Source organism: Curtobacterium sp. MCPF17_051, assembly GCF_003234595.1.
Taxonomy (GTDB): domain Bacteria; phylum Actinomycetota; class Actinomycetes; order Actinomycetales; family Microbacteriaceae; genus Curtobacterium; species Curtobacterium flaccumfaciens.
Genome location: NZ_QKSE01000019.1, coordinates 1 through 53,626, shown reverse-complemented (window position 1 = coordinate 53,626; position 53,626 = coordinate 1). Strand labels below are relative to the sequence as shown.

At 72.3% G+C, this 53,626-nt stretch carries 61 protein-coding genes (1 of these 61 cut by a window edge); 27 read left to right on the top strand and 34 right to left on the bottom strand.

Going from position 1 to position 53,626, the window contains the following annotated elements; genetic code table 11:
* Nucleotides 1–1,109, bottom strand: partial view of a sodium:solute symporter family protein gene (locus DEJ35_RS14600; RefSeq protein WP_071405106.1) — the 5' portion only. Its footprint begins 562 nt before the window's first position; only the first 1,109 of its 1,671 coding nucleotides appear in the window; its start codon is at nt 1,107–1,109; the stop codon falls past the left edge of the window.
* A gap of 142 nt (nt 1,110–1,251) precedes the next feature.
* Here DEJ35_RS14600 and aroQ point away from each other — a divergent pair, with 142 nt between their 5' ends.
* Nucleotides 1,252–1,695, top strand: coding sequence for a type II 3-dehydroquinate dehydratase (gene aroQ, locus DEJ35_RS14595; RefSeq protein ID WP_027466301.1), 444 nt, complete (start codon nt 1,252–1,254; stop codon nt 1,693–1,695).
* Nucleotides 1,696–1,776: 81 nt separating this feature from the next.
* Here the strand turns inward: aroQ and DEJ35_RS14590 are convergent, their stop codons facing one another.
* Both DEJ35_RS14590 and DEJ35_RS14585 read right to left on the bottom strand, forming a co-directional pair.
* The gene (locus DEJ35_RS14590) at nt 1,777–2,673 is read right to left on the bottom strand and encodes an NADP-dependent oxidoreductase (protein ID WP_111193020.1); all 897 of its coding nucleotides are present in this window, start codon (nt 2,671–2,673) and stop codon (nt 1,777–1,779) included.
* A 29-nt stretch (nt 2,674–2,702) separates the two neighbouring features.
* Complete coding sequence (locus tag DEJ35_RS14585) at nt 2,703–3,581, bottom strand: NmrA/HSCARG family protein (RefSeq protein ID WP_111193019.1); 879 nt, start codon at nt 3,579–3,581, stop codon at nt 2,703–2,705.
* Between the two features lie 70 nt (nt 3,582–3,651).
* Here DEJ35_RS14585 and DEJ35_RS14580 point away from each other — a divergent pair, with 70 nt between their 5' ends.
* Nucleotides 3,652–4,116, top strand: a complete 465-nt coding sequence (locus tag DEJ35_RS14580; RefSeq protein WP_181435592.1) for a MarR family winged helix-turn-helix transcriptional regulator — start codon at nt 3,652–3,654, stop codon at nt 4,114–4,116.
* Here the strand turns inward: DEJ35_RS14580 and DEJ35_RS14575 are convergent.
* On the bottom strand, nt 4,113–5,171 hold the full coding sequence (locus DEJ35_RS14575) for an LLM class flavin-dependent oxidoreductase (protein WP_111193018.1): 1,059 nt from the start codon (nt 5,169–5,171) through the stop codon (nt 4,113–4,115). The genes DEJ35_RS14580 and DEJ35_RS14575 overlap by 4 nt on opposite strands.
* 89 nt (nt 5,172–5,260) lie before the next feature.
* Here DEJ35_RS14575 and DEJ35_RS14570 point away from each other — a divergent pair, with 89 nt between their 5' ends.
* The 3 genes from DEJ35_RS14570 to DEJ35_RS14560 are packed head-to-tail and all read left to right on the top strand — an operon-like array spanning nt 5,261 to nt 6,637.
* On the top strand, nt 5,261–5,773 hold the full coding sequence (locus DEJ35_RS14570) for a MarR family winged helix-turn-helix transcriptional regulator (RefSeq protein ID WP_110862472.1): 513 nt from the start codon (nt 5,261–5,263) through the stop codon (nt 5,771–5,773).
* Between the two features lie 46 nt (nt 5,774–5,819).
* Nucleotides 5,820–6,188, top strand: a complete 369-nt coding sequence (locus tag DEJ35_RS14565; protein ID WP_111193017.1) for a DoxX family protein — start codon at nt 5,820–5,822, stop codon at nt 6,186–6,188.
* Nucleotides 6,185–6,637, top strand: a complete 453-nt coding sequence (locus DEJ35_RS14560) for an MmcQ/YjbR family DNA-binding protein (RefSeq protein ID WP_258369973.1) — start codon at nt 6,185–6,187, stop codon at nt 6,635–6,637. The genes DEJ35_RS14565 and DEJ35_RS14560 overlap by 4 nt, the downstream gene beginning before the upstream one ends.
* Before the next feature lie 12 nt (nt 6,638–6,649).
* Here the strand turns inward: DEJ35_RS14560 and DEJ35_RS14555 are convergent, their stop codons facing one another.
* A complete protein-coding gene (locus tag DEJ35_RS14555) occupies nt 6,650–7,246 on the bottom strand; it encodes an NAD(P)H-dependent oxidoreductase (protein ID WP_111193028.1) in 597 nt (198 codons plus the stop codon).
* Nucleotides 7,247–7,334: 88 nt separating this feature from the next.
* Here DEJ35_RS14555 and DEJ35_RS14550 point away from each other — a divergent pair, with 88 nt between their 5' ends.
* On the top strand, nt 7,335–7,802 hold the full coding sequence (locus DEJ35_RS14550; protein WP_110862474.1) for an MSMEG_6728 family protein: 468 nt from the start codon (nt 7,335–7,337) through the stop codon (nt 7,800–7,802).
* Between the two features lie 3 nt (nt 7,803–7,805).
* Here DEJ35_RS14550 and DEJ35_RS14545 read toward each other — a convergent pair whose 3' ends face one another.
* The 7 genes from DEJ35_RS14545 to DEJ35_RS14515 form a co-directional block, all read right to left on the bottom strand.
* Entirely contained in the window at nt 7,806–8,096 is a 291-nt protein-coding gene (locus DEJ35_RS14545) for a hypothetical protein (RefSeq protein ID WP_110862475.1), read from the bottom strand.
* Nucleotides 8,097–8,314: 218 nt separating this feature from the next.
* Nucleotides 8,315–8,581, bottom strand: coding sequence for a hypothetical protein (locus tag DEJ35_RS14540; RefSeq protein WP_146238609.1), 267 nt, complete (start codon nt 8,579–8,581; stop codon nt 8,315–8,317).
* A gap of 79 nt (nt 8,582–8,660) precedes the next feature.
* The gene (locus DEJ35_RS14535) at nt 8,661–9,800 is read right to left on the bottom strand and encodes a cysteine desulfurase family protein (RefSeq protein ID WP_111193016.1); all 1,140 of its coding nucleotides are present in this window, start codon (nt 9,798–9,800) and stop codon (nt 8,661–8,663) included.
* A 2-nt stretch (nt 9,801–9,802) separates the two neighbouring features.
* A complete protein-coding gene (gene nadC / locus DEJ35_RS14530) occupies nt 9,803–10,708 on the bottom strand; it encodes a carboxylating nicotinate-nucleotide diphosphorylase (RefSeq protein WP_110862478.1) in 906 nt (301 codons plus the stop codon).
* Nucleotides 10,705–12,450, bottom strand: a complete 1,746-nt coding sequence (locus DEJ35_RS14525; protein WP_111124118.1) for an L-aspartate oxidase — start codon at nt 12,448–12,450, stop codon at nt 10,705–10,707. Before DEJ35_RS14525 ends, nadC begins: the two co-directional genes overlap by 4 nt.
* A 32-nt stretch (nt 12,451–12,482) precedes the next feature.
* The gene (gene nadA / locus DEJ35_RS14520; protein ID WP_110862480.1) at nt 12,483–13,754 is read right to left on the bottom strand and encodes a quinolinate synthase NadA; all 1,272 of its coding nucleotides are present in this window, start codon (nt 13,752–13,754) and stop codon (nt 12,483–12,485) included.
* An 8-nt stretch (nt 13,755–13,762) separates the two neighbouring features.
* The gene (locus tag DEJ35_RS14515; RefSeq protein WP_110862481.1) at nt 13,763–14,470 is read right to left on the bottom strand and encodes an NUDIX domain-containing protein; all 708 of its coding nucleotides are present in this window, start codon (nt 14,468–14,470) and stop codon (nt 13,763–13,765) included.
* A gap of 144 nt (nt 14,471–14,614) precedes the next feature.
* On the opposite strand from DEJ35_RS14515, the gene DEJ35_RS14510 reads away from it, so the two are divergent.
* The 3 genes from DEJ35_RS14510 (at nt 14,615) to DEJ35_RS14500 (ending at nt 17,827) form a co-directional block, all read left to right on the top strand.
* Complete coding sequence (locus DEJ35_RS14510; RefSeq protein WP_035808828.1) at nt 14,615–14,896, top strand: acylphosphatase; 282 nt, start codon at nt 14,615–14,617, stop codon at nt 14,894–14,896.
* A gap of 167 nt (nt 14,897–15,063) precedes the next feature.
* The gene (locus DEJ35_RS14505; protein ID WP_111193015.1) at nt 15,064–16,545 is read left to right on the top strand and encodes an MDR family MFS transporter; all 1,482 of its coding nucleotides are present in this window, start codon (nt 15,064–15,066) and stop codon (nt 16,543–16,545) included.
* Between the two features lie 34 nt (nt 16,546–16,579).
* Nucleotides 16,580–17,827 (top strand): D-arabinono-1,4-lactone oxidase, encoded by a 1,248-nt coding sequence (locus DEJ35_RS14500; RefSeq protein WP_111193027.1) that lies wholly within the window; start codon nt 16,580–16,582, stop codon nt 17,825–17,827.
* A gap of 171 nt (nt 17,828–17,998) precedes the next feature.
* On the opposite strand, the gene DEJ35_RS14495 is transcribed toward DEJ35_RS14500, so the two are convergent.
* Nucleotides 17,999–18,508 carry a 2'-5' RNA ligase family protein gene (locus tag DEJ35_RS14495; protein WP_111193014.1) on the bottom strand — a complete coding sequence of 170 codons (510 nt, stop codon included), beginning with the start codon at nt 18,506–18,508 and terminating at the stop codon, nt 17,999–18,001.
* Nucleotides 18,509–18,725: 217 nt separating this feature from the next.
* Between DEJ35_RS14495 and DEJ35_RS14490 the strand changes: the two genes are divergently transcribed.
* The 3 genes from DEJ35_RS14490 to DEJ35_RS14480 are packed head-to-tail and all read left to right on the top strand — an operon-like array spanning nt 18,726 to nt 21,447.
* On the top strand, nt 18,726–19,676 hold the full coding sequence (locus DEJ35_RS14490) for a MetQ/NlpA family ABC transporter substrate-binding protein (protein WP_110862484.1): 951 nt from the start codon (nt 18,726–18,728) through the stop codon (nt 19,674–19,676).
* A complete protein-coding gene (locus DEJ35_RS14485; protein WP_111090256.1) occupies nt 19,676–20,776 on the top strand; it encodes a methionine ABC transporter ATP-binding protein in 1,101 nt (366 codons plus the stop codon). The genes DEJ35_RS14490 and DEJ35_RS14485 overlap by 1 nt, the downstream gene beginning before the upstream one ends.
* Nucleotides 20,773–21,447 carry a methionine ABC transporter permease gene (locus tag DEJ35_RS14480; RefSeq protein WP_220032964.1) on the top strand — a complete coding sequence of 225 codons (675 nt, stop codon included), beginning with the start codon at nt 20,773–20,775 and terminating at the stop codon, nt 21,445–21,447. The genes DEJ35_RS14485 and DEJ35_RS14480 overlap by 4 nt, the downstream gene beginning before the upstream one ends.
* Before the next feature lie 394 nt (nt 21,448–21,841).
* On the opposite strand, the gene DEJ35_RS14475 is transcribed toward DEJ35_RS14480, so the two are convergent.
* Nucleotides 21,842–22,618, bottom strand: a complete 777-nt coding sequence (locus tag DEJ35_RS14475) for an endonuclease/exonuclease/phosphatase family protein (RefSeq protein ID WP_110862486.1) — start codon at nt 22,616–22,618, stop codon at nt 21,842–21,844.
* A gap of 133 nt (nt 22,619–22,751) precedes the next feature.
* Nucleotides 22,752–24,161 (bottom strand): MFS transporter, encoded by a 1,410-nt coding sequence (locus tag DEJ35_RS14470; protein ID WP_110862487.1) that lies wholly within the window; start codon nt 24,159–24,161, stop codon nt 22,752–22,754.
* A gap of 239 nt (nt 24,162–24,400) precedes the next feature.
* Here DEJ35_RS14470 and DEJ35_RS14465 point away from each other — a divergent pair, with 239 nt between their 5' ends.
* Nucleotides 24,401–25,648, top strand: a complete 1,248-nt coding sequence (locus tag DEJ35_RS14465) for a hypothetical protein (protein ID WP_111193013.1) — start codon at nt 24,401–24,403, stop codon at nt 25,646–25,648.
* 126 nt (nt 25,649–25,774) lie between these two features.
* On the opposite strand, the gene DEJ35_RS17370 is transcribed toward DEJ35_RS14465, so the two are convergent.
* From DEJ35_RS17370 to DEJ35_RS14450, 3 genes are all read right to left on the bottom strand, one after another.
* Complete coding sequence (locus DEJ35_RS17370; RefSeq protein ID WP_181420162.1) at nt 25,775–26,266, bottom strand: pyridoxamine 5'-phosphate oxidase family protein; 492 nt, start codon at nt 26,264–26,266, stop codon at nt 25,775–25,777.
* 371 nt (nt 26,267–26,637) lie between these two features.
* Nucleotides 26,638–27,300 carry a hypothetical protein gene (locus tag DEJ35_RS14455; RefSeq protein WP_111193011.1) on the bottom strand — a complete coding sequence of 221 codons (663 nt, stop codon included), beginning with the start codon at nt 27,298–27,300 and terminating at the stop codon, nt 26,638–26,640.
* Nucleotides 27,301–27,488: 188 nt separating this feature from the next.
* Nucleotides 27,489–28,598 (bottom strand): LLM class flavin-dependent oxidoreductase, encoded by a 1,110-nt coding sequence (locus DEJ35_RS14450; RefSeq protein ID WP_258369976.1) that lies wholly within the window; start codon nt 28,596–28,598, stop codon nt 27,489–27,491.
* A gap of 210 nt (nt 28,599–28,808) precedes the next feature.
* Here DEJ35_RS14450 and DEJ35_RS14445 point away from each other — a divergent pair, with 210 nt between their 5' ends.
* A complete protein-coding gene (locus DEJ35_RS14445; RefSeq protein WP_111193010.1) occupies nt 28,809–29,747 on the top strand; it encodes an SDR family oxidoreductase in 939 nt (312 codons plus the stop codon).
* Nucleotides 29,748–29,949: 202 nt separating this feature from the next.
* On the opposite strand, the gene DEJ35_RS14440 is transcribed toward DEJ35_RS14445, so the two are convergent.
* Entirely contained in the window at nt 29,950–30,741 is a 792-nt protein-coding gene (locus tag DEJ35_RS14440) for an NRDE family protein (protein ID WP_181420163.1), read from the bottom strand.
* A 64-nt stretch (nt 30,742–30,805) separates the two neighbouring features.
* Between DEJ35_RS14440 and DEJ35_RS14435 the strand changes: the two genes are divergently transcribed.
* The 7 genes from DEJ35_RS14435 to DEJ35_RS14405 all read left to right on the top strand — a co-directional run bounded on the left by DEJ35_RS14435 (nt 30,806) and on the right by DEJ35_RS14405 (nt 36,393).
* Entirely contained in the window at nt 30,806–32,071 is a 1,266-nt protein-coding gene (locus DEJ35_RS14435) for a phosphopantothenate--cysteine ligase family flavoprotein (protein WP_111193026.1), read from the top strand.
* Between the two features lie 64 nt (nt 32,072–32,135).
* Complete coding sequence (locus tag DEJ35_RS14430; protein ID WP_111193009.1) at nt 32,136–32,534, top strand: hypothetical protein; 399 nt, start codon at nt 32,136–32,138, stop codon at nt 32,532–32,534.
* The gene (locus DEJ35_RS14425; RefSeq protein WP_146244807.1) at nt 32,531–33,322 is read left to right on the top strand and encodes a YqjF family protein; all 792 of its coding nucleotides are present in this window, start codon (nt 32,531–32,533) and stop codon (nt 33,320–33,322) included. Before DEJ35_RS14430 ends, DEJ35_RS14425 begins: the two co-directional genes overlap by 4 nt.
* The gene (locus DEJ35_RS14420; protein ID WP_111193007.1) at nt 33,319–33,786 is read left to right on the top strand and encodes a DUF1810 domain-containing protein; all 468 of its coding nucleotides are present in this window, start codon (nt 33,319–33,321) and stop codon (nt 33,784–33,786) included. Before DEJ35_RS14425 ends, DEJ35_RS14420 begins: the two co-directional genes overlap by 4 nt.
* A gap of 153 nt (nt 33,787–33,939) precedes the next feature.
* Complete coding sequence (locus tag DEJ35_RS14415; protein ID WP_110862496.1) at nt 33,940–34,590, top strand: GntR family transcriptional regulator; 651 nt, start codon at nt 33,940–33,942, stop codon at nt 34,588–34,590.
* A 176-nt stretch (nt 34,591–34,766) separates the two neighbouring features.
* Nucleotides 34,767–35,222, top strand: coding sequence for a MarR family winged helix-turn-helix transcriptional regulator (locus DEJ35_RS14410; protein ID WP_027466277.1), 456 nt, complete (start codon nt 34,767–34,769; stop codon nt 35,220–35,222).
* Between the two features lie 298 nt (nt 35,223–35,520).
* Nucleotides 35,521–36,393 (top strand): phospholipase, encoded by an 873-nt coding sequence (locus DEJ35_RS14405; RefSeq protein WP_111193006.1) that lies wholly within the window; start codon nt 35,521–35,523, stop codon nt 36,391–36,393.
* A gap of 88 nt (nt 36,394–36,481) precedes the next feature.
* Here the strand turns inward: DEJ35_RS14405 and DEJ35_RS14400 are convergent, their stop codons facing one another.
* Genes DEJ35_RS14400 through DEJ35_RS17365 form a run of 4 tightly spaced genes read right to left on the bottom strand, consistent with a single transcriptional unit; the run spans nt 36,482 to nt 38,147 of the window.
* The gene (locus DEJ35_RS14400; protein WP_111193005.1) at nt 36,482–36,790 is read right to left on the bottom strand and encodes a hypothetical protein; all 309 of its coding nucleotides are present in this window, start codon (nt 36,788–36,790) and stop codon (nt 36,482–36,484) included.
* The gene (locus DEJ35_RS14395) at nt 36,787–37,437 is read right to left on the bottom strand and encodes a hypothetical protein (protein WP_146244806.1); all 651 of its coding nucleotides are present in this window, start codon (nt 37,435–37,437) and stop codon (nt 36,787–36,789) included. Before DEJ35_RS14395 ends, DEJ35_RS14400 begins: the two co-directional genes overlap by 4 nt.
* Nucleotides 37,434–37,988, bottom strand: a complete 555-nt coding sequence (locus DEJ35_RS14390) for an RNA polymerase sigma factor (protein ID WP_110862500.1) — start codon at nt 37,986–37,988, stop codon at nt 37,434–37,436. Before DEJ35_RS14390 ends, DEJ35_RS14395 begins: the two co-directional genes overlap by 4 nt.
* A 9-nt stretch (nt 37,989–37,997) precedes the next feature.
* Complete coding sequence (locus tag DEJ35_RS17365; protein WP_181420165.1) at nt 37,998–38,147, bottom strand: hypothetical protein; 150 nt, start codon at nt 38,145–38,147, stop codon at nt 37,998–38,000.
* Nucleotides 38,148–38,265: 118 nt separating this feature from the next.
* On the opposite strand from DEJ35_RS17365, the gene DEJ35_RS14385 reads away from it, so the two are divergent.
* The gene (locus DEJ35_RS14385; RefSeq protein ID WP_258378498.1) at nt 38,266–38,895 is read left to right on the top strand and encodes an MOSC domain-containing protein; all 630 of its coding nucleotides are present in this window, start codon (nt 38,266–38,268) and stop codon (nt 38,893–38,895) included.
* Nucleotides 38,896–38,946: 51 nt separating this feature from the next.
* Here DEJ35_RS14385 and DEJ35_RS14380 read toward each other — a convergent pair whose 3' ends face one another.
* Nucleotides 38,947–39,330: an MmcQ/YjbR family DNA-binding protein gene (locus tag DEJ35_RS14380; protein WP_110862502.1), complete on the bottom strand. Its 384-nt coding sequence runs from the start codon at nt 39,328–39,330 to the stop codon at nt 38,947–38,949.
* 140 nt (nt 39,331–39,470) lie between these two features.
* Between DEJ35_RS14380 and DEJ35_RS14375 the strand changes: the two genes are divergently transcribed.
* Nucleotides 39,471–39,770 carry an excalibur calcium-binding domain-containing protein gene (locus DEJ35_RS14375; protein WP_220032965.1) on the top strand — a complete coding sequence of 100 codons (300 nt, stop codon included), beginning with the start codon at nt 39,471–39,473 and terminating at the stop codon, nt 39,768–39,770.
* A gap of 142 nt (nt 39,771–39,912) precedes the next feature.
* On the opposite strand, the gene epsC is transcribed toward DEJ35_RS14375, so the two are convergent.
* From epsC to DEJ35_RS14360, 3 genes are all read right to left on the bottom strand, one after another.
* Nucleotides 39,913–40,497, bottom strand: a complete 585-nt coding sequence (gene epsC / locus DEJ35_RS14370) for a serine O-acetyltransferase EpsC (protein ID WP_258376390.1) — start codon at nt 40,495–40,497, stop codon at nt 39,913–39,915.
* Complete coding sequence (gene cysK / locus DEJ35_RS14365) at nt 40,494–41,432, bottom strand: cysteine synthase A (RefSeq protein ID WP_111124130.1); 939 nt, start codon at nt 41,430–41,432, stop codon at nt 40,494–40,496. The genes epsC and cysK overlap by 4 nt, the downstream gene beginning before the upstream one ends.
* A 199-nt stretch (nt 41,433–41,631) precedes the next feature.
* On the bottom strand, nt 41,632–42,669 hold the full coding sequence (locus DEJ35_RS14360; protein WP_111193003.1) for a dipeptidase: 1,038 nt from the start codon (nt 42,667–42,669) through the stop codon (nt 41,632–41,634).
* 43 nt (nt 42,670–42,712) lie between these two features.
* Here DEJ35_RS14360 and DEJ35_RS14355 point away from each other — a divergent pair, with 43 nt between their 5' ends.
* Both DEJ35_RS14355 and DEJ35_RS14350 read left to right on the top strand, forming a co-directional pair.
* Nucleotides 42,713–43,288 (top strand): GNAT family N-acetyltransferase, encoded by a 576-nt coding sequence (locus DEJ35_RS14355; protein WP_110862506.1) that lies wholly within the window; start codon nt 42,713–42,715, stop codon nt 43,286–43,288.
* Nucleotides 43,285–43,794 carry an SRPBCC family protein gene (locus tag DEJ35_RS14350; RefSeq protein WP_111193002.1) on the top strand — a complete coding sequence of 170 codons (510 nt, stop codon included), beginning with the start codon at nt 43,285–43,287 and terminating at the stop codon, nt 43,792–43,794. The genes DEJ35_RS14355 and DEJ35_RS14350 overlap by 4 nt, the downstream gene beginning before the upstream one ends.
* On the opposite strand, the gene DEJ35_RS14345 is transcribed toward DEJ35_RS14350, so the two are convergent.
* The 6 genes from DEJ35_RS14345 to DEJ35_RS14320 all read right to left on the bottom strand — a co-directional run bounded on the left by DEJ35_RS14345 (nt 43,761) and on the right by DEJ35_RS14320 (nt 51,007).
* Nucleotides 43,761–44,594 (bottom strand): MurR/RpiR family transcriptional regulator, encoded by an 834-nt coding sequence (locus DEJ35_RS14345; protein ID WP_111193001.1) that lies wholly within the window; start codon nt 44,592–44,594, stop codon nt 43,761–43,763. The genes DEJ35_RS14350 and DEJ35_RS14345 overlap by 34 nt on opposite strands.
* Entirely contained in the window at nt 44,591–45,850 is a 1,260-nt protein-coding gene (locus tag DEJ35_RS14340; protein WP_111193000.1) for an allantoate amidohydrolase, read from the bottom strand. The genes DEJ35_RS14345 and DEJ35_RS14340 overlap by 4 nt, the downstream gene beginning before the upstream one ends.
* Nucleotides 45,847–47,100: an alanine--glyoxylate aminotransferase family protein gene (locus DEJ35_RS14335; protein ID WP_111192999.1), complete on the bottom strand. Its 1,254-nt coding sequence runs from the start codon at nt 47,098–47,100 to the stop codon at nt 45,847–45,849. The genes DEJ35_RS14340 and DEJ35_RS14335 overlap by 4 nt, the downstream gene beginning before the upstream one ends.
* 43 nt (nt 47,101–47,143) lie before the next feature.
* Complete coding sequence (gene allB / locus DEJ35_RS14330; protein WP_220036904.1) at nt 47,144–48,520, bottom strand: allantoinase AllB; 1,377 nt, start codon at nt 48,518–48,520, stop codon at nt 47,144–47,146.
* Complete coding sequence (locus DEJ35_RS14325) at nt 48,517–49,281, bottom strand: aspartate/glutamate racemase family protein (protein ID WP_111192998.1); 765 nt, start codon at nt 49,279–49,281, stop codon at nt 48,517–48,519. Before DEJ35_RS14325 ends, allB begins: the two co-directional genes overlap by 4 nt.
* A gap of 160 nt (nt 49,282–49,441) precedes the next feature.
* A complete protein-coding gene (locus tag DEJ35_RS14320; protein ID WP_111124443.1) occupies nt 49,442–51,007 on the bottom strand; it encodes an NCS1 family nucleobase:cation symporter-1 in 1,566 nt (521 codons plus the stop codon).
* A 240-nt stretch (nt 51,008–51,247) separates the two neighbouring features.
* Between DEJ35_RS14320 and DEJ35_RS14315 the strand changes: the two genes are divergently transcribed.
* Nucleotides 51,248–51,811, top strand: coding sequence for a VOC family protein (locus tag DEJ35_RS14315; protein ID WP_035808811.1), 564 nt, complete (start codon nt 51,248–51,250; stop codon nt 51,809–51,811).
* Between the two features lie 15 nt (nt 51,812–51,826).
* On the opposite strand, the gene DEJ35_RS14310 is transcribed toward DEJ35_RS14315, so the two are convergent.
* Entirely contained in the window at nt 51,827–52,558 is a 732-nt protein-coding gene (locus DEJ35_RS14310; protein WP_110862513.1) for a FadR/GntR family transcriptional regulator, read from the bottom strand.
* 86 nt (nt 52,559–52,644) lie between these two features.
* Here DEJ35_RS14310 and DEJ35_RS14305 point away from each other — a divergent pair, with 86 nt between their 5' ends.
* Entirely contained in the window at nt 52,645–53,550 is a 906-nt protein-coding gene (locus DEJ35_RS14305) for a proline iminopeptidase-family hydrolase (protein WP_258378497.1), read from the top strand.
* The last annotated feature ends 76 nt before the right edge of the window (nt 53,551–53,626 follow it).

Genomic DNA, 53,626 nt, shown 5'->3' with positions numbered 1-53,626 from the left:
GTGAAGACGGTGTTGAACGACGAGACGTTCGCCGCCATGCCGGCCATGAAGGACGCCAGCAGACCGGTCACCGCGATGCCGAGCACGCCGGTCGGCAGGTACATCTGGATGAGCTTCGGGATCGCGTCGTTGTAGGTCAGCGTTCCGTCTGCGAACTGGTTGCCCACGACGGCCGCGGCGATGAGGCCGGGGATCACGACGATGGCCGGGATGAAGAGCTTCGGGATCGCGGCGATGAGCGGGGTGCGCCGGGCCGCCGACATGTTCTTCGCCGAGAACGCGCGCTGCACCTCGGTGAAGTTCGTGGTCCAGTAGCCGAATCCGAGCACGAAGCCCAGGCCGAGCACGATGGCGAGCCAGTTGGCGCCGATCGGGTTGGTGACGTCACCGAAGCCGGTGCCGGCCCAGGCCTGCAGGTGCTGCACACCCTGGGTCTCGGTGATGGCCTTCGACAGGCCGTCCCAACCGCCGACGCGGTGCAGACCGACGATCGTCAGCGGGATGAGGCCCGCGATGATCACGAAGAACTGCATGACCTCGTTGTAGATCGCGCTCGAGAGCCCGCCGAGGGTGATGTAGACGAGCACGAAGCCGGCGGAGACGATGATCGCGAGCCACTCCGGCCAGCCGAGCATGGCCTCGATGACGATGGCCATCGCGTAGAGGTTGATGCCCGCGATGAGCACGTTCGACACCGCGAACGCGATCGCGTTCACCAGGTGCGGCGCCTTGCCGAAGCGGCGCAGCATGAACTCCGGCACGGAGCGGACCTTCGAGCCGTAGTAGAACGGCATCATCACGAGGCCGAGGAACACCATCGCGGGCACGGCGCCGACGAGGTAGTAGTGCAGGGTGGCCATGCCGATCTGGGCACCGTTGGCCGCCATGCCGAGGATCTCGGTGGCACCGAGGTTCGCGGACACGAACGCCAGGCCCGTGATCCACGCCGGCATCGAGCGGCCGGACAGGAAGAAGTCCATGCTCGTCCGGACCTGCTTGCGGGCGGTGAACCCGATCCCGATGACGACCGCGAAGTACACGATGATCATCAGGTAGTCGACCCAGCCCAAGTCGAGCCGGATCCCTTCGTTCGCTGCAGCGAGAACCATTCACATCTCCACGTCAGTGTGTTGCAGTCGACAACTCTGCCGACCCGGACGGAGACGTTACACCGGTTTGTGACCGTTCACATAGCCAGCACATGCATCGTCCGAGCCGCGCAACGCTCCCCCGGTTCGCTACGCTCGGCCCATGACCGACGCGTCGCGCATCCTCGTCCTCAACGGCCCGAACCTCGACATCCTCGGGCGCCGCGACCCGGAGCAGTACGGCACCGTGACGCTCGCCGAGATCGAGGCGATCGTGCACACCGAGGCAGCCGTGCACGGGCTCGAGGCCGACTTCCGCCAGACGAACCGCGAGGGCGAGCTCGTCGAGTGGCTGCACGAAGCGCTCGACGACTTCGCCGCGGTCGTCATCAACCCCGCCGCCTACGCGCACACCTCGGTCGCGCTGCACGACGCGGTGGAGGCCCTGTGGGTCCCCGTCGTCGAGGTGCACCTGTCGAACACGTGGAAGCGCGAGCCGTTCCGCCACGTCGACCACGTCGCCACCGCCGCGACGGCGGTCATCGCCGGCGCGGGCGCCGACGGCTACCGCCTGGCGGTCGCGCACGTCGCGTCCCTGCTCGGCTGAGCAACAGGCGGACGGGAGGCCCGTGGCGGACCCGCCACGGGCCTCCCGTCCGACACCCGACGCGTCCCGGACCGCCTTCGCCTACGGGATGACGACGAGCTTGCCGACGGTGTGCCCGCGTTCCGCGGCCGTGTGCGCGGCCCGCGCCTCGTCGAGCCGGTACCGGCGCTCGACGTGCAGGGAGAAGCCCGGCAGGGCTGCGGCCTCGACGAAGCCGTCGCGCGGATCGGTGGTGCGGTTCGCGCCCGTCGAGACGCGCGCGCCGAGCCCGGGGGCGGTGAAGTCGGAGATCGAGATCACCTGCCGGGGATCGCCGACGAGCGCGACGAGGTCACGGATGACCCCGGCGCCGGAGAGGTCCAGCGCGCCGTCGATCCCGCTCGGCGCCACCGCGCGCACCCGCTCGACCAGTCCGGGACCGTACGTGACCGGGACCGCTCCGAGGTCCTCGAGGTACGCGTGGTTCCGCTCGCTCGCCGTCCCGACCACCTGCAGCCCGCGAGCCCGGGCCAGCTGCACGAGCGCCGAACCGACGCCACCTGACGCGCCGCTGAGCAGGAGCGTGCCGTGCTCGAGGCCGATCTCGGTGAGGAGCCGGTTCGCCGTCTCGACCGCGACGCCCCATCCGCCGGCGTCGGCGGCGTCCACTCCGGCGGGGACCAGCGCCCACCGGGTCAGCACGGCCTGCTGGGCGAGCGTGTCCCGTCCGGTGCCGAAGACGGTGTCGCCCGGCACGACGTCGGTCACGTCGGTGCCGACCTCGACGACGGTCCCGGCCGCGTCGAACCCCGTGCCGGACGGTGCGGTGAGCGCTGCACCCGCCGCCATCGCCCCGGAGCGGATCTTGGTGTCCAGCTGGTTGATGCCGGCACCGGCGACGTCGATGACGACCTCGGCGGGCCCGGGGCGAGGCACGTCGACGTCCACGACCTCGAGGACGTCCGGTGACCCGTACGCGGTGAACTGCACTGCCTGCATGGTGTCTCCCTGGTGCTTCGTCGGCGGCGTCAGCGGGCGGGCGTGAAGTGGACGGCCTGCAGCCACCGGTCGAGCGTCCAGGTGTCCGGCGCGATGCGGCGGACCTGGTCGAGGTCGGCCTGGTAGGCGGGCGTCTCGGCGAACCACCGGAACATGGCCTGCATGTCGTCCTGCCCGTCCATCACGGCCAGGGGCAGCGCCTCGTACCGTGCGGGCATGCCGGTGTGCTCGGCGAAGGCCGCGGCGATCTCGCTGCCGGTACGGGCGTCGCCTGCGATCTCGATCGTGGCCGGGACGGCGTCCGGATCGAGCAGTGCCGTGGCGGCCACGGCGCCGACGTCGCGCGCCGCGATCATCTGGAGCACGACATCGTCGGGGAACGGCAGGCGGAGGACCAGGGTGCCGTCCTCGGTCGTCGGCGCGAACCAGCGGAAGTTGTCCATGAAGAACACCGGACGCACGATCGTGGTGACCAGCCCCAGGGCGACCAGGTGCTCCTCGACGCGGTACTTCGAGTCGAAGTGCGGCACGTGGGAGTCGCGCTCAGCACCGCCGACCGAGCTGAAGACGACGCGGGGCACGCGTGCCGCCGCAGCGGCGTCGGCCAGTGCGATGCCCTGGGCGGTCTCCCCTGCGGTGTCGGCGTCCTGCATGCCCCCGGGTGGGGTGGTCATGAACCAGAAGGCGTCGACGCCCTCGAGCGCAGCGGCGAGCGAGGCGGCATCAGCGACGTCGACACGGGCGAGCTCGACCCCGCGTTCGGCGAGCGCGGCGGCCTTCTCGGAACCGGTGTCGCGGATGAGTGCGCGCACGGTGGCGCCGCGTGCCAGCAGCGCGTCGGTGACGGCACCGCCCCGACTCCCGGTGGCGGCGAAGACGGCGATGGTGGGGGTGGATCCTGTCGTCATGGTTGACTCCTTCGTGTTCGATCGTCGGGTAGAAGCTAAGCCGACTAATGATTATTCCGGAAGGACTCGGATGGACTCCCCAGGCAGCCCCGAGCGCCCTGCGACCCCGATCAGCTCGCTGATCCCCGCGGTGGCCAAGGCACACCGGAAGCTCGCCGGCTCGTTGCTGCAGGCCGTCGGTCTCGCCGCCGGCCAGGAGTTCGTGCTGATGGAGCTGTGGAGGGAAGCCCCGCTGTCGCAGGCGGACCTGACGCGTCGGTTGTCCGTGGAGCCACCGACCACGGCGAAGGCGCTCGCGCGGCTCGAGAAGCTCGGACTCGTGGACCGCGAGCGCTCGACGGCGGACCGTCGGATCGTCCTCGTGTCACTCACCGCCGCCGGCCGCGCGCTCGAGGAGCCCGTCGCGGCCGTCTGGGACTCCCTGGAAGCGCAGACGACAGCAGGCCTGACAGCGAGCGAGCAGGACGTGCTCCGGGGCCTGCTGACCCGACTCGGCGACACCCTGTCCGCCGAGCCCTCCCCTGACCGCAGCTAGGCCGCGTCCGTCGTCTGCGTCGCCGGCATCTCGGCCAGCAGCTCCCGCACGCGCGGCACGACGGTACCGCCGTAGAGCTCGACGGAGCGCAGGCGGGCGCGAATCGACTGGGCCCCCGAGGTGTAGATCATGTCGAACCGACCGACGCCCATCGCGTGCACGGTCCGGGCGATCTTCCGGGCCACGGTCTCGGCGGACCCGATGTACATCGAGCCGGACCGTACCTCGTGGTCGAACTCGGCCCGCGTCACCGGCGGCCACCCGCGCAGCGCTCCGATCCGGTCGCGGACGACCTTGTAGTGCGGGTACCACGCCTCGAGCGCTTCCTCGTCGGTGTCGGCCACGAACCCGGGTGAGTGCATGCCGACGGGGTGGGCGGTCGTCCCGAACTCCTCCGTGGCACGGCGGTACAGGTTCAGGAACGGCAGGAAGCGCTCCGGCTGCCCGCCGATGACGGCGAGCATCAGGGGGAAGCCGTACTGGGCGGTGCGCACCACGGACTGCGGTGACCCGCCGACGCCGACCCAGGTCCGGAGCCCGTGCTCGGTCTTCGGGAACACGTCTGCGTCGACGAGCGGCGCACGGGTCGTGCCCGACCAGGTGACGGGTGTCTCGCGCAGCAACCGGGCGAACAGTTCGATCTTCTCCTCGAACAGCACCTCGTAGTCGGTCATGTCGTAGCCGAAGAGCGGGAACGACTCGGTGAAGGACCCGCGACCGAGGATCACCTCGGCCCGTCCGTTCGACAGCGCGTCCACCGTCGCGAAGCGCTGGAACACACGGACCGGGTCGTCAGAGCTCAGCACCGTGACGCCCGAGCTGAGACGGATGCGCTCGGTCGCCGTCGCCAGGCCGGCCAGGACGGTCTCGGGCGAGGAGACCGAGTACTCCGGCCGGTGGTGCTCGCCCACCGCGAAGACGTCGACGCCGAGCTGGTCCGCCAGGACCGCCTCGTCGACGAGCTGCCGGATCGACCTCGCGTGACCCATCTGGGCGCCGTGGTCATCGGTGGGGACGTCCCCGAACGTGTCGAGGCCGAAGGTGATGTCGGACATGGTGGCCCTCATTTCATTGACGCGTCAATCATGTAATTGACGCGTCAATCATCTGCGGATAGGGTCGGCTTGTCAACGATGGAGGCACCGTGCACGGAACCGACGAGCACCGACCCGGACGGCGATCACCGAACGCGGACGAACTGGCGACGTGGCGCGCCTACGTCGAGGCGTCGGAGCGCGTCCGGCGCACACTGTCGACGGCGTTCCTGGACACCTCGGGGATCTCACCCGGGGACTACTCGGTGATGCTCGCCCTGAGCGAGGCCGAGGACCGCACCCTGCGGTCGTCGGACCTGGCGACGGGGATCGGGTGGGAGCGCAGCCGCCTGTCGCACCACCTCAAACGCATGGAGGAACGCGGGCTCGTGCTCCGGGGACGGGTCGGCGGTGACGCTCGCGGCGCCGCCGTCACCCTGACCGGCACCGGGGCGAGCGTCTTCCGCAGCTCGTCCGCCGCGCACCTCCGGCTGGTCCGCCAGGTGTTCGTCGACGCGTTCACACCCGACCAGCTCGAGACCATGCGGGCACTCACGGCCACCCTGCACCACCACCTGGACCAGCGGGACGCCGACGCCGATCGCCCCGACGACCACGACTGAACCACCGCGCACCACGCTCACCACGCTCACCAACAGGAAGACCCCCATGCTCATCGCACTCTGGATCATCTCCGGCCTCCTCGCCCTCGCCTTCCTCGGCGCCGGCGTCCTGAAGCTCGTCCGCCCCCGATCGGCGCTGATCGACGGCGGGATGCCCTGGGCCGCAGACTTCTCCCCCGCCGCGATCAAGCTGATCGCGGCCCTCGAGGTCGTCGGCGCCCTGGGCCTCGTCCTGCCGCTGCTCACCTCGACCGCGCAGGTCCTCACCCCGATCGCCGCTGTCGGGCTCGCCGTGCTGATGATCGGGGCGGTCGTCGTGCACGCCCGGCGCCACGAACCCGTCGTGCCACCGCTCGTCCTGGCCGTCCTCTCCGTCGCCGCGGCCGTGCTCGGCTTCACGACGGTGGCCGGATGACGGGCGCACCGCGGACGGACTCCTCACAGGCGCACGACGGCGACGACTCAGGCCACCCCGACGACCTGGACGGCACCGCCGTGCAGGAGCACGCGATGGAGGTCGCGGCCGGTCTGCCAGCGGTGACCCACGAGCACCCCTTCGGCCCCGACTGGGAGGTCTTCAAGGTGGTCGGCAAGGTGTTCCTGCTGGTCACCGAGGTCCCGGGAGAGCCCGTCGTGGTCCTCAAGGCCGAGCCGGAGCACTCCGAGGCCCTGCGACAGGAGCGGGACACCGTCACGCCCGGCTACCACATGAACAAGGAGCACTGGATCACGCTCCACGGCGGGGCCGGCGTCACCGAGGCGTTCGTCGGCGACCTCGTCCGCAACTCGTACGAGCTCGTCGTCGAGACCCTGCCGCAGGCGCGACGGCCCGTCCGCAGCGGACGACGTCACCGACCGGACTGAGCGGACCGCGGGTCAGAAGTCCGCGGGACGGGGCACGTCGGCGGCCCCGGCGGTGGCGAAGCCCCCGCGGATGAGCGGCACGGCCCTACGGACGGCCTGGTCGATGCGGAGCTCCAGGTCCACGCTCGCGATGTCGTACCCACCCTCGCGCTTGGTGAAGTCCCGCTCGTTGCCGAAGACCCCGAGCGGCAGGGTCGTGGACTGGAAGAACCCGAACAGCGGGCGCATCTGGTGCTCGACGAGCAAGGCGTGCCGGTCGCTGCCACCGGTGGCGGTCAGGAGCACCGGGGTGTCGACGAGGTCGTACTGCCCGACCCAGTCGAAGAACAGCTTGAAGGCGCCGGAGTAGGCCGCCCGGAAGGCCGGGCTGCCGACGACGAGCACGTCCGCGGCCTCCACCGTCTCGAGGGCCCGGCGGGTGCGGTCGGACATCGTCTCGCGACCCGAGGCCGCTCCGAGGTCGGCGAGCAGCGGGCCGATCTCGATCGTCTCGGTCCGGGCGCCGTCGATCTCCTCGGCCAACCGGGCCACCGTCGCCGCGACCAGGGTCGAGGTCCGCGAGGGGTCCGATGGGCTGCCACTGACGCCGACGACCAGTTCTCCGCTCATGCGGTCGATGCTCACACGCTGCCGGGGCGGGCGGCACGTTCGTGACGACATGTGTCGGGTGCCAGTCGGTCCGGGTAGCGTCCGCGCCATGCAGACCTTCCTGCCGTACGCCGACTTCCGGGCATCCGCCGAGGTCCTCGACGACCGGCGGCTCGGCAAGCAGCGGGTCGAGACCCTGCAGGTGATGCGCGCACTGACGCTCCCCGACTACGGCTGGCAGCACCACCCGGTGACGGCGATGTGGCGCGGCTACCGCCCGGCGTTGATGGCCTACCAGGAGGCCACGTGCCGCGTCTGGGCCGAGCGCGGGTACGCCGACACGTGCCTCGAGAAGACCCTGCTCGACCTGGGCCGTGTGCCGGAGGACCTGGCGGCGTACGAGCGCGGTGACGTGCCGATCCCGCCGTGGAACGACGACGAGGCCCTGCACGTCTCGCACCGCTCGAAGCTCGTGCAGAAGGCGCCGGAGCACTACCGGGAGCTGTTCCCCGACGTGCCGGACGACCTGGACTACGTCTGGCCGGGGACCCCGGCACCGGCGACGCACACCGCCTGATCGTCAGGCGACCGGGATCCAGCGACCACCCTCGCGCCGGGTGACGACGTCGGAGCGGATCTCGACCACGTCCTGCAGCCCGTCGACCGCGACGTCGCGGACGGCCGCGGCGACACGGTCGTCCTCGGCCTCGAAGCGCACGACCGCGCACGGGACGCCACGGAGCAGGCGGACGTCCTCGGCCTCGACCACGGCGTGTTCGCGCACGAGGGCGGCCGCGGCGGGCAGGACGGCGTCCGGTGCGGTGCCGGTCGCGAGGGCACCGATCGCCAGGGTCACGCGGTACGAGGGCATGCGACGACGCTACCGGGGAACCGGAACCCGCCGTGGGCTGCAGGGGAACCGACGCCGCTCAGGGGTGCGGACGTCGACCCACGGCGGGATCGCGGTGTACGGCGGGACACGACGACAGGGGGAACGTCGCGCCCCGCGCCGGACGTCGATCAGGGGGTCGACATCCGGTCTGGGTCCACCGCGCGGCTCGGTTCAGGGGAACCGCACGGTGGTGGACCTCAAGGGTGTTCGGTGTCCTCTCGGTACCGGTCCGTCTCGGTCGGTGCGGGCATCGACCGGGGGGCGGCGGCTGGCCGGACCATCGGGAGCAGGGCACTCCCGGCGGTCGCGAGCGCTCCGACCACGGCGATGAGCCCGAGCGGGGCCGTGCCGAGGTCGTGCTGCGCTGCCAGGGCGAGCGCGACGAGGGTGGCCGGCGCCGGCAGGAGCTGCACCGCTCGGAAGCGGTCGTCCCGTCGGGTCCTGGTCATCATCGCGTTTGCCATGACGACACTCTGACGCAGATCGGTTGTCCGCAGAAGGGGGGACACGTACCCAGAGATGGAGTAGAACGTCTAGTACACCTCAGCCGAGGTCACGGACGGTCGCCACGGCGTCGGCCACCGCTCCGACGACGACCCGGACGTCGTCGGCCGTCAGCGAGGCGTCGAACGTCAGGCGCAGCGCGGTCCGGGCCACGTCCTCGGGGACCCCGAGCGCCGTGAGCACGTGCGAGGCCTCGGTGCTGCCCGCCGCGCAGGCACTGCCCGACGACGACACGACGTCGCGCTGCTCGAGCTCGAGCAGGACGGTCTCGCCGTTGACACCCGGGAAGCAGAACGACGCGTGCCCGGGCAGTCGGTGCTCCCGCGATCCGGTGACGAATGCACCGGGGACCGCGGCGAGCACGCCGTCGAGCACCGCGTCGCGCACGGTGGTCGCCGTGCCCTCCCCCGACCGCACCGTCTCCGCCGCCAGCCCGAGGGCGGTCGCCACCGCCACGGCACCGGCCACGTCCTCGGTGCCGGACCGCCGCCCCCGCTCCTGTCCCCCGCCGTGCAGCAGCGGCTCGAGCGGGACGCCGGAGCGCACGGCGAGCACGCCGGTGCCCTTCGGGGCGCCGAGCTTGTGCCCGGACAACGACAGCGCGTCGACGCCCAGGGGCCCGAGACCGATCGGCAGCCAGGGCGCGGACTGCACGGCGTCGGTGTGGAAGCGCGCCCCGACCTCGTGCGCCACCGCGGCGAGCGCCGGCACGTCCTGCACGGTGCCGATCTCGTTGTCGGCGTGCGCGATCGAGACGAGCGTGGTGTCCGAGCGAAGGGCCGCACGCAGCACCGCCGGGTCGACGCGGCCGTCCGGTCCGACGGGCAGCACGGTGACGTCGAAGTCGTGGAAGCGGGCGAGGTACGCGCAGCTCTCCAGCACCGCCTCGTGCTCGATGGCGCTCGTGACGACGTGCCGACCGCGGGGAGCGGCGAGGGCGATCCCCTTGATCGCGGTGTTCGCCCCCTCGGTGCCGCCGGTGGTGAAGACGACCTCGGCGGGCCGGCACCCGAGCACCCCGGCGACGGCGGCCCGTGCGGCGGTGAGACCCCGCGCGGCCTCGTCCCCGAACCCGTGCGTCGACGAGGGGTTGCCGAACACCCCCGTCAGGTACGGCCACATCACCTCGAGCACCTCGCGGAGGACCGGGGTGGTGGCGGCGCGGTCCAGGTAGAACACGGTCAGTCCCGCACGGGAACCGCGACGTGCTCCGTCGGCACCGCGACGTCGATGTCGAGCCCGAGGTCGAGCGCCCGCGCCGAGTGGGTCAGCGCCCCGACCGAGATGACGTCGACGCCGGTGGCCGCGATCGCCGCGACGGTGTCGAGCGACACTCCGCCCGAGGCCTCGACGAGCGCGCGTCCGGCGACGATGCCGACCCCGGTCACGAGTTCGTCCGTGGTGAAGTTGTCGAGCATGATCGTGTCGACCCCGGCCGCGACGACGGGTTCGATCTGGTCGATGCGGTCCACCTCGACCTCCACGTGCACGGTGTGTCCGAGACGCACGCGGGCCTGGGCGATCGCGTCGCCGATGCCGATGCCGCCGGCCAGGAGCACCGCCAGGTGGTTGTCCTTGGCCAGCACGGCGTCGGAGAGCGAGGTGCGGTGGTTGTGTCCGCCGCCGCACCGGACGGCGTACCGCTCGAGCGCACGGAGGCCCGGCGTCGTCTTCCGGGTGTCGACGATCCGCGCAGCGGTGCCCGCGGCGGCCGCGACGTGGGCGGCGGTGGCCGTCGCGATGCCCGACATCCGCTGGACCAGGTTGAGGGCGACCCGTTCGGCCCGCAGCACGGCCCGCGCCGACCCGGTCACGGTCGCGAGGACGTCGCCGGCCGCGAAGTGCGTGCCGTCGGCGACGTGCACGACCGCATCGACCGCCGGGTCGACGGCGTGCATCACGGCGACGAAGACCCCACCGCCGCTCAGCACGCCGGGCTCGCGCGCGCCGAGGGTCGCGGTCGCGGTCGCCTCGGCGGGGATCAGGGTCTCGCTGGTGACGTCGCCCCAGGGCGCGTCCTCCTCGAGCGCGGTCTCGATCACGCGACGCAGCGCGTGCGGCGGGATGGTGCCGGGGTCGGTGGTCATGCGGGTACCTCCTGCGGGAAGACTGCGGAGCCGTCGGCACGTTCGTCCGTGTGCTCGTCGGGGTGTGCGTCGGTGTGGTCGACGACCCAGGCGTACGAGGCCGGGGCGGCGGGGTCGGTGTCGGGGTGGTCGGTGCGGGCGTGCGCCCCGCGGGACTCGGTGCGGGTTGCAGCGGCGAGCGCGACGAGTCGTGCCAGGTCGAGCAGCGCGCGGTCCTCGTGCTCACGCACGCCGCCGCCGGTCGGCGCGGTCAGCGCGTCGAGGTCGCGGCGTGCGCTCGCAAGCCCGACGGCGTCACGGAGCAGCCCGACACGGTCCGTCATGACGGACTGGACCGCCAGCCGGACGGCACCGACGTCGTCGAGGTGGGTCGCGCCTCCAGGCAGGGTCGGACTGGGCCCACGCCTGCCGGTTCCGGCGCGCTGCGGAGCCTGCGGAGCCTGCGGAGCGGCGTGACGGCCGAGCAGGTGGGGAGAGGCACGGATCGCGTCGGCCGCTCGGGGCACGCTGGTCACGTGGAGACCGGCGTCCCCGCGCAGGCGGAGCAGGCCGGGTCGCGGTGCGGCGACCGCGTCCGCTGCGCGGACCGCGAAGACGAGTCCCTCGAGCAGGGAGTTCGAGGCGAGCCGGTTGGCGCCGTGCACCCCGGTGCAGGCGGCTTCGCCGACGGCGAGCAGTCCGGGCAGGCTGGTGCGGCCCTCGGCGTCGGTGGCGATGCCGCCCATCGAGTAGTGCGCGGCCGGTGCGACGGGGACGCCTTCGCGGGTCCAGTCGAACCCGGCGGCGCGGGTGGCCCGGGTGAGTCCGGGGAACCGCGAGACCAGGAACCCGGCGTCGAGACCGGTGGCGTCGAGGAGCACGGGCGCGCCGCCCTGGTCGCGCACCGCGGCGGCGATCCCACGGGCGACGACGTCACGCGGGGCGAGCTCGGCGTCCGGGTGCGCGTCGGTCATGAAGCGGTGCCCGGCGGCGTCGCGGAGCACGGCACCCTCGCCACGGACGGCCTCGGAGACCAGTCCCCCGTCGGGGACTGCGAGTCGGGTCGGGTGGAACTGGACGAACTCCAGGTCAGCGAGGACGGCGCCGGCGCGCCAGGCGGCGGCGACCCCGTCGCCCGTCGCGACCAGGGGGTTCGTCGTCTCGCGGTACAGGTGTCCGGCTCCCCCGGACGCGATGACGACGGCGTCCGCGTCGAGCCGGCGGGGTTCTCCGAGCAGGTCGAGGACGTCGAGGCCGACCACCGCTCCGCCGCGGACGACCAGGTCGGTCAGGCTCGTGCGCTCCAGGATCGTGACGTGCCGTCGGTGCAGTGCCGCGATGAGGGTGCGTTCGATGGCGGCCCCGGTCGCGTCACCGTCCGCGTGCACGACGCGCCACCGGCCGTGCGCGGCCTCGCGACCGCGGGCGAGGTCGTCGCCGTACCGGTCCAGTGACGCCGGGTCCGACGAGCGGTCGAAGGGCACCCCGAGCGCGAGCAGGTCGCGGACGCGGGCCGGGCCGTCGGTGCACAGGACCTCGACGGCCCGGGCGTCGGCACTGCCGGCCGCGGCGACGTGCGTGTCGGCCTGGTGCAGCGTCGCGGAGTCGTCGGCGCCGAGCGCCACCGCGATGCCGCCCTGGGCGTACGCGGTGGCGCTGTCGGCGAGTGCCCCCTTCGTCACCAGGGTGACGTCGTGCAGGGCACTCGCACGGATCGCTGCGGTCAGGCCGGCGATGCCGGACCCGACGATGACGACGTGCACGGTGGTCTCCCTCGTTCGGTCGGGTCCGCGTCTCAGCCGCGCGGCTTCGCGGCGAGCATGCGCTCGAGTGCCACCTTGGCGTCGGCCTGCACGTCGGCGGGGACGACGATCTCGTTGAGGACCTCGCCGCGGACGAGTGCCTCGAGCACCCAGGCGAGGTAGCCCGGGTGGATCCGGTACATCGTCGAGCAGGGGCAGACGACCGGGTCGAGGCAGAAGATCGTGTGCTGCGGGTACTCGGCGGCGAGCCGGTTCACCATGTTGATCTCGGTGCCGATCGCGAAGGTGGTCGGCTCGGTGGCCGCGGCGACGGTCTTCCGGATCAGGTCGGTGCTGCCGGCGTGGTCGGCGGCGTCGACCACGGCCATCGGGCACTCCGGGTGCACGATGACCTGCACGCCCGGGTGCTCGCGGCGTGCCTGGTCGATCTGGTCAACCGTAAAGCGGCGGTGCACCGAGCAGAAGCCGTGCCAGAGGATGACCTTGGCCGCTTCGAGGTCACTCGTCTCGTTGCCGCCGAGGGGCTTCCGGGGGTTCCACATCGGCATCAGGTCGGTGCTGATGCCCATCGCCTTCGCGGTGTTGCGGCCGAGGTGCTGGTCGGGGAAGAACAGGACGCGCTGCCCGCGCTCGAAGGCCCACTCGAGCACCGTCGCGGCGTTCGACGAGGTGCAGACGATGCCACCGTTGCGACCGCAGAAGGCCTTGAGGTCGGCGGCGGAGTTCATGTAGGTGACCGGGATCACGGGGACGCGGCCGTCGGCGTCGGGCTCGGTGCCGTACACCGCCGTCAGCTCCGCCCACGCGGCCTCGACGCTGTCGATGTCGGCCATGTCGGCCATCGAGCACCCGGCCGCCAGGTTCGGCAGGATCACGCGCTGGTCGTCGCGCGCCAGGATGTCGGCCGTCTCGGCCATGAAGTGCACACCGCAGAACACGATCGCCTCGGCGTCGGGCTTCGTCAGGGCGGCGTTCGCGAGCTGGAACGAGTCGCCCAGGAAGTCCGCGTGCCGGACGACCTCGTCGCGCTGGTAGAAGTGCCCGAGGACGACGACCCGGTCGCCGAGGGTGGCCTTCGCCCGCTCGATGCGCTCGTGGAGCTCGTCGGTCGGGGCCGTCTTGTACTCGTCGGGCAGCACACCCTGACGCGGGGCGCTCGTCGGGATGACGTCGGACATCGACGACCCCGGGCCGTACCCGGGGCGCGAGTCGAAGTCCCACGTCGGCACGGCGAGGTCGGGCGTGCAGGTGCTCCCGCCGGCCCGGCCGTTGGAGATGAGTTCGATCGTCGTGGCGATGGACACGGGGTTTCCTATCGGTTCCGCTGCTGGTGCTGATCGGCCCCGGTCCGCAGCGGGCCGTTGTCCGCGTAGGCCAGGTCGGGGTTCGAGCGGTACAGCCGGGCCGGACGGTGCCGGCCCCCGCTCGTGGTCTCGTCGGTCGGCAGGACCGCGTCGGTCTTCTCGACCTGCCGACGGAAGTTCGCGGGGTCGAGTGCTCGGCCGAGCACCGCCTCGTACACGCCCCGGAGTTCGGCGAGGGTGAAGCGGTCGCCGAGGAACGCCTGCGCGATCCGCGAGTACGACATCTTGTTGCGCAGCCGCCACAGGGCGTACTCCACGATGCGGTCGTGGTCGAAGGCGAGCGGCGGGTGCTCGTCGGCCAGGAACCACCGGACGTTCCAGTCGTCGGGCACGACGTTCGCCTCGTCCGGGTGCACCAGTGCCCAGTAGACGATCGACACGACCCGGCTCGGGGAGCGTCCGACGTCGCCGAACGCGTAGAGCTGCTCGAGGTACCGCGGCTGGACGTTGGTCGTCTCGCGGAGTCGGGCGGCCGCCGAGTCCTCCAACCCCTCGTCGTCGCCGACCCAGCCGCCGGGGAGCGCCCAGGAACCCTCGAACGGTTCGGCGACGCGACGGACGAGCGGCATCCACAGCGCCGGGGCCCCGGTGTCGGGGTGCGGGCGCAGCGCGACGATCACGGTGGAGACCGCGACGCGGATGCCTGCTTCGTCCATGGTGGAGATAGTGTCAATCTGACTCGAAGTGTTCGGGTTGAGATGACACTATCACTGTCGACACGGCGCGCTCGTCACGAGCCGGAAACAGATCGTCACGGGGCCGAAAACTCCCGACGGCCAGCCGCGGTTAGCGTGGAGGACATGACGACGGTGACGAGGGTGCATGCCGTGGTGTCGGGGACGGTCCAGGGGGTCGGCTTCCGGTACTGGACCGCTCGGAAGGCCGACGGGCTCGACCTCGTCGGCTACGCGAGGAACCTCTGGGACGGCACCGTCGAGGTCGAGGCCGAGGGACCGTCGGTCGCGGTCGACTCCCTGGTGGAGTGCCTGCGGACCGGACCACCGTCGGCGACCGTGACCGACGTCACCCTGCGCTCGGTCGTCCCGCACGGGGACGCCGACGGGTTCGCGATCCTGCACTGAGCGGACGTGCGTGGGAGCGGTGCCGGCGTCCGGCGCGCTCGGCACCGATCGTTCACCTGCGGATGTCGGAGCGAAGCGGAATAATCGCATCCACTCAGGGAGTTGGCCTGTCTGCGCGTCCTGCGCCACACCCGTTCCACCCGTCGTGACCCACCAGGAGCACCCGCATGACCCAGGCCGTCGATTCCGCCCCCCGCACGGGAAGCGTCTCGCAGCCGTCCGCTGCCGAGACCCGACTCGTGATCGGGCTGCTGCTCGTCTCCGCGTTCGTCGTCATCCTGAACGAGACGATCATGGGCGTGGCGCTGCCCCGGCTCATGGACGACCTGGACATCAGCGCCGCGACCGGCCAGTGGCTGACCACCGGCTTCCTGCTCACCATGGCGGTCGTCATCCCGATCACCGGGTTCCTGCTGCAGCGCTTCAACACCCGCCCCGTCTTCGTCTGGGCGATGGGCCTGTTCTCGGTCGGCACGCTGATCGCCCTGCTCGCGCCGGGCTTCACCGTCCTGCTCGTCGGCCGCATCGTGCAGGCCAGCGGCACGGCGATCATGATGCCGCTGCTGATGACGACGGTCCTGACCCTCGTCGACCCCGCGCACCGTGGCCGCATCATGGGCAACATCTCGATCGTCATCTCGGTCGCTCCGGCCATCGGCCCGACGATCTCCGGCCTGATCCTCAACGCGTTCTCGTGGCGCTGGCTGTTCGGCTTCGTGCTGCCCATCGCGATCGCGGCGCTGGTCCTCGGCATGGTCAAGGTGCAGAACGTCTCGACGCCGCGCAAGGCGCCGATCGACGTCGTCTCGGTCGTGCTCTCCGCCTTCGCGTTCGGTGGCATCGTCTACGGCCTGTCCAGCATCGGTGAAGCCGGCGCGACCGGACCGCTCGTCCCGGTGACCGCCCTGGTCGTCGGTGCCGTCGCCCTCGCGGTGTTCATCGTCCGGCAGACGCGCCTGCAGCGCACCGACAGCGCCCTGCTCGACCTCCGCACCTTCCGCACCCGTGGCTTCACGGTGCCGATCGTCGCGATGGGCCTGAGCTTCATGGCGATGTTCGGCACGCTCATCCTGCTGCCGATCTACCTGGAGCGCGTCCTCGGACTCGAGGTCCTGCAGGTCGGCCTGCTGCTGCTCCCCGGTGGTCTGCTGATGGGCCTGCTCTCCCCCATCGTGGGTCGCATCTACGACCGCCGCGGCCCGCGCGTGCTGCTCATCCCCGGATCGATCATCGTCAGCGCCGTGCTCTGGGCGCTCTCCACCGTCGGCGTCGACACCAGCGTGTGGTTCATCCTCGGTGCGCACGTGGTGCTGAGCATCGGTCTGGCCCTGACCTTCACGCCGCTGTTCACCGCGGCGCTCGGCGGGCTGCCCCCGAAGCTGTACTCGCACGGCAGCGCGGTGCTCGGCACGGCGCAGCAGCTCGCCGGTGCGGCGGGCACCGCCCTGTTCGTCACGCTGCTGACGATCGGTGCGGCCACCGCCGTCGAGGGTTCCGGTGCCCGTGGGGTCCAGGTGGCCACCGCCTCGGGCGTCAGCACCGCCTTCATGGTCGGCGCGATCATCTCCCTGTTCGGCATCCTGGCGTCGGTGTTCGTCCGCCGGCCCGAGGTGCCCGAAGGCGCGCCGACGCCCCCGCCCGTGCACTGACCCCGTCGCGGGCCCGCATGGCAGTGTGGGCGGCATGCGGTCGACGACGAGCGAACTCAACTGGTCCGGCACGGTCACGTACACGGCCGAACGGGTCGTCCGTCCGTCGTCGATCGACGAGGCAGCTCAGGTCGTGGCGGAGGCCGAACGGGTGCACGGGCTGGGCACCCGCCACTCGTTCAACGACGTCGCCGACACCGCGGGCATCCTGCTCGACCTGACCGGGATCCCCACGGACCTGGTCGTCGACGCCGAGCACCGCACCGTGACGCTCGGGGCCGGCACCCGGTACGGCGACGTCGCGGCCGACATCGACCGTGCCGGGTTCGCCCTGCACAACACGGGGTCCCTGCCGCACATCTCGGTCGGGGGTGCGGTCGCGACCGGGACCCACGGCTCCGGCACGACACTGGGCTCGCTCGCCACCGCGGTGCGCGCGTTCGAGGTGCTCGGTCCGGACGGCACCGCCCGGACGATCGACCGGACGGACCCCGCGTTCGACGGCGGCGTGCTGCACCTCGGACTGCTCGGCATCGTGACCCGGGTGACCCTCGAGGTCGAACCGGCCTACCGGATGCGTCAGGACGTCTACGGCGCGATCCCCTGGGACACCTTCACGGCGAACGTCGCCGAGGTGCACGCCGCCGCGTACTCCGTGTGCGCCTACACGGTGTTCGGCGACGCGATCACCGAGGTCCTGGTGAAGTCGCGCGTGCCCGACGGCGCCGACGACGTCCCGGTACCGGACGCGCTGGCCGGCGCAGCCCGGCTGCCCGGCACCCCCGGCGACGACCACCGGACCGCCCGCGACGGCTCGGTCGGACCCTGGTGGGACCGGCTGCCGCACTTCCCGATCGGGTCCGTCCCGAGCCACGGGTCCGAGGTGCAGAGCGAGCACTTCGTCCCGCTCCGGCACGCGGCGGCCGCCCTCGACGCGCTCCGGGGGCTCGCCGACCGGATCCAGCCGCACCTGCACGTCTGCGAACTCCGGACGATGGCAGCGGATCACCTGTGGCTCAGCCCGACCCAGGGCGAGGACGTGCTCTGCATCGCGTTCACCTGGAGGAAGCACCCGGCCGAGGTCGCCGCGCTCCTGCCCGACCTGGAGTCCCGGCTCGCGGCCTTCGACGGCCGACCGCACTGGGGCAAGATGAGCTCGCTCGACCACGCGGCGATCGCCGGGCTGTACCCGCGACTGGCGGACTTCCGCGAGCTCGTCGCCCGGGCCGACCCGGAGCGGACGTTCGCATCCGCGTTCGGCGAGCGGGTGCTCGGGACCTGACCCGGGCCTCCAGGCCGTGCCCAGCGTTCCGCTGCTCGCCGCTCGCCGCGCCGCTCGCCGCTCGCCGCGCCCGGAACCAGGTTCTGGACACCGAACCACGGGATCGCACGGTGCTGTGTCCGGAACCTGGTTCCGGGAGCGGGAACGCGCCCGACGCAGCCCCGCCAGCGGTCAGATCGACGTGAACGCGAGCGGCGTGATCGTCCGCGTCTCGCCGTCCCAGTGCCGGACGCCGCCGACGTCGAGCGCCTCGGGCAGCGGCACGGCGCGCAGCGCAGCAACGGCGCGCGGCAGGTCCTCGTCACGCAGCCGGCGGGCCAGCGTGACGTGCGGTGACCAGTGTCCGGGCAACGAGGTCTCGACGCCGCCGGGGGCGACCGCGTGCACCTCGCCGTGGAAGGTCGTGAGCGCTGCGTCGACGACCACCGCTCGCACGAGCACCGACCGACCGGCACCCGCGGGGAAGAGCAGGAGCCCACCGAGCCGGATCGACGTCGGGACCGGCGTTCGCAACCCCGCGGGCACGGGCAGCGAGTCCCCGGCGGCCAGGGTGACGTGCGGGGCGTTCGACGGCGACGGGTGCCGACCGAGGCTCGGCAGGTCGGCATCGATGAGGGCCTGCCAGGCGGACCGCACGGCGGCGTCCGACTCCGGGCCGAGGACGAGTTCGATGCTGCGCACGATCCGAGTCAACCAACCCGGACCGCGAGGCGTCCTGCGCCGCGTCCGTAACGCGTCCCGCGACGCGCTCTGTGACGGCCTCCGTGACGGCCTGCGTGACGGCGATGTAACACAGCGGAACGGAACTCGCCCCGGGGGTGGACCGCACGTCACACTCGTCTCCACGCCGCGGACCACCGCGGCTCCCCCACACGCACGGCCCACGAGGAGCACCAGCATGTCCGCAGCCCCCGCACTGCCCGAGAAGCCGAAGGGCAAGCGTCCGATCGGCTGGATCGTCGCCGCCGCGATCGTCGTCGTCGCGATCGTCGTCGCCGTCATCGTCGGAGCCGTCCGCTCCGGGAGCAACGACGCCGGTGCCGCCGGCGACGCCGCCCCGAAGACCGTCACCATCGGTGTCGCGGACAAGTCGCTCGGCTACTGGAGCACCTACACGAAGCTCGCGAAGGAGAAGCTCAACGTCACCGTCAAGCTGACGAACTTCTCCGACTACTCGCTGCCGAACCCCGCGCTCAAGGACGGCCAGCTCGACATCAACCAGTTCCAGCACATCCAGTACCTGGCGGACTACAACGTCACCTCGAACGACGACCTGCAGCCGATCGGCTCCACCGCCGTCTACCCGCTGCCGCTCTACGCGACGAAGTACGACAAGCCTTCCGAGCTGCCCGCGAACGCGAAGGTCGCGATCCCGAACGACTCGATCAACCAGGCCCGTGCGCTCCTGATCCTGCAGGCCGCGGACCTGATCACGCTGAAGGACGGCGGCTCGGCGTTCTCCACCGCCGACGACATCGAGACGAAGAAGGTCGACGTCCAGCCCCTCGACGCCTCGCAGACCGCGAACGCGCTGCAGCAGGGCTCGGTCGCCGCCGCGGTCGTGAACAACAACTTCGCCACCGCCGCCGGCCTGCCGATCTCGGACGCGATCTACCAGGACGACCCCTCGAGCGCGAGTGCCGCCCCGTACGTGAACGTGTTCGCCGTCCGCGACGAGGACAAGGGGAACAAGACCTACCTCGAGCTGGCGGAGCTGTTCCAGGACGACGCCGTGCAGCAGGCCTTCGAGAAGGACCTGCCCGAGGCCGTCGCCCGCGACGAGAGCGCCTCGAAGCTGCAGGACGAGCTCGCCCAGGTCGAGCAGGACGCGAAGGCGGCCAAGCAGTAGTGCCGGTCCTCGTCGAACTCCGCGGCGTCTCGAAGCACTACCGCCGCGCCGACACCGGCGAGACCGTGGTGGCCGTCGAGGACGTCTCCCTCGACGTGCACCAGGGAGAGGTCCTCGGCGTCATCGGGTACTCCGGTGCCGGCAAGTCCACCCTGGTCCGCCTGGTCAACGCGCTGGAACTGCCGAGTTCCGGCACGGTGACCGTCGCGGGCCGCGAGCTGACGGCGATCCCCGAGCGGGACCGCCGTACGGCGCGTCGCAACATCGGGATGATCTTCCAGCAGTTCAACCTGTTCCGGTCCCGCACGATCGCCGGCAACGTCGCGTACCCGCTCAAGGTCGCCGGTGTGCCGAAGGCCGAGCGGGACCGCCGCGTCGCCGAGCTGCTCGACTTCGTCGGCCTGCTCGAGCGCGCCCATGCCTACCCGGAGCAGCTCTCCGGCGGGCAGAAGCAGCGCGTCGGCATCGCCCGCGCCCTCGCCGCGTCGCCGGACCTGCTGCTCGCCGACGAGGCGACCAGCGCCCTCGACCCGGAGACCACGTCCGAGGTGCTCGCGCTGCTCCGGCGGGTCAACCGGGAGCTCGGTGTCACCATCATCGTGATCACCCACGAGATGGATGCCGTCCGGCAGATCGCCGACCGGGTCGCCGTGATGGAGCAGGGCCGGGTCGTCGAGGTCGGGGACGTCTACGACGTGTTCTCGACCCCGAAGACCGGCGCCGCGCAGCGCTTCGTCCGCACCGCGCTGCACGACCGGCCCTCCCCCGAGACGCTCCGGCGCCTGCGGGACCGTCACCCCGGTCGGCTCGTCACGGTGCAGATCACCGACGAGGCCGGGCTGCAGAACCGCATCGACGCCGCGTTCCGCGCCGCCGGGGTCACCGCCGAGCTCGTCTACGGCGGGGTCGGGGAGATCCGGGAGCGTCGGATCGGGTCGCTCACCTACGAGCTGAGCGACGCCAGCGGCGGGCCAGGCGGGCCAGGCGGCCCCGGCGGATCGCGTGCGTCCGGTGCAACCGGTGCGCCCGGCGCCATCGACGCCGCGATCGCCGCACTCCGCGCCGACGGCGTCACGACCGACGAGGAGGCCGCCGCGTGAACAACAACTCGTTCCAGAGCGTGATCGACACGTTCGACGTCTTCCTGGCCGCCATCCGCGACACCATCGTGATGTCGCTCGTCTCGCTGGTCATCGCCGGGGTCATCGGCCTCGCGCTCGGCCTGCTGCTGTACGCGACCCGGCCGGGCAACGTGCTCGGCAACCGCACCGCGTACACGGTGCTCAACGTGTTCGTGAACCTGATCCGCCCGATCCCGTTCGTGATCTTCCTCGCCGCGATCGCGCCGCTGTCGCGGGTCGTCGTGCAGACCACGATCGGTGTCCCCGCGGTGACCTTCGCGATCTCGTTGGCCGCGGCCTTCGCGGTGTCCCGGATCGTCGAGCAGAACCTGCTGTCGGTCGACCCGGGTGTCGTCGAGGCTGCTCGGGCCTCGGGTGCGCACCCCGTGTCGATCCTGCTGACGGTGCTCATCCCCGAGGGTCTCGGCCCCCTGATCCTCGGTTACACGTTCATCTACATCGGCATCGTCGACATGACGGCGCAGGGCGCGCTGATCGGTGGCGGCGGACTCGGTGAGTACGCGATCACCTATGGCTCGCAGCGATACGACTGGTGGGTGGTCTACGTCTCGGTGGCGGCGATCGTCGTCATCGTGCAGCTCGGCCAGTTCATCGGCAACCGCTTGGCGCGGGTGACGCTGCGTCGCTGACGCGGGCTCGCGGGGCGGTCGGGACGGTGCGGGGCGGTGCGGGGCGGTCGCGACTCCCCGCTCACGTCCGCCGAGCGGTCGCGAAGTGTCGCCCGGCGGGCCCGCAGGCGACAGTTGGTGACCACCCGGCAACGCCACCGCCTGGAGGCCCGGTGCCGGTCCACGAGACCGGCACCGGGCCTCCAGTGCGTGGCCGGCGTGACGGGCGCGCCCAGCGCCGACTGCCGAGCGGTCATGACTCCCCGCTCACCTCCGCCGAAGGCGCACGAACCGTCGCCCGCCGCCCCCGCAACCGACAGTTCCCGACCAATCGGCGCCACGCCCGCGGCACGCCACGCGACGGCGCCACGCCCGCGGCACGCCGCGCGACGGCGCCGCGAGCAGCAGCACCGGGTCAGGCGGCGGGAGCCTCGACGGTGGTGACGGCGCCGGTCTCGCCGGGGTGCTCGTAGTGCGCACGCACCAGGATCGGGCGGTGGTCGGAGATGCCGGCCGGCAGGGTCTCGACGCCCGCGATGTGCAGGCCGACGCTCGTCGCGAAGTCGAAGTGGCCCGTGAACTTGCGGTAGCGCAGGTACGTCGGCTGGTCGGACAGCGACAGGGCGAAGCCGTGCTGCTCGATCTTGCGCCGCAGGTTCGTCTGGAACCACGGGTAGTTGAAGTCACCGACCATGACCGCGGGGACGTCCTTCGCCAGTTCGCGCAGGAACTGGTGCGCCGCTTCGATCTGCTTGCGGCGCAGGGAGTTCGTCGCGGTCAGCGGTGAGGCGTGGAACGAGGCGACGACGACCTCGGCGTCAGCCTCGGTGTCACGCAGGTGCATCGCGATGAGCCGCTCGTGCGCGGGTGCGAGGACCCGGTCGTGCAGCGACTTCTGCAGTGAGTGGATGCTGAAGTCCTGCACCTCGAAGCGGTCGTCACGCTTGTAGATCGCGAGCCCGAGTCGGTTGGTACGGGTCGACGCGGCGAGCGAGAGGCCGCCGATCGACGGTGCGAGGTCGTTGCTGTCACACTCCTGCACGCACAGGACGTCGGCTTCGGAGGCCTCGGCCAGTGCAGCGAGCTCGCCGTTCGCGGTGTGCTCGCGGAGGTTGTAACTGACGACACGGAGCTGCGTGGGCTGCACGGTCTGCTCTGGTGCGATCGTGCTCTGCTGCTCTGGCGCGGCCATGCTGCCTTCCTGTCCGGGTGTTCCGGTCACCCTGCCGCGGTCACCGTACTCGGGTACCGCGGACGGTTGCTGAGACTGTAACGCCTGCCGGGTTTCGTCCGTGTGACCGTGACGGAAACGGACAGCGGCGGGATCAGGCGCGGACACGGCGGACCGGGCGGACGGTGTCGCCCGCTGTGCGACTCATCAGGATGCCCTCGACGCAGGCGACCACGAGCAGGGCGGCGATGACCCAGAACGCGGCCGCGTACGGTCCGTCGCCGCCCAGGCCGGAAGCCGCGCGGATGACCACGGCGGCGACGGCGACACCGAAGCCCGCGGCGGTCTGCTGCAGCGTCGAGGACAGCGTGTTCGCGGGGGTCATGTCGGCCTGCTCGACGTCGGCGAAGGCGATGGTGTTGTACGCCGTGAAGCCCACGGAGCGGGCGGCACCGCTGACGACGAGCAGCACGGCGAGCAGCCAGAACGGGGTGTCCTCGGTCATGAACGCCATCGCGACCACGGTCAGCGCGGCGACGGCCGACGACACGATGATCACCGGGCGGTAGCCGAACCAACGGAGGAACGGGGTCGTCATCGGCTTGATGCCGAGGTTGCCGACGAACACCCAGAGCACCGCGGACCCGGCGAGCACGGCGCTCCAGCCCCAGGCGTCCTGGAACAGCAGCGGGAGCACGAACGGCACCGCGGACACCGCCAGGCGGAACAGGCTGCCGCCGGCGTGCGACACCCGGAAGGTCTCGAGTCGGAACGCGTCGAGCCCCATGATCGGGTGCGGGGCGCGGCGGAAGTGCCGGATCGCGAGCCAGCAGCACACGGCGCCGAGAACCCCGGAGACGACGACCGCGGTGACCGGCACGGCGTCGAGCGCGAGCAGCGAGGCCATCACCACGAGCGAGCCGAGCCCGACGCAGGCGAGCAGCGACCCGAACCAGTCGAACGGCACGCGCTGCGCCGCACGCTCCTGCGGCACGAGCACCAGGGCGGCGACGAAGGCGATGACGCCGAGCGGGATGTTGATGAGGAAGATCCAGTGCCACGTCAGCGTCTCGACGAGGACCCCGCCGATGAACGGCGCGATGATCGGTGCGGCGAGGGCCGGCCAGGTCAGGATGGCGATGGCGGTGACGAGTTGTTCGCGCCCCGCGCTCCGGAGCACGACGAGCCGGCCGACGGGCACCATGAGCGCTCCGCCGAGACCCTGCAGGATGCGCCACAGCGTGAGCTCGACCAGCCCGGTGGACAGCGCGCACAGGGCCGACGCGATCGTGAACAGCGCGATGGCCCCGGCGAAGACCGTCCGCGAGCCGATCCGGTCGGTGAGCCAGCCGGACACCGGGATGAACACCGCGAGGGTCACGAGGTAGGCGGTGATCGCGACGCCCACCGCGGCGGAGTCGACCCCGAGGTCACGCCCCATCGCCGGGGCGGCGGTCGCCAGGATGGTGCCGTCCAGGAGCTCCATGAAGAAGGTCCCGGCCACCAGCACGGCGACCGCCGTGCTGCCCGTCCGTCGTCTGGGTGTCGTCGCCGTCGTCGTCATCGCCCACCGAGACTATGCCCGCGGACGTCCGCGCCGTCACGGACGGGCCGCCCACCGGACGCGGCACCGTGCGCGGCACCGCCCACCCGCCGGACGCCGCACCGGCCACCCACCGTACGCGAGGCGGCACGCACGACGCGGGACGGGCCTCCAGGCGGGGTTCCGTGTGATCCTCAGGCTCGGGCCGACTACCCTGGCCGGGTGCCGACCCGACCACCCGAACGCCGAGGAACTGGCGCGTGAGCCGCACCGACAGCGCCGGTGTGGTCGCCGCGGGCACGGCCGGCGGTCGACGCCGCGTCCTGGAAACCGTGGCCTCCCTGCCGGCGTGGGCGGCGGTCCTGCTCGTCTGGACGGGCGGCCGGGTCCTGTCGACCCTGTGGCTCGCGCTCGCGTACCCGCTCATCGGTCGTGCGCTTCCGGGCAACGCGATCTGGGGCAACGAGCACGGGTTCGGCGCCTTCCTGGTGGCCTGGGACGGGCAGTACTACGAGCAGATCTCGCTGCACGGGTACCCCGACGCGCTGCCGCTCGACGCCGCCGGCAACGTCGCGCAGAACGCCTGGGCCTTCCTGCCGGCGTTCCCCTTCACGATCCGGGCGCTGACCGCCTCGACCGGGGTGCCGTTCGAACTCGGCGCCCCGCTCGTCGCGGTCGTCGCCGGGCTGCTCGCCACCTACCTGCTGCACCGCCTGGTGCGGGACCGCGCCGGGCACGCCGCGGCGATGTGGGCGGTCTTCTTCTTCAGCTGCGGTCCGCTGTCGTTCCTGCTGCAGGTCGGGTACGCGGAGAGCATGTTCCTCGCGCTGTCGTTCGGGGCGCTGCTCGCCCTGGAACGTCGGCGCTACGGGCTCCTGACGGCACTCGGCGTCGCGGCGGCCTTCACCCGCCCGGGCGCCCTGGCGATCCCGCTCGTGCTCGGCGTCGTCGCGCTCGTGCGGTGGGTGCGTGCACGGCGCGAGACCGGCCGGGTGTTCGAGGGCTTCCCGCTCCGCGAGCAGGTCCGGGTCGTCGCCGCGGGCCTGACCATGGTCCTCGCCGGGCTCGCCTGGCCGGTGATCGCCTCGCATGCCACCGGGACGCCGAACGCCTACCTGGAGACCGAGATGTCCTGGTGGGTGAACTTCATCGGCCGGGTGGACTTCGTGCCGCTGACGCCGTGGTTCCTCATCGCGGGTCGCTGGCTCGGCGTGGGCGGGATCCTGATCGTGGTGTTCCTGCTCGTCACGTACCCGATCTGGCTGCTCCGCCGCTCGACGCTGCGGCTCGGGCCCACGACGGTGCTGTACTCGGCCGCGTACGCGCTGTACATCTTCGCGGTGTCGCTGCCGATGGCCTCGACCCCGCGGCTGCTCATGCCGCTCGCGCCGCTGTTCGGGTCGCCCGAGCTGGTCGCGAAGCCCTGGATGCGGTGGACCTTCGTGACGGCCGCGTTGGCCGGGCAGCCGGTGCTGGTCGCGGTGCTGTGGCTGCTCGGCCCTCCGTGAGCGGCTGACGCGCAGCCCGAGCAGGCCCGGGCCGCGGCACCGCGCACGACGCACGAGCACCGCGCGCCGCGTCCCGACACGGCACGACGCCGCCGTCCCGACAGGACGACGGCGTCGCGTCGCGCTTCAGAGCTCGATCGTGCCGTGGTCGCCGGTGTCCGGCTGGCTCTGCTTGCCGAGCGCCGCCTTGAACATCTGCACCAGGCTGCCGACCGGCCCGGTGTCCTGGGTCCAGTACTCGACCGAGACCCCCTCGACCGTCAGCAGTCGGATCGACGGGTCCTGGCGTCCCTTCGGGAACCAGGCCTCGGCGAACGGGGACCACAGCTCGTCGACCACCGAGTCGTCGCGGGTCACGGTGGCGGTGCCGGCGATGGACAGGTACCCGCCCTGTGACTCGATCGAGACGTTGACGTGCGGGTTCCGCGCGATGTCCTCGACCTTCTCGCTGCCGTCCTGCACCAGGAACCGCAGGGTCCCGTGGAACGTCTTGTCCTGCACCGCGAGGGGCCTGGCGTGCAGGTTCCCGTCCTCGCTCACCGTGGTGAGCAGTGCCGTGTGGGCGCCGTGGACGATGTCCGAGATGGCGGCGCGCTGGTCCGTCTGTGTGTCGGTCATGGTGCTCCTTTGCGTCATGCGCCCCGCTCCGTGCGACGTGCGACCGTCGGTGCACGGGGCTGTACCGTTCCGACCAGTGTGCCCCTCCGGCGCTGGACGCGTCAGCCCGGCGCGTCCAGGTGGTCCGGTCCCGGTCGGCCTGGAGGCCCGGCGCACCTCCGCCACGCCGCCCCCGGCCCGGCGCGTCACGGCCATCGGACCGTGCATGCGTGCGCATGAAGCGACACCACGCGCGTCGATCGACAGGTGGAACGTCGTTGCATGCACACGCACCGGATGTGTGTGCATCGAGCGACTGAACACGAGTCGATCGACGCGTGGATCGTCGGAACATGCACACGCACGCACCCGAGAACGGCTCCCGCGGAGGGTCAGGCAGGTTCGCGGATGGTGGTCTCGACGTCGACGACCTGCGGGATCTTCGGCATCGAGGCGAAGCCGAACGCCACGGGCGGGTCGAGCGGCGCCAGGTCCCCGAGCGGCTCCCCCGCCCAGGTCCCCCGCACGCCGGTGACGTCGTGCGCCCCGGTCACGCCGTAGTACTCGCGGCGACCGTTGCCCGCCGACCCCGCCGTGCCGGACCCCGGCGCGAGCAGCCGTGCCACGGGGTCGATCGCGGCGAGCCAGCGCGGGTCGCGGGCGATCGGCTTCGGGACGATGCGCAGGATCCGGCCGAGCGGCGAGATGCCGCCGACGTCGATCGAGGCCTGCAGTGCCCCGGCGGACAGCTCGAGGCCGCTGGCGGTGCGGCGGGCGCGGACGTCGACGACCGAGACGGTGTCGAAGCGGTAGGTGCCGGAGACGTACGCGGCGACGATCTCGTCGGGCGCGAGCAGCACGCTGGTGCCGTCGGGGAGCTCGAGGAACACGTCCGTGAACGGGCCGAACGGCGAGCGGTCCCACATCCCGACGACGATCCGGACGCCCGAGGTGGTGCCGACGCCCATGATCCGGCCGCGGAACCGGCGTTCGACGACGGAGTCGGGGGCGTGACCAGCAGCGGGACCGGAGGCGTGGTCGGGGCGTGACGACATGCCCTGGACCGTACCCGCGGCCCCCGTGAGCCGATCTCGGTGGGCCTCCCCGGGCCTCCCGGCCGTTGCGTGCGGCACCGGACGGAGCCCACACGCAAGACACCGGTGTCCATGCTCCGAACACCCGCGAAGGGTGGTGTGGAGCGCGAACACCGGTGTCTTGCGGACCCCGACCGGACCCGCGACCGTCAGGCGACGGGGACGGGCTGCGCCAGCAGCTCGCGCACGCGGGGTGCGACCTCGGTGCCGTAGAGCTCGATCGACCGCATCATGTCGGCGTGCGGCAGGCGACCCGTCGCGTACCGCATGTCGAAGCGCGAGGCGCCGAGGATCCGCATGTTGCGCGCGACCTTCCGGGCGACGGTCTCCGGCGAGCCGACGTAGAGCGACCCGCCGGCCGACAGGCTCGCGCGGTACCCGGCGACGTCGAGGGGCGGCCAGCCGCGCTCCCGGCCGAGCTGGTCGGTGACGGCCTTGTGGTACGGCCAGTAGCGCTCGGCGGCCTCTTCGTCGGTGGCGGCCACGAAGCCCGGCGAGTGCATCGCGATGGGCTGCTGCGGCAGGTCGAGCTGCGCGAGGGCCTGGCGGTACAGGCGGGAGAACGGGGCGAACTGCGCCGGCTGCCCGCCGATGATGGCGAGGAACAGCGGCAGGCCGTACGACGCGGCACGGATGACCGACTGCGGGGAGCCACCGACGCCGATCCACGTCGGGATGGCACCGTGCTCGAGCTTCGGGAAGACGTCCTGGTCGACCAGGCCCGCGCGCTTCGTGCCGGACCAGGTCACGGCGTCGCCGCCGCGCAGGGCTGCCCAGAGCTGGAGCTTCTCCTCGAACAGGACCTCGTAGTCGCTCAGCTCGTAGCCGAACAGCGGGAACGACTCGGTGAAGGAGCCACGACCCAGGATGACCTCGGCGCGGCCGTTCGACAGGGCGTCGACGGTGGCGAAGCGCTCGTACACGCGGACGGGGTCGTCGGAGGACAGCACCGTGACCGCGGAGCCCATCCGGATGCGCTCCGTGCTGGCGGCGATCGCGGCGAGGACGACCTCGGGGGCGCTCACGACGAAGTCGGCTCGGTGGTGCTCCCCGACGCCGATGAAGTCGACGCCGACCTGGTCGGCGAGGACGGCCTGGTCGACGACGTCGCGGATGCTCTGCGCGTCGGACTGCAGGCTGCCGTCGGCGCGTTCGGTGACGTCGCCGAAGGTGTCGAGGCCGAGCTGCAGCGGCCCGATCCGCTCGGGTGCGGGCGGCGGGACGTCCGAGGGACGGTCGGTGCCGAATGCGTTGCTCATGGTGTCCTCCTGATCGCACTTCCATGCGTTTGCATAAACATAGCACGACGTGGGTCCGCGCGCACGGGGCCGCCGCGGGGCCCGCTCGGGGCCCGCTCGGGTCCCGCTCGGGGCCCGCTCGGGTCCCGCTCGGGGCCCGCTCGGGGTCGGGCCGGGGTCGGCTCGGGGTCGGGGCGGGGTCGGCCAGCCCGCACGAGTACGGTCGCCCGCATGCCGAACCTCCCCGACCAGACCGGACGTCGCATCGTCGTCACCGGGTCCAACAGCGGCACCGGACAGGAGGCCGCCCTGCGCCTCGCCGGAGCCGGCGCCAGCGTCGTGCTCGCCGTCCGCAGCACCGAGAAGGGCGAGACCGCCGCCGCCGGCATCCGCGCCGCCCACCCCGCAGCCGACGTGGAGGTCCGCGAACTCGACCTCGCCGACCTGGCGAGCGTCCGCCGCTTCGCCAGCGGCATCGTCGACGAGGAACGCCCGATCGACGTCCTCGTGAACAACGCGGGCGTGATGGCCCCACCGGAACGCTTCGAGACCGTCGACGGCTTCGAGTTGCAGTTCGGCACGAACTTCCTCGGCCCGTTCGCCCTGACGAACCTGCTGCTGCCGTCGCTGCTCCGTGCCCGGGCATCCCTCGCCGACGGGCCCCTGGCCCAGGCACCCCGTGTCGTCACGATGTCGAGCCTCGCCGCGATCCCCGGCCGGATCCGCTTCGCCGACCTGCAGTGGGAGCGTGGCTACAACGGCTGGCGCGCCTACGCGCAGTCGAAGCTCGCCGACCTGCTCCTCGCGCTGCACCTGCACCGTCTGACCGTCGAGGCCGACGTGCCCCTGGTCAGCAACGCCGCCCACCCCGGCTACACCCGGACGAACCTGCAGGCCGCGGGACGCTCGCTCGGTCGGTCGAAGCCGGTGCGGTCGAGCAACCGCGCCCTGCCGTTCACCCAGGCCGTCGAGCAGGGCACCGAGCCGCTGCTGTACGCGGCGGTCGGGCCGAACGCCGTGGGCGGCGCGTACTACGGCCCCTCGGGTCCGTTCGGCATGACCGGTCCGACCACCACCATGTCGATCCCCGGGTCCGCGCGGAGCGCCGACCTCGCCCGCTCACTCTGGGCCGTCGCCGAGGACCTCACCGGGACGCGTCCGCCGCTCTGAGCGGGCGCGGCGCGGGTCGTGTTGGTCGCGCCCCTCGCGCGGTGCGAGGGGCGCCGCGGCCGTGCGAGGTTCCGGACGTGGTGCGAGGGGACGCGGGTCGCACCACGGACGCAACCTCGCACCGCTCGGACGTCGTGCGCGCCGGGACGCGGGCGCGGGGCGCGGCCGGGAGGCCCGGGGCGGATCCGGCACGTCGCCAGCGTCAGGCGCGGTGCAGTTCCACCGACCCGTCCAGCCGACCGGGTTCGGTCAGGCGGGCGTGCTGCATGACGGTGCGGCCCGGCGCGATCGCCGCGGCGACGATCGACAGGGTCGTCATGTGGCCCTCGGCCTCGTGCACGTCGCGGAGGATCGCGTCGGGGTGGTCGCTCGGCAGCGCTGCGGACTCCGCCAGCACGCCGAACCAGCCACCCCAGCCGTCCCCGGCGTCGCCACCGGAGTCCACGGTGCGGAGTTCGTCGAACGGGCCGAGCACCGGCGGGCCGGCCGGGGCGTCGACGGCACGGAAGGCCTCGAGCCACCGACCGATGCGCGGCGCCGCGGGATCGTCGGCCGCACCGTGCGTCACCATGTGGACGCCGGGGCCGAGGTCGGTGGTGCGGACCTGTTCGCCGTCCCAGGTCAGCACCGAGGCGCCCTCGGCCGTGGCGCGCACCAGGTTGAAGGCCCGCGTGGTCGGCAGTGTGCCGTCGTGTCCGGGCAGCAGGTCGTCGGCGACGGCGTCCACCGGCACCACGCCGCGGGTCGTCCACGTGCCGTCGACGCTCGTCACGGGTTCGGCGCGGTTGAGCACCACGGCCAGGCCGGCTCGGTCGGACGCGGCGAGCCACGCACCACCGGCGGAGCGGTCACGGACACCACGGAGGTCCGGGTCGCGGTCCGGCCACCAGGCAGCGGGCGGGTCCCACGGACGCTCGGGCGACTCGTCCCGCAGGGCGAGCACGGTGACGGGCCACGCGGACCCGGGGTCGACGCGGACGACGACGGTGCACATGCCGTCGATCCTCGCACGAGGTCCCGGTAGCGTGAGCCAGGTGAACGCAGCAGCAGAGCGCGCCCTGACCGTCATCGTGGGGATCACCGGGGGCATCGCCGCCTACAAGGCCGTCGGGGTCGTCCGCGACCTGGTCAAGCGCGGCCACGACGTCCACGTCGTCCCGACCGAGGGCGCCCTGCGCTTCGTCGGACTGCCGACGCTCGAGGCCCTCAGCCGCAACCCCGTCACCACGAGCGTGTGGGACGACGTCGCCGAGGTGCGCCACGTCGCGCTCGGTCGCCGGGCGGACCTGGTCGTCATCGCCCCAGCCACCGCGGACTCGCTGGCCCGGATGGCGCACGGCCTGGCGAGCGACCTGCTCGGTACGACACTGCTCGCGACCGAGGCACCCGTGGTGGTCGCCCCCGCGATGCACCCGCAGATGTGGGAGCACCCCGCGACCCGTGCGAACGTCGCCACGCTGCGTGACCGCGGCGTCCACCTGGTCGGCCCGGTCGTCGGCGCGCTCACCGGCGACGATGCGGGCATCGGTCGGATGGCGGAGCCCGAGGACATCGTCGCCGCCGCGCTCGCCGTGCTCGACCAGCACCCCGCACCGGCCGGTCGCCGCGACGCGGACGGCTCGGTGGCCGGCACCGGAGCCCGTGGCGAACAGGGCGACCTGGCCGGCGTCCGCGTCGTCGTCAGCGCGGGCGGCACCCGCGAGCCCTTCGACCCGGTGCGGTTCGTCGGCAACCGCTCGAGCGGCCGCCAGGGCATCGCGATCGCCGCCGATGCCGTCCGTCGGGGCGCGTCCGTGACCCTCGTCGCCGCGAACGTCGAGGGCTCGCTGACCGCCGGGCTGGACGCGACCGTGGTACCTGTCGGGTCTGCGCTCGAACTCGCCGAGGCCGTGCACACCGCCGCCACCGAAGCCGACGTCGTCGTGATGACCGCCGCCGTCGCCGACTACCGTCCGGCCGAGGTGCTCACGGAGAAGCTCAAGAAGGACTCGCAGGGCGAGCGCATGACGCTCGAGCTGGTGCGGAACCCGGACGTGCTCGCCGACCTCGTGGCGGCACGGCGGACGGGGCAGATCATCGTCGGGTTCGCCGCCGAGACCGAACCCGACCGCGACGCGCGGATCGAGCTCGGGCGCGCCAAGATCAGCCGGAAGCCCGCTGACCTGCTCGTCGTGAACCACGTCGGCTGGTCGGCCGGCTTCGAGCGCGAGGAGAACGCGATCGAGGTCCTGGTGCCCGGCGGCGAGGTGGTCCGCGAGACCTCCGGCTCGAAGGCCGAGGTGGCGACGGCGGTCCTCGACCTCGTCGCGACCGCACTGACGTGAAGGGACACCGACGTGAACCGGCGCACTGACCTGGTTCCGAGGACCGGCGAGCACGATGGGGCGCATGCGACGACGTGAGCGGGTCCGCCGTGCCAACCGCACGGCCACCCTCCTGGCGGTGATCCTCGGCGCTGCCGGTGTCACCCACTTCCTGCGCCCCCGCGGGTACGACCGGATCGTGCCGGACGCGCTGCCCCCGCGGCTGACCACGCTGGCATCCGGCGTGGCCGAGCTCGGCATCGCCGCCGGGCTGGCGCTGCCCGCGACCCGCCGTGCCTCGGGGTGGGCAGCCGCGGCGCTGTTCGCGGCGGTGTTCCCGGCCAACGTGAAGATGGCGAACGACCTCCTCGACCACCCCCGCTCGAGCCGGGCGGCGCGGCTGGTCTCGGTGCTGCGGCTCCCGCTGCAGGCCCCGTTGGTGCTGTGGGGCGTGCGCGTCGGTCGGCACGCACCGAAGCCGTGACCGAGCCGTCGTGGACGCGCGCGGCGATGCCGTTGCTGCACCGCCCGGTCACCCAGCACGCCTGGGAGGACATCGTGTTCGCGCACTGGCGGCACGACCCGGCGTCGCTGCAGCGGCTCGTCCCCCGTGGGACCCGTCCGGACGTGGTCGACGGCAGCGCCTGGGTGGGGCTGTCGGCGTACGTGTTCCGGGAGACCCGGGTGCCGCCGTTCCCGTCCGCCGGGCGGCTCGGCACCATGACCGAGGTCACGATCGAGGTGCTCACGGTGGACGACCAGGGGCGGCGCGGGGTGACCTACCGCACGGTCGACACCGCGAACGTGCCCGCCATCGTCGCCGCGCACGCGCTGCTCGGCGTGCCGTACACGTTCGCGCACGCAGGTTCCCGTCGCCGCGGTGACGCGGTGGCGCACCGATCCGTCCGGCACCCGACCCGCGCACTGCACCCGGTGCGGTGGGCGCGGTCGCTCCGGCAGGAACGCCCGACCGGTGCGGCGCGGCCGAAGCACGCGGCCTCGGTGCGGGTGACCGCCGGCGAGGCCGTCGACACCCCGCTGGCCGCCGAGCTCACCACCCGCGCCGGCATCCACGCGCGGTACCTGGCGCAGACCCTGTTCTGGCAGCGGCAGCACCCGGTGCTCACCACCCGTTCGGCCACGCTCGACCGACTCGAGGGCGACCTGCCCGACGCCGTCGGCATGCCGGGGTTGTTCGACCGGGCGCCGGACTCCCTGCTCGTGGTCGACGGCACGACCGTCCGGTACGGCTGGGGCGGGGTCGTGCGGTGACGGACGCACAGACCGACGCACAGGCCGACGACCCGTTCGACCTCGACCGCTTCGTCCGGGCCCAGCAGGGTGTCCACGACGTCGCGCTCGACGAACTCCGTCGGGGCCGGAAGTCGTCGCACTGGATGTGGTTCGTGTTCCCGCAGCTGGCCGGCCTGGGCCGGAGCGCCACGGCTGTGCGCTACGCGATCACCGGCGCGGACGAAGCCCGCGCCTACCTGGCACACCCGGTGCTCGGTCCCCGCCTGCTCGCGGCGACCGACGTCGCACACCACGCCCCCGCCCACTCCGCCGACGCCCTGCTCGGGGGTATCGACGCGGTGAAGCTCCGGTCGTCGATGACGCTCTTCGCCCGGGTCGCCGCCGACCCGCGGCCGTTCGTCGCCGTGCTCGACCGCTGGTACGACGGCGCCGAGGACCCGGCCACGCTCCGCCTGCTCGGTGAACGCTCCGGACACGAGTGACGCGCGTGACCGGCACCTGACACGTCGACGCTGACACGCGCTGAGCCGATCGGAACGCCGTTGTCATATCAGGTACGGTGATGCGAGCACGTGCGATGTCGACCGTGCCCGTTCGCCCGGCGCCCCGACGCCACCGCCCCCGAAGGAGAACGCATGCCGGTCCCCCGCAGCGCCCCGACCGAGCACCAGCTGCTCCGTGACACCGTCCGCCACAAGATCCACGACGCGATCATGGACGGCACGCTCCTGCCCGGGGAACGCCTGAACGACGACGAGCTCATCGCCTGGCTCGGCGTCTCCCGCACGCCGATCCGCGAAGCCCTCAGCCAGCTGTCCCGCGCCGGCCTGATCGAGATGGCCCCGAACCGGTACACCCGCGTCACCACGCCAGACCCGACCGAGGTCGTCGAGGCGATGCAGACCCTCGGCGTGCTGTTCGGCGGCGTCGTCCGACTCGCGGTCCCGCGCCTGGGGTCGGCAGGCCGGAAGAAGATCCTCGCGCAGCTCGACAAGACGATCACCGAGCTCGAGGCCCACGAGGTCGCCGCCGTCAACCACGACGCCCTCGACGTCTTCGCCCTGTACGTCGCCGAGTGCGGCAACGAGAACCTGCAGCGCGTCTGCCGCGACACGATGGACGGCCTGGCGTTCCGGTTGCGTCTGCCCAACCTCGACGAGCTGGTCGACTGGGACCGGATGACCGAGGACTTCCGACGCCTCCGGGCGGCGACCGAGTCCGGCGACAACGTCGCGGCCGAGCTCGCGACCGAGGCGATCCACCAGCTGCCGGGCGAGAAGCACTGAGCTCACCTGTACCCGCGTACAGGAACCGCCCGTCTCGCCGACGCGAGGCGGGCGGTCGACGTTCCACGGGCCTCCCGGCCGGTGGCTCGGGCACGCGCGTGACGCTCCCAGTCCCAGGGCCGCGCGGACCGATAGCATCGCTGGCGACCACCTGAACCAGGCACCCGGAGCAGCACATGAACCCCCGCCCGACGGACCGTACCGAGGTCGCCGCACGCCTGGCCGCCGCGGTCGGTCGGATCAACCGACGGGCCCGTACCGACTCGGCCTCGCTCGGGTACGGCATCGTGTCGGCGCTCGCGTCGATCCAACGGCACGGACCCCTGCGCCCCGGCGACCTGTCGCGGATCGAGGTGGTCACGAAGCCCACGATGACCCGCATCCTGACCGAGCTCGAGCAGCGCGGCTTCATCCAGCGCGAGGCCGACCCGCGCGACGGCCGGGCGTTCATGGTGACGGCCACGCCGGAGGGCATCGAAGCGGTCGAGCAGGCCCGCGCGAACCGCACCGGGATCGTCGCCGAACTCATCGCCGAGCTCGACGAGTCGGACGTCCAGGCGATCGCCGGAGCCCTGGCCGCGCTCGAGCGCGTCGCCCAGGGCGAGCACGCCCAGGAACCTCACACCTTCTAGGCCGCGCACGACCGTTACCGAACCGTTACCAAGCGGTGGACGGACCGTTCTGCCAGCGTTCCTGGACGCGCTGCCCAGTCTGACCGGTCATGGTGTCGGCTCCGCCTGACCGCGGCCACCCCACGGCTGCTCCCGGCGGACGGACGGGCCCCACACCACCGTCCGGTCCTCACCGGCTCGAGGACTCCTCGTCGTCGCCGACGGTGTCACCGACACCGCCAGCCTCCGGCGTGCCCGCACGACCTCGGTCGCGCGAGCAGGAGTCCCTCCCCCACCGAGCCGCCGACCTGCGGAACCGATGCGACACACCCCTGAGCTCCCCACCACCACCGCCTCGACCCGACGTGAGGCCCTGAACACCCCCACCCGCCGGATGCGCCGGGCCCTGCGGCACCGCGCGACGCTGATCGCTGGCGGCGCCGCGGTCCTCGCCGTCGCCGGAGGCGCGCTGACCGTCGGCACGCAGCCCGCCATCGGCGAGGCCCTCGGCATGCCGACCGGCACCGCGAGCGCCTCGGCGACCGCACAGCCCGCCCTGCGCGGCACCGCGCTCGACCGCGCCCAGGCAGCCGCCACGATCACCACGGCGAAGACCGTCATGCAGACCGCGAACGACAGGGTCGACACCTCGGCGCTCGAACAGCGCGTCGACGCGCTGAGCGACTACCCGGACCTGTCCGGCGCTGCGCTGACGAACCGGATCTCGACGACGGTCGCGTCGACCACCGACGTCGCGCAGGCGAGCGCCACGCAGGACAAGCGGGACGTCGACGCGAAGGCCGCAGCCGCAGCGAAGGCCGCAGCCGAGCGGCAGGCGGCCGCCGAGGCAGCGGAGGCCGCCCGGAAGCTCGCCGCCGGCAACACCGTCGCCGGAGCCAAGGCCACGGCGACCTCGCTCGCGTCGTCGAAGTACGGCTGGGGTGCCGACCAGTTCCAGTGCCTGGACAACCTGTGGACCAAGGAGTCCGGCTGGAACTACCAGGCCGTCAACGCGAACGGCGGCGCGACCGGCATCCCGCAGGCGCTTCCCGGCTCGAAGATGGCCACGATCGCCGCCGACTGGCGCACCAACGCCACCACCCAGATCACCTGGGGTCTGCAGTACATCAGCTCGGCGTACGGCACCCCGTGCGCAGCGTGGGGGCACTCGCAGGCGAACAACTTCTACTGATCGGCGCGGGTCGCGAAGGCGACCAGCAGACGGACGGGAGGCCCGTGGCGGATCCGCCACGGGCCTCCCGTCCGCTTCGTGGTCGCGGTCAACCCACCCGGGCGACGCGGACGTCGACGCGGCTGAGCGCCAGGCCGCGGGCTGCGGCGGTCGCCAGGGCGACGTCGTGGACGGCGCGGGCGACCTCGGGGGCCGGGCGGAAGCCATCGGTGCCGATGACGACGCGCAGGGCGTCGTCGTCCACGACGACCCGGAGCGGGCCGGTGTTCGTCGCGATGCTGCGGACCGCATGGACCGCACTCGCGACCGTCGGGCGGGAACGGTAGAGGTCGTCGACGCCCGGGACCTGCAGGACTGCGGACTCGATCGCGGCGAGGGTCTCGTCGGTGGCGCTCATCGGGCCTCCTCCGGGTCGGTGCCGGGCTCGGGGTCCGGCAGGAGGTCGCGGACGACGACGTCGATCGCCTCGACGAGCAGGTCGGTCTGCTCGGCCAGGGCACCGGCCACGGCGGTGCGGACCAGCTCAGCGGTCGCGGGGATCGACGGACCGGCGGCGATCGCGATCTCCACGAGCACCCGGATCGGGGATGCCAGCTCGGTGACGTCACCGTCGAGCTGGCACCGGGCCACGAGCACCCCGGGGACCTCGTCGCCGGTGCGGCGGATGAGGGAGCGGATGGCGCCCTCGGTCATCACGGGACGCTCCGTCTCGGACAGCGGGCGGAGCGGGACGTCGCGTCCGGAGCGGGACTCGATCGAGATGTTCGCCAGGACGCCGGTGATCCAGGACTCGTCGGCCGGGGCCTCGTCGCGCGCAGCCGCCTCGAGCGAGCGGAGCGAGGCGTGGCGGACGCGGATGATCGCGGCGAGGGCGTTCTGGCAGGCGGGCGAGTCGTCGATGCTCGGGTCGGCCGGCTGCATGCCCGCGTCGAGGTAGTCGGCGAGCTCGTCGATCGAGTGTCCGTCCAGGTCACCCGGCTCCAGGGAGTCGAGTGCTTCGGGGCTGTCGGGCAGGTCCGGTCGGATGCCGTCGTGGTCGGTCATCGCCATCCCTCCATGAGTCGGATCATGTTCTTCCTCGCTCGGGACAGCAGTCCCCGGACCGTCGACGGTGGCAGATCGAGTTCGGCGGCGATCTCGTCGTACCGGTACTCGAGCACCTCCTTCATGATCCAGCACCGTCGTTGGGCTTCGGGCAGTTCGGCCAGCGCACGTTCCACCGCGTCCTCGCGGGAGCGAGCCTCGGCGACCCGGTCGGGTGCGTCGTCGGCGGGCGCGGCGACCTCGAGCTCGGTGACGTCGTCGTGGATGCGACGTGCGCGAATGCGGTCCAGGCACTTCCGGCTGAGGATGCGCATCAACCAGGACTTCACCCGCGCGAGGTCCTCGAGGCTGTCGAGGCGGTCCCAGGCGGTGATGAAGGTCTCCTGCACGACGTCGTCGAGTTCATCGGTGGAACCGAGGGTCCGACGAGCGTAGGCGCGGAGCAGCGGGGTGTGGCGACGGATCAGGACCTCGAAGGCCCGGACGTCACCGTCGGACGACCGGCCGGCGAGGACCGCGTCGTCGAGCTCGGCGAGGGACTGGTGGTGCACGCGTTCCTTCTACTGGTGGTGGATGGAGAACGGCTGGGTGCGCCGGTGGGCCGGCACGACCTTGAGCGGTCCGACCGGCCGGGCGGTGAGCGACCGGACACGCGCCAGGGCGAGCACGTGCGCGGGGGCGTTCCTGGGGACTGCGACGGTGCGGGTCATGTCGTCTCCTCGTGGTGTGGTCGACGATGGGACGTGCGTCGCACCCGTTTCGTCACACATCAGCACCAGCTGCCGGTCGGGGTTTGGCGCACCGACCCGGGTGCGCCAGAGTGGCTCCATGTCGCTCGTCACCGCCGTCTGCCGCGTCGACCGCCTGCTGCCGGACTCCGGCATCATCGGCGTCACCGCGATCGACAAGCGCCCGGTCACCGGCAGCGTCCGGGTCCGACCCCTCGGCCTGCGCGCCGACGTGCAGGCGAACCGCAAGTACCACGGCGGTGTGGACCAGGCCGTGTACGCCTACGCCGACGAGGACGCCGCGTACTTCGCCGACCTGCTCGACCGCGAGGTCACGCCGGGCCTGTTCGGCGAGAACCTCCGCACCAGCGGCATCGACGTCACCGGGGCCGTGACCGGGGAACGCTGGCGGATCGGCGAGACCCTCGTGGTCGAAGTCACGATCCCCCGCACGCCCTGCGGCACCTTCGCCCGGCGGATGGGGATCGACAGGTGGGTGAAGCGGTTCGCCGACGAGGGGCGGCCGGGGGCGTACTTCCGCGTGGTCAAGTCCGGCTCGGTCGCGGCGGGCGACCCGATCGAGGTGACCCACCGGCCCGACCACGGGGTGACCATCGGCGAGATCTTCAGCGACCTGTCGCCCGAGCGTGCACGGGCCGTGCTCGATTCGGGTGAGCGGCTGGCACCGAAGGTCGTCCAGGACCTGTCGAAGGTCGCCGCGCGGGCCTGAGCCCGTCGAGCCCGTCGAGCCCGTCGAGCCCGTCGAGCCCCTTGCGCCCAGTCAGCCCGGCAGCACGCCGCGCGACGGGTCGATCGGACGCTTCGCCGCAGGCAGCCCGGCGACCACCAGGTCGTAGGCGTTCGCCACGAGGTCCTCGACCAGGGTCTCGTCGATGCCGTCACCCGGTGTCAGCGTGATCCAGTGCCGCTTGTTCATGTGCCACCCGGGCGTGATCTCGGCGAGGTCGCGAACGAGCGCGGCACCGTGCGGTGGTGCGCACTTGAGGTTCACGATCGGGGTGCCTCGGACCTCGCTGATCATCACGAACATCTTGCCGACGACCTTGTAGACGAGCGAGCCCTCGCCGAACGGCTGGGTCTCGACGGCCGCCGGCAGCCCCAGGGCCGTGCGGCTCGCGATCTCGTGCAGCTGCTGGCCGTCCATGGGACCAGCATGGCGCAGGCCGCCGACAGCGCACCCGTTCGGGGGGGGGTCGTGCGCCTCGATCACGTCGTAGGATCGCCACGCCGCGTACCCGACGCGGCGGTCGCTCGCGCGACCACCACCAGTTCCAGGGGGAACCCGTGCGCATCATCCGTACCCTCGGCATCGCCGCCGCCACCGCTGTCCTCGCGACCACCGTCGTCGTCGGCGGGACCTCGACCGCGCAGGCAGCGCCGAAGTCCTACGCCAACTGCTCCGCGGTGCAGAAGGTGTACTCCGGCGGCATCGCCAAGAAGTCCGTCACGAGCAACAAGGTCGTCTCCGGCGGCAAGACCACCTCGCGCGCGCTCAAGGGCACGGTGAAGAAGGACGACGCCCTGTACAAGGCGAACGTCAAGCTCGACCGCGACAAGGACGGCATCGCCTGCGAGAAGAGCTGACGCTCGCTGGCGCTCGGTGACACCTGCACGACACCGGTGGTCGCGCCCTGAACACCCGCACACCGCGTTGCGATGCGCGAACACCGGTGTCCTGCGGCCTGCCACGCCCGGTGTGCGCCCGGCGCGGCGCTGGGCGACGCGCTCAGAGCGTCGGGACGCCCTCGTGCCCGGACCGGGGACGCGGAGTCCCGGCGACGCCGGTGACGACCGACCCCGCCGGTACGTCCTTCGTCACCACGGTGTTGGCACCGACGACGGAGTCCGGACCGATCGTGATCGCCCCGATCAGCGACGACCCGGCGCCGAGCACCACGCGGTCCCCCACCACCGGGTGCCGTCGAGCCCCCGGCCCGTGGTCGCCCCCGCGCCCGCCGAGGGTCACTCCGTGGAACACGAGCACGTCGTCTCCGATCACCGCGGTCTCCCCGATGACGACGCCCATGCCGTGGTCGATGAAGAACCGACGGCCGATGCGCGCCCCCGGGTGGATCTCGATGCCGGTGACCGACCTCGCGACCTGCCCGAGCAGGCGGGCCGCGAACCGGGACCCGGGCAACCCCTGGGCGTGCCAGAGGCGGTGGGTCACCCGGTACGTCCAGATGGCGTGCAACCCGGAGTAGACGATCGCGTTCTCCAGGTCGCCCCGGGCAGCGGGGTCACCTCGGCGTGCTGCGGACAAGTCCTCACGGATGGTCCGCAGCACGCCTCGTCGGAGGGGACGACTCACGCAGTGAGCCCCTCGAAGAGCACCGTCGACAGGTAGCGCTCTCCGGTGTCGCACACGATGGCGACGACCCGCTTGCCGACGTTCTCGGGGCGTGCCGCGATCTCGAGGGCAGCGTGGATGATCGCGCCGGACGAGATACCGGACAGGATGCCCTCCTGCGTCGCCAGGGCGCGGGCGACCCGGAGCGCGTCGTCGAGTTCGACGTCGAACACCTCGTCGATGACACTCTGGTCGAGGACCTCGGGGACGAAGTTCGCGCCGATGCCCTGGATCTTGTGCGGACCCGCCTTGCCCTCGGAGAGCAGGGGCGAGTCCTTCGGCTCGACGGCGACGATCTGCACGCCGGGCACTCGCTCCTTCAGCACCTGCCCGACACCGGTGATCGTGCCGCCGGTGCCGACACCCGCGACGAACACGTCGACGTGTTCCTCGGTGTCGCGCAGGATCTCCTCCGCCGTGGTCTTCCGGTGGATCTCAGCGTTCGCAGCCGTCTCGAACTGGTGGGCGAGGATCGCGCCCGGGGTCTCCGCGACGATCGACTCGGCCTTGGCGACCGCACCCTTCATGCCCTCGGGCCCGGGGGTCAGGACGATCTCGGCACCGTACGCACGGATCACCGCGCGGCGCTCGACACTCATCGTCTCGGGCATCGTGATGACGACCCGGTAGCCACGTGCGGCGCCGACCAGGGCGAGGGCGATGCCGGTGTTGCCGGACGACCCCTCGACGATGGTGCCGCCGGCCTGCAGCGCGCCGGAGGCCTCGGCGGCGTCGATGATCGCGACGCCCAGGCGGTCCTTGACGCTGGCGCCCGGGTTGTAGAACTCGAGCTTCGCGAGCACCTCGGCCCCGCCCGCCTTCGGCAGCCGGTTCAGCTTGACGAGGGGGGTGTTGCCGAACGCCTGGGAGATGTTCTCGTAGATGGTGCCGCTCATCCGGTCCGTCCTTCGCAGCTCAGGTCGCGCATCGCTCTTCCTGGAGGCGCGGTGTGCGCCCGATCCTAGCGACCGGACCCCAGGCGGTCCTGTCCGTGACGGCGCCTGCGCGCGGGACGCGAGTCGCGCCTCCACGCCGTCGGCGGCCCTGTCCATCACTCGGTGTGCACGGCGGATGCGAGGCGTTCGCGCCACCGCGTCAGCGCACGAACGCCGTCCGGGCGAACCGCTCGTCGGTCGCTTCCAGAACCCGCAGTACGTTGCCGCCGGCCAGCGCGTGCAGGTCCGACTCGCCCCAGCCGCGCCGGACGAGCTCCGCCGCGAGCACCGGGTACCGCGACACGTCCCGCAGGTCCGGCGGCAGCACCGGGGTGCCGTCGTAGTCACCGCCGAGGCCCAGGTGCGCCACACCGGCGACGTCGCGCGCGTGCTCGACGTGGTCGGCGACGTCCGACACCGTGACCAGGGGCGGTTCACCGGACATGCCCGACTCCTCCCAGTCCGCCCACGCCCGCGACACGAACTTCGGCACGAAGGTGATCATCACCACGCCGCCGTTGTCGGCCAGCCGGGCGAGCACGTCGTCGGGCACGTTCCGCGGGTGGTCGTCGATCGCGACGGTCGACGAGTGGCTGAACACGACGGGCCGGGTCGCCACGTCGAGGGTGTCCCGCATGGTGGCCGGGGCGGTGTGGGACAGGTCGACGAGCATGCCGATCCGCTCCATCTCGGCGACGACCTGCCGCCCGCGGTCGGTCAGGCCGCCGTGTGCCCGCTCCCCGGTCGCGGAGTCGGCCCAGGGGGTGTCGTCGTTGTGGGTGAGCGTCATGTAGCGGACGCCGAGCCGGGCGAGGGTCCTGAGGACCGCGAGGTCGTCGCCGATCGAGTGCCCGCCCTCGGCGCCGAGCAGCGACGCGATCCGGCCGGAGTCAACGGCGGCACGGACCTCGGCGGCGGTGCGGGCGAGCGCGAGGTCGTCGGGGTAGCGCTCGATGATGCGGTGCGCGAGGTCGACCTGCTGCAGCGTCGTCGTCACGGGGTCCGGGTCGTCCGCGGGCACGAACACCGACCAGAACTGCCCGACGACGACGCCGGCACGGAGCTTCGGGATGTCGGTGTGCAGCGAGTCGGTCTCGGTGTCGATGCCCTCGACACCGGAGTCGTGGCTGTCACGGCGCTCCCAGGGCAGGTCGTTGTGGCCGTCGATGACCGGGAACGGGAGCGCGTCGAACGTCATCCCCCGACGCTACCGCCCGCGCCGTCGTGGCTAGGCTCGACCCGTGCAGCCCGTCACCCTCCGCACCGAACGACTGGTGCTCTCGGTCCCCGAGCTCGGCGACGCCGAGGACGTGATGGCCTACGCCAACGACCCGGACGTCATCGCGTACACCCCGGTGCCGGTACCGTACGGGCACGCCGAGGCACGGTACTGGATCACGGACGTCGTCGTGGCCGGCTGGGCGGCGGACAGCCGGTACGAGTTCGGGATCCGACGCGCGGACGACCTCCGGCTGCTCGGCACGGTCGGTTTGTTCGCCTTCGCCGACGGGGCCGCCGAGATCGGGTACGCCATGCACCCGGACGGTCGTGGCTCCGGCATCATGACCGAGGCCGCCGAGCGCGTGCTGCAGTGGGCCTTCGCCGGTCCGCCCGAGGGACTCGGTCTCATCCGGGTGCAGTGGCGCGCGATCGCCACGAACACCGCGTCGGCCGCGGTCGCCCAACGACTCGGTCTGCGATTCGAAGGACGTACGCGGTCGAGCGTGCTGCACCGCGGCAGCCGGCACGACCAGTTGCTCGCCGCCGCGTTGCACGACGACGACCGGTCGACCCCGACGGGCTGGCCGGCGTCGTGACCGTCTCGTTCCGGGTCGTGACGGACCTGCCTGTTCCACCGGAGCGCGCCTTCGCGCTGTCGCTCGACATCGGCGCGCACGAGCGATCGATGGCCGCGACCGATGAACGCGCCGTCGCCGGCACGACGGCCGGCACGATCGGCCTGGGCGAGACCGTCACCTGGCGTGCGCGGCACTTCGGGATCGTCTGGCGGATGACGAGCGGGATCACCGACCTGGAGGCACCCCACCGGTTCGTCGACGAACAGGTGCGTGGGCCGTTCGCCCGGTTCCACCACGAGCACCGGTTCGAGCCGTCGGCCGGCGGCACGCGCATGGTCGACACCATCACGTTCCGCGCTCCGCTCGGCCCGCTGGGCCGCCTGGCCGAGGTGGTCGCGCTGGCTCGGTACATGCCGCGGCTCATCGCCGACCGCAACGCCTCGCTCGTCGCCGAACTGCGTGCCGAGCTGCGCGCCGGGTCGGACGGCGGTCAGGGCGCGGCGAGCTCCCCCAGCGAGTCGTAGGCGGCGGCGACGGCGACGACCCGCACCCGGCCACCGGGACCCGAGGCGTCGTAGACGTCGTTCGTGATCGCGGCGACGACGGCGAACAGCGCGGCCATCGAGTCGAACGCCGACGGCGAGTCGACCGGGCAGAGGATCGCGGTGGTCGCGGGGGCGGCGATGACCGCGGCCGTCGGGTCGCCGAGGACGATGACGTCCGCCCCGGAGTCGACGCAGTGCCGGACGATCCGCTCGACCCCGGCGGTGTGCCGACGCACGGTCACCAGGACCACGAGGTCGTGCCGGTCGAGGTCGGCGACCTCTTCCCCGAGCCGCTGCCCGGGTGACGGACCGACCCGGACGTCGGACCGCACCTGCGCCAGCTGGGACCGCAGTTGCAGCGCGATCGGGTACGCGCCGCGTTCACCGAGGACGAGCACGCGGCGGGCGCGGACGATCCGACGGGCGAGCCGCGGGCGGTCCGCTCGGCCGAGCGACGCGAAGGCCGCGTCGAGGTTGCGCGCCTCGACCGCGCGCTGGTCGACGTGGGCAGCGTCCTCAGCGACCCACGGCAGGCCCGAGCCCCGTGCGGACATCAGGTTCTGCCGGACCTCGGCGGCGTCCTGGAACCCCAGCGACCGCACGAGTCGCGAGACCGTTGCCTTCGAGGTGCCGGACTCGGCCGCGAGTTCGGCGGAGGTGCCGATGAGCAGGAGTTCCGGATCGTGCCGGACCATGGCGGCGACCCGTCGTTCGGCGGGTGAGAGCTGCTCCCACACGGAGTCGATCCGGGCGCGGACGTCGGGGCCGGCGGTGCTCATGCGCGGGCCACTCGGTCGACGGCGACGGCCAGGGCGTCGAGTCCGAGGGCGATGTCCGGCGTCGACACGAACTCGTCCGGGTGGTGGCTGATGCCGTCGGGGTTGCGGAGGAACAGCATCGCCACGTCGGTCACGAGCCCGAGCGACATCGCGTCGTGGCCGGCCCGTGAGAACAGCTCGATGGGCACTGTCTCGCCCGTCGAGACGATCCCGGCGCGGACGGCGTCCATGAGCCGGGGCGAGCAGAACACCGCGGGCGCACGGTGCACCTCGGTCGGGGTGACGCTCACCCCGCGCCGTTCACCGATGAGCGTGAAGGCCTTGGTGAGTTCGTCCCAGACCTCGTCGCGCTCGTCGTCGAACTCGCCGCGCAGGTCGACGGAGAACCGTGCGAGCCCGGGGACGACGTTGACGGCTCCGGGTTCGACGGTCATCGTCCCGACGGTGCCGACCTGGTGCGAGGCCCGGCAGATCCGTTCCACCGCGAGCGCGGCCTCGGCGGCGGCGAGCAGGGCGTCGTGCCGGCGCTCGTAGGGGGTGCCGCCGGCGTGCCGGGCTTCGCCCACCGCCTCGACCGAGAACCGCCGGGCGCTCGCGATGCTCGTGACGACCCCGAGGGCCTGCCCGGCCTGTTCGAGGTGCGGACCCTGCTCGATGTGCGCCTCGAGGTAGCCGATCACCGATGCCGGGTCGACGGCGGCGTCGCCGACGCGCTCCGGGTCGAGGCCGAAGTCGGTGAAGGCCTGCCGGAGCGTGACACCGTCACCGTCGGCCAGGTCCCACCAGGCGTCGTCCCAGACGCCGGCGACCGCGGACGAACCGAGCAGGGCCTTGCCGAAGCGCGTGCCCTCTTCATCGGAGAACGCGATGACCTCGAGCGCGACCGGCAGCGGGCCGGCGGCGGTGAGCCGTGCGGCGGTGCGGATCGCCATGAGCACCCCGACGACGCCGTCGTACCGTCCGGCGTCCACCACGGTGTCCAGGTGCGAGCCGAGCAGCAGCACGGGCGCGTCGGGCGTCGCGCCCTCGGCCCGGCCGTGCAGGTTGCCGGCGGCGTCCTGCCAGGTGGACAGTCCGGCGTCCTGCATCCAGCGCGCGACGAGGGCGTTCGCCCGGGCGTGCTCGGGTGACAGGTAGACGCGGGTGATGCGGCCCGGCTCGGCGCTGAGGGTGGCGAGCTCGTCGCACCAGCGGGCGACGAGCTCGGCGTCCGCGGCGCCCACGGCGGTGGCGTTCAGGACGGGCACGGCGCTCACGCGAGCACCTCGGCTCCGGCGGGAGCGACCGCTGCGGTGTCGTCGCGGAAGACGTCGAGGGCGGCATCGACACCGCCGCCGTGCGGGACCGCGTGCCCGGCCCGACGCAGGGTGTGCTCGAGGGCGGCCAAGGTCGTGACCACGGTGTCCTTCCGGGCGTTGTAGCCCATGGTGCCGATGCGCCAGACCCGCCCGTGCAACGGACCGAACGAGGTGCCGATCTCGATCCCGTGGTCGTCGAGCATCGCGCCGCGGACCTGGTCGCCGACGACGTCGGACGGGATCTCGACGGCGACGACGTTGTGCATCTTGTGGGCGACGTCACCGAAGACCGGGAGCCCGAGGGCCTGCACCCCTGCGAGCATCGCGCGCCCGGCGGTCTCGTGGCGGGCGACGACGGCGTCGCGGCCTTCCTCGAGCAGGATCCGCGCGCACTCGTGGGCGGCGTAGAGCATCGACGCGGCCTCGGTGTGGTGGTTCAGTCGGCGCGGACCCCAGTAGTCGAGGATCATCGCGAGGTCGAGGTAGTTCGAGCGGATCGGTTCGTCGGCGACGTCGTCACCGGGTTCGCGGATGCCGGCCTCGACGCTCCGCCGCTCGTCGAGCACGGCCACGGCCTTCGGCGACAACGTGACGGGCGCGCTGCCGGACGGGCCGCCCAGGCACTTCTGCAGCCCGGCGCTCACGGCGTCGATCCCCCAGGCGTCGACCTCGAGCGGGTTGCCGCCGACCGTCGCCGTGGCGTCGGTGTACAGCAGGACGCCGTACCGCTCGCAGATCGCACCGAGTTCGTCGAGCGGCTGGTTCATCGTGGTCGAGGTGTCGCCCTGCACGACGGCCAGCACCTTCGGCCGGACGCGGGCGACCGCCGACTCGATCGCGGACGGCGTGAAGACCTGGCCCCAGTCGGTCTCGATGGTGTGGACCTCGGCACCGGCGCGGCCTGCGATCTCGGCGAGCAGGTGCCCGAACCGGCCGAACACCGGCACGAGCACGCGGTCGCCCGGGGCGAGCAGTGACACCAGCACCGCTTCGATCCCCGCGCGCGAGGTGCCGTCCACGAGCAGCGTCGCGTCGTTCCGGGTGCCGAACACGCGGCGGTAGAGCGCCTGCGTCTCGTTCATCGTGGCGGTCATCCACGGGTCGTACTGGCCGACGAGCGGCGTCGACAGTGCACGGAGCACGCGCGGGTCGGCGTCGATCGGACCGGGCCCCATGAGGAGACGGGCGGGTGGGTTCACTGGGAGCATGGTGGTTCCTTCCGTTCCTGATCCGAAGATACCGGAACGATCGTTACAGGGGTGTTTCCGCCGCGAGCACTGGCCGTCCGGCCAGCTGCCCCTCGACGCCGGCCACGCCGCCAGCCGCCGTGGCGATGCGACGGCCGCGGAGCCAGGTCTCGATGACGCTGCCGCGCACGCGCAGCCCGTCGAACGCGGACACCGGGTTGCGGTGCTCGAGCCCGGCGACGTCGACGACGGACTCGGTGGACGGGTCGAACACGGCGAAGTGCGCCAGGGCACCGGGAGCGATCTCCCCGCGGTCGCGCAGCCCGACCAGGGCGGCCGGACCGGTCGTGAACAGCGGCAGCAGCGCCTCGAGCGGGATCCCGCGACGCTCGGCCTCGGTCCAGACCGCCCGGAACCCGACCTGCAGGCCGGCGACCCCGCCCCAGGCCAGACCCCAGTCGTCGGTCTTCAGGTCGGCGGTGGAGGGCGAGTGGTCCGACACGACGAGGTCGATCGTGCCGTCGAGCACGCCCGCCCACAGCGCGTCGCGGTTGGCGTCGTCACGGATCGGTGGGCAGCACTTGTAGGCGGTCGCGCCGTCCGGGATCGTGCCCGCTTCGAACGACAGGTAGTGCGGGCACGTCTCGACCGTGATCCGGACGCCGTCGTCCTTCGCGGCACGGAGCATCGGCAGCGCGCCCGCGTCGGACAGGTGCAGCACGTGCACCCGCGCACCGGTCGCCCGTGCACCGTCGATGACCTGCGCGATCGCGGACCGTTCGGCGGCGACGGGCCGGGTGGCCAGGAAGTCGGCGTACCGGCCACCGAGCGCCCGGTGCGGCACGAGGTGCTCCGGGTCTTCGGCGTGCACGATCAGCAGGGCGTCGATCCGGGCGACCTCGGCGATCGCGGCTCGGAGCTGCTCGGGGTCGAGGTGCGGGAACTCGTCGACACCGCTCGGCGCCGTGAAGCACTTGAACCCGAAGACGCCGGCGTCGTGCAGGGCGTCGAGCGACCCGAGACTCGCGGGGACCGCGCCACCCCAGAACCCGACGTCGACCGCCACCCGGCCCTCGGCACTCGCACGCTTGACGGCGAGCGCCTCGATCGTGGTCGTCGCGGGGATCGAGTTGAGCGGCATGTCGACGATCGTGGTGACCCCGCCCATCGCAGCGGCCCGGGTCGCGGACGCGAAACCCTCCCACTCGGTGCGGCCGGGCTCGTTGACGTGCACGTGCGTGTCGACGAGCCCGGGCAGCAGCACCTGCCCGTCCGGCACGGTGTGCTCCTGCACGGCGTCGACGACCACGTCGACGGGCAGGACGCCGGTGATGCGGCCGCCGTGGACGACGACCGCGGCCGGGCGGAACGCGCCGTCGACCCAGGCTCGCTGCGCGCGGACGACCAGGTCTGCCGTGTCGCCCGCCGGGAGGCCCGTCACGCGCCCGCCCCGGCCGTCGCGACCGCCGCCGGGTGGCGTTCGAAGCCCGCCAGCAGCCCCGACATCGCCTTCACCGGCGGCAGGGCGTACTCGCCGCGCTTGCCCGTGGACAACCCGAGCCGGACGAGCGACTCCGCCAGGACCGTGGCCGCCGCGACGCCGTCGACGACCGGTGCCCCGATCGCCAGCGAGACCTCGGCGCAGAAGTCAGCCATGCCCGCGCAGCCGAGCACGACGGCGTCCGCTCCCCCGTCGATCACCGCTCGGCACTCCTCGGTCACGAGCGCACGTGCACCGGACCCGGGATCGTCGAGCTCGAGCACCGGGACCTCGCACGCCCGGATCTCCGTGACGAACGGGGCGAAGCCGTAGCGCTGGGCGAGCTCGTGCGCGCGGCCGGTCGTCCGCGCCAGGGTGGTGACGACCCCGAACCGACGGCCGAGCATCGCGGCGGCGTGGAAACCGGCCTCGGCGATCCCGATCACCGGCACCGTCGCGAGCTCCCGCGCGGCGTCGAGCCCCGGGTCCCCGAAACAGGCGACGACGAACGCGTCCACGCCGTCCTGCTCGCCGCGGGCGATCTGCTCGAGCAGCCCGGGCACGGCCAGGGCCTCTTCGTAATGGCTCTCGATCGAGGCCGGCCCCATCGTGGGCTCGACCGGTTCGATCAGCGTGCCTGGAGCGGCGACCGCACCGGCCGCGACGCCGATCGCCCGCGTCATCGACGTGGTGGTGTTGGGGTTGACGACGCGGATGCGCATCGGGGTCCTTCCGGTGGAGCGAGTGGAGCGGTGGAACGGGTGGCGCTGGGTGGTGACCATCGTGGCGGGGGCGGGGCGGGCCTCCCGGCCGTGGTCTGCGATCTGTGGACGACCGAGCGTCGCGACCCGCCCTGTGGAGGACGAGCCGCGACGCCGCTGGTCAGGCGCGACCGACGGCCGCGCCGTCGTCGACCGAGGGGTCGTCCGCGTCGAGCACGGGCATGCTCGGCCGGGCACGCTCGAGTGCCCAGAAGACGACGAGACCCAGGCCGCAGCCGATGAACCAGCTGTAGCTCGCCAGCCAGGGCAGCACGCCGAGTGCCGGCGGCAGGACCGCGCTCGCGACCGAGATCGCACCGGTGACCACGAGGGTCCAGATGGCGTTCGGGTTGAACCCGCCGCGGTACCAGTACCGTGCGGTGCGGCTCGTCGAGTACATGTCGTCGACCGCGATGCGCTGCTTGCCGACGATGTAGTAGCCCGCGATGAGGATGCCGAACAGCGGACCGATCAGCGCACCGAGCACCCCGAGCGTGTACAGGATCGCCTGGTCGTTGCCGTACCAGTTCCACGGGGTGAGGAGCACCGAACCGACCGCGGCGATCATGCCGCCGGCCCGCCACGAGATCTTCCGGGGTGCCACGTTCGAGAAGTCGAACGCGGGGCTGATGAAGTTCGCCACGATGTTGATGCCGACGGTCGCGGTGACGAACGTCAGGCCACCGAGCAGGATCGCGAACGGGGCGCCGATGGCCTGCACGGTCTCGATCGGGTCGGTGATGAGCTTGCCGAACACCGGCACCGTCGCACTGGCGCAGAGCACCGTCAGGACCGAGAAGAACAGGAAGTTGATCGGCAGCCCCCAGAAGTTGCCGCGCTTGACCGCACGGAACGACCGACCGTAGCGCGAGAAGTCACCGAAGTTCAGCATCGGGCCGGAGAAGTAGCTGACCACCAGGGCGACCGCGGACAGCATCACCGGGATCGATGCCCCGAACGACAGCGGCTCGCCGACCGACAGGGTGAACGAGATGTTGGCGATGCCCGCCTGGCTGACCAGGTAGACCGCGAGCGCGATCATCACCACGTAGACCGCCGGTCCGGCCCAGTCGATGAACCGCTTGATGGCCTCCATGCCCATCCAGAACAGCGCGCCCTGCGCCACCCAGAGGATCGCGTAGGAGATCCACCCCAGGGCCGACAGCCCGAGGAACGAGTGGTCGAGCAGCCCCGCCGACGCCGGGATGAACTTGAGGAAGATGATGTTCAGCGACTGGGCGGCGAGGAAGGTCTGCACGCCGTACCAGGCCATCGCGATGAGGCCGCGGATGATGGCGGGGACGTTCGCGCCGAGCACCCCGAACACCGCGCGGTTGATCACCGGGTACGGCACACCGGTGCGCTGCGACGGCTTGGCGACCAGGTTGGCGAAGACCTGCACGATGAGGATGCCGACCACCAGGGCGATGAGCACCTGCCAGCTCGCGATGCCGAGGGCGAAGAGCGACCCGGCGGTGACGTAGCCGCCGACGGAGTGCACGTCGGACATCCAGAAGGCGAAGAAGTTGTAGCTCGTCCAGCGCTGCTCGCGCAGCGGGGCGAGGTCCTCGTTCGTGAGCGCCGGGTCGTACCCGGGCTTGACGACACCGGCACCCGCTGGGGCGGGAGCGGCGGTCGTGGTGGGGGCGTGGGGCGCGGCGACTGGTGTCGCGATGTCGGTAGCCATGGCGTCCTCCGAGGGAGTGGGAAGCGGGGCGGTGCGTGCTTGAGCACGAAGCTACGGAGCGACTTCGCTCCCGCCGTTTCCCTCGTGTAACGGTCGTGTGTCCCGCACCCCGTCCTGGAACGACCGTTCCGGAACCGGGCAGGAGACCCGCGCTGCGGCTTGCCGCATCGATGGGCACGGACCCCGCACGGACCCCGCCCGGACCCGAGCGGCGGTGACCGCCGGTGGTACGAATCGACCATGAGCAGGGGAATCAGGATCGACCACGTGGGCGTCACGGTGCCGGACATCGACGCAGCCACGCAGTTCTTCGAGGCGGCGTTCGACGCCGTCGTCCTGTACGACATGCGACGTCGTGACGAGACGCCGAACAGCAGTTCCGAGGCGCACGGCTACCTCGGCATCCCGAGCACCATGGCGCAGGGGGCCATGCGGATGCTCGCGCTGCCGGAGGGGCCGGGGCTCGAGCTGTTCGAGTACCTGGGGCCCGAGCAGCGGAACGCCGCACACCCGTCCGACCTGGGGTGGCAGCACCTGGCGATGTACGCCGACGACCTGGACGAGACGCTCGCGCGGGTCGAGGCGGCCGGCGGTACCCGGAACTCCGACCCGCGCGACCTGCGTGGTGACGAGGCGGGTGCCGGCAACCGGTTCGTGTACACCCGCACGCCGTGGGGGTCGACTCTCGAGCTCGTCAGCTACCCGACGCCGCAGCCGTACCTGGTGTACGCGCCGCGGCCGAAGTGGGCGCCGTGGCCGATGCCGGACGACGTCTACCCGGTGCCGGCACCCGCCGTGCACTGACGACAGACCGCCCCCTCAGTGCCGGGGCACCTGCCCCGTCCGCCGCACGGCCCGTTCGAGCAGTTCGACGTCGATCCCGACGTGCTGCCGGGCGATCACGCCCGCCTCGGGCGCCCGCCCCGAACACACCGCGTCCACCAGCGACTCGTGCTCGTGGAGCGCGCGGGTCTCCATCTCCGCCATGCCCTCGGCCGTGCCCCACAGGTGCGCCGGAGCGGCGATGGAGATCTGCGCCTCCAACCCGGCGAGCGCCGTCCGCAGGGCGTCGTTCCGCGCGGCGTCGATGATCGTCCGGTGCAGCACGGCGTCGGCCTGCTGCTTCTCGAGACCCGAGGTGGCGTCGCGGAACACTTCGAGCCGTGCACGGATCAGGGCGGCGTCGTCCGGGGTGACCCGTTCCGCAGCGGCGGTCGCGAGCGCCCCGTGCAGCAGCGCGATGGCGTCGGCGGCGTCCTGGATCGCCTCCCACCGGGCGAGCAGCACCCGCCCGACCGCGTCCGAGGAGCTGTCCGGCCACTCGGTGCGGACGAACGTGCCACCGCCCCGGCCCCGACGGGTCTCGAGCAGCCCCCGTTCGACGAGCCGGGCGATCGCACCCCGCACGGTGACCCGGGCGACGCCGAGCAGGCCGGCCAGTTCGCGCTCCGGCGGCAGGTTCGCGCCGGGCAGGTACTCGCCCACGGCGACGGCGGTCACGAGGCGGTCCTCGACCTCGTCGACGCGCGTCTCGGTCGCACGATCGGACACACGGACCCCCTTCGCGGTGTTACGACCACGTTAAGGCAGCAGAAAAGGTATTGCGTGGGACCTTTTTCCGCTCCATGCTGACCCCCATGTCCAGCATCACCGAATCCACGATGCCGTTCCGTGACGGCGAGACCTGGTACCGGGTCACCACGCCCGACACCCCGGTCGCCGGCGCACTGCCCCTCGTCGTCCTGCACGGCGGGCCCGGCATGGCCCACGACTACCTCCGGAACCTCGCCGCCCTGGCCGACGAGACCGGCCGGACCGTCGTCCACCACGACCAGTTCGGCTGCGGCCGGAGCAGCCACCGCCCGGACGCCCCGGTCGACACCTGGCAGCCGCAGCTGTTCGTCGACGAGTACGCCGCCCTGGTCGAGCACCTCGGGCTCGGCGACCACCACGTGCTCGGGCAGTCGTGGGGCGGCATGCTCGGTGCCGAGATCGCGGTGCGGCAGCCCGCGGGCCTCCGCTCGCTGGCGATCTGCAACTCCCCCGCGTCGATGCAGCTCTGGGTCGACGGCGCCGCCGAGCTCCGCGCGCAGCTGCCCGCCGACGTGCAGGACGCCCTGACCCGGCACGAGACGGCCGGCACCGTCGACGACCCCGAGTACCTGGTGGCGACGCAGGTCTTCTACGAGCGGCACGTCTGCCGCGTGGTCCCGATGCCGCAAGACTTCGTCGACTCCGAGGAGCAGATGGAGCGCGAGCCGACGGTCTACCACACGATGAACGGCCCGAACGAGTTCCACGTCATCGGCACGATGCGCGACTGGACCATCGTCGACCGGCTCGACCGCATCGCCGTGCCGACGCTCGTCGTCGCCGGCGAGCACGACGAGGCCACCCCCTCCACGTGGGCCCCGTTCGTCGAGCGGATCGCCGACGTCCGGCAGCACGTCTTCCCCGGCGCGAGCCACTGCTCGCATCTGGAGCAGCCGGCGGAGTTCCGCCGGGTCGTCGCGACCTTCCTGGCCGCGCACGACGACGCCTGACCCGGCCACCACCTTCCCTGGAGGCGCGGGACGGGCCCGCCCCGCGCCTCCAGGGCTGTCTCTTATACACATCTCC

Excerpts from the sequence above, each read along its gene's own strand:
- DEJ35_RS14305 (WP_258378497.1), top strand. The coding sequence starts at position 52,645 with ATGTCCAGCATCACCGAATCCACGATGCCGTTCCGTGACGGCGAGACC.
- DEJ35_RS14575 (WP_111193018.1), bottom strand. The coding sequence starts at position 5,171 with ATGTCCGACATCACCTTCGGCCTCGACACGTTCGGGGACGTCCCCACC.
- DEJ35_RS14385 (WP_258378498.1), top strand. The coding sequence starts at position 38,266 with ATGTCGCTCGTCACCGCCGTCTGCCGCGTCGACCGCCTGCTGCCGGAC.
- DEJ35_RS14445 (WP_111193010.1), top strand. The coding sequence starts at position 28,809 with ATGCCGAACCTCCCCGACCAGACCGGACGTCGCATCGTCGTCACCGGG.
- DEJ35_RS14440 (WP_181420163.1), bottom strand. The coding sequence starts at position 30,741 with ATGTGCACCGTCGTCGTCCGCGTCGACCCCGGGTCCGCGTGGCCCGTC.
- DEJ35_RS14455 (WP_111193011.1), bottom strand. The coding sequence starts at position 27,300 with ATGTCGTCACGCCCCGACCACGCCTCCGGTCCCGCTGCTGGTCACGCC.
- DEJ35_RS14450 (WP_258369976.1), bottom strand. The coding sequence starts at position 28,598 with ATGAGCAACGCATTCGGCACCGACCGTCCCTCGGACGTCCCGCCGCCC.
- DEJ35_RS14315 (WP_035808811.1), top strand. The coding sequence starts at position 51,248 with ATGAGCAGGGGAATCAGGATCGACCACGTGGGCGTCACGGTGCCGGAC.
- DEJ35_RS14400 (WP_111193005.1), bottom strand. The coding sequence starts at position 36,790 with ATGAGCGCCACCGACGAGACCCTCGCCGCGATCGAGTCCGCAGTCCTG.
- nadC (WP_110862478.1), bottom strand. The coding sequence starts at position 10,708 with ATGACCACCGACCCCGGCACCATCCCGCCGCACGCGCTGCGTCGCGTG.
- DEJ35_RS14510 (WP_035808828.1), top strand. The coding sequence starts at position 14,615 with ATGACGACGGTGACGAGGGTGCATGCCGTGGTGTCGGGGACGGTCCAG.
- DEJ35_RS14475 (WP_110862486.1), bottom strand. The coding sequence starts at position 22,618 with ATGGCCGCGCCAGAGCAGCAGAGCACGATCGCACCAGAGCAGACCGTG.
- DEJ35_RS14360 (WP_111193003.1), bottom strand. The coding sequence starts at position 42,669 with ATGACGTTCGACGCGCTCCCGTTCCCGGTCATCGACGGCCACAACGAC.
- DEJ35_RS14565 (WP_111193017.1), top strand. The coding sequence starts at position 5,820 with ATGCTCATCGCACTCTGGATCATCTCCGGCCTCCTCGCCCTCGCCTTC.
- cysK (WP_111124130.1), bottom strand. The coding sequence starts at position 41,432 with ATGAGCGGCACCATCTACGAGAACATCTCCCAGGCGTTCGGCAACACC.
- DEJ35_RS14325 (WP_111192998.1), bottom strand. The coding sequence starts at position 49,281 with ATGCGCATCCGCGTCGTCAACCCCAACACCACCACGTCGATGACGCGG.
- DEJ35_RS14500 (WP_111193027.1), top strand. The coding sequence starts at position 16,580 with ATGCGGTCGACGACGAGCGAACTCAACTGGTCCGGCACGGTCACGTAC.
- DEJ35_RS14560 (WP_258369973.1), top strand. The coding sequence starts at position 6,185 with ATGACGGGCGCACCGCGGACGGACTCCTCACAGGCGCACGACGGCGAC.
- DEJ35_RS14405 (WP_111193006.1), top strand. The coding sequence starts at position 35,521 with ATGCGACACACCCCTGAGCTCCCCACCACCACCGCCTCGACCCGACGT.
- DEJ35_RS14515 (WP_110862481.1), bottom strand. The coding sequence starts at position 14,470 with ATGGACGAAGCAGGCATCCGCGTCGCGGTCTCCACCGTGATCGTCGCG.
- DEJ35_RS14590 (WP_111193020.1), bottom strand. The coding sequence starts at position 2,673 with ATGCAGGCAGTGCAGTTCACCGCGTACGGGTCACCGGACGTCCTCGAG.
- DEJ35_RS14505 (WP_111193015.1), top strand. The coding sequence starts at position 15,064 with ATGACCCAGGCCGTCGATTCCGCCCCCCGCACGGGAAGCGTCTCGCAG.
- DEJ35_RS14470 (WP_110862487.1), bottom strand. The coding sequence starts at position 24,161 with ATGACGACGACGGCGACGACACCCAGACGACGGACGGGCAGCACGGCG.
- aroQ (WP_027466301.1), top strand. The coding sequence starts at position 1,252 with ATGACCGACGCGTCGCGCATCCTCGTCCTCAACGGCCCGAACCTCGAC.
- DEJ35_RS14545 (WP_110862475.1), bottom strand. The coding sequence starts at position 8,096 with ATGCCCTCGTACCGCGTGACCCTGGCGATCGGTGCCCTCGCGACCGGC.
- DEJ35_RS14490 (WP_110862484.1), top strand. The coding sequence starts at position 18,726 with ATGTCCGCAGCCCCCGCACTGCCCGAGAAGCCGAAGGGCAAGCGTCCG.
- DEJ35_RS14415 (WP_110862496.1), top strand. The coding sequence starts at position 33,940 with ATGCCGGTCCCCCGCAGCGCCCCGACCGAGCACCAGCTGCTCCGTGAC.
- DEJ35_RS14410 (WP_027466277.1), top strand. The coding sequence starts at position 34,767 with ATGAACCCCCGCCCGACGGACCGTACCGAGGTCGCCGCACGCCTGGCC.
- DEJ35_RS14580 (WP_181435592.1), top strand. The coding sequence starts at position 3,652 with ATGGACTCCCCAGGCAGCCCCGAGCGCCCTGCGACCCCGATCAGCTCG.
- DEJ35_RS14550 (WP_110862474.1), top strand. The coding sequence starts at position 7,335 with ATGCAGACCTTCCTGCCGTACGCCGACTTCCGGGCATCCGCCGAGGTC.
- DEJ35_RS14380 (WP_110862502.1), bottom strand. The coding sequence starts at position 39,330 with ATGGACGGCCAGCAGCTGCACGAGATCGCGAGCCGCACGGCCCTGGGG.
- DEJ35_RS14555 (WP_111193028.1), bottom strand. The coding sequence starts at position 7,246 with ATGAGCGGAGAACTGGTCGTCGGCGTCAGTGGCAGCCCATCGGACCCC.
- DEJ35_RS14585 (WP_111193019.1), bottom strand. The coding sequence starts at position 3,581 with ATGACGACAGGATCCACCCCCACCATCGCCGTCTTCGCCGCCACCGGG.
- DEJ35_RS14540 (WP_146238609.1), bottom strand. The coding sequence starts at position 8,581 with ATGGCAAACGCGATGATGACCAGGACCCGACGGGACGACCGCTTCCGA.
- DEJ35_RS17365 (WP_181420165.1), bottom strand. The coding sequence starts at position 38,147 with ATGACCCGCACCGTCGCAGTCCCCAGGAACGCCCCCGCGCACGTGCTC.
- DEJ35_RS14430 (WP_111193009.1), top strand. The coding sequence starts at position 32,136 with ATGCGACGACGTGAGCGGGTCCGCCGTGCCAACCGCACGGCCACCCTC.
- DEJ35_RS14345 (WP_111193001.1), bottom strand. The coding sequence starts at position 44,594 with ATGAGCACCGCCGGCCCCGACGTCCGCGCCCGGATCGACTCCGTGTGG.
- DEJ35_RS14335 (WP_111192999.1), bottom strand. The coding sequence starts at position 47,100 with ATGCTCCCAGTGAACCCACCCGCCCGTCTCCTCATGGGGCCCGGTCCG.
- DEJ35_RS14320 (WP_111124443.1), bottom strand. The coding sequence starts at position 51,007 with ATGGCTACCGACATCGCGACACCAGTCGCCGCGCCCCACGCCCCCACC.
- DEJ35_RS17370 (WP_181420162.1), bottom strand. The coding sequence starts at position 26,266 with ATGACCGACACACAGACGGACCAGCGCGCCGCCATCTCGGACATCGTC.
- DEJ35_RS14395 (WP_146244806.1), bottom strand. The coding sequence starts at position 37,437 with ATGACCGACCACGACGGCATCCGACCGGACCTGCCCGACAGCCCCGAA.